This is a genomic window from Variovorax sp. W2I14, from assembly GCF_050435205.1.
Taxonomy (GTDB): Bacteria; Pseudomonadota; Gammaproteobacteria; order Burkholderiales; family Burkholderiaceae_C; genus Variovorax; species Variovorax paradoxus_C.
The window spans coordinates 1,917,098-1,974,768 of sequence record NZ_JBNDJX010000001.1 but is presented as its reverse complement, the minus strand read 5'-3'; the positions used below and the strand labels follow the sequence as shown (position 1 = coordinate 1,974,768).

General features: G+C 68.9%; 44 protein-coding genes and 1 tRNA gene (2 of these 45 running past the window's edge). 5 read left to right on the top strand and 40 right to left on the bottom strand.

Annotated features, from left to right (window positions below; all coding sequences use genetic code 11):
* The 9 genes from QF040_RS09160 to QF040_RS09120 form a co-directional block, all read right to left on the bottom strand.
* Positions 1–212, bottom strand: the beginning of a protein-coding gene (locus QF040_RS09160) for a murein hydrolase activator EnvC family protein (RefSeq protein ID WP_429610776.1). Its footprint begins 457 nt before the window's first position; only the first 212 of its 669 coding nucleotides appear in the window; its start codon is at positions 210–212; the stop codon falls past the left edge of the window.
* 71 nt (positions 213–283) lie between these two features.
* Positions 284–520, bottom strand: coding sequence for a hypothetical protein (locus QF040_RS09155; RefSeq protein ID WP_429610775.1), 237 nt, complete (start codon positions 518–520; stop codon positions 284–286).
* A gap of 123 nt (positions 521–643) precedes the next feature.
* Positions 644–889 carry a hypothetical protein gene (locus tag QF040_RS09150; protein WP_013541031.1) on the bottom strand — a complete coding sequence of 82 codons (246 nt, stop codon included), beginning with the start codon at positions 887–889 and terminating at the stop codon, positions 644–646.
* Positions 890–1,026: 137 nt separating this feature from the next.
* Positions 1,027–1,102, bottom strand: a tRNA-Asn gene (locus QF040_RS09145).
* 83 nt (positions 1,103–1,185) lie between these two features.
* Positions 1,186–3,348, bottom strand: coding sequence for a TonB-dependent siderophore receptor (locus QF040_RS09140; protein WP_429610774.1), 2,163 nt, complete (start codon positions 3,346–3,348; stop codon positions 1,186–1,188).
* 16 nt (positions 3,349–3,364) lie between these two features.
* Entirely contained in the window at positions 3,365–4,291 is a 927-nt protein-coding gene (gene thiE, locus QF040_RS09135) for a thiamine phosphate synthase (RefSeq protein ID WP_429610773.1), read from the bottom strand.
* Positions 4,292–4,305: 14 nt separating this feature from the next.
* Positions 4,306–5,130, bottom strand: coding sequence for a thiazole synthase (locus QF040_RS09130; protein ID WP_306878162.1), 825 nt, complete (start codon positions 5,128–5,130; stop codon positions 4,306–4,308).
* Positions 5,131–5,152: 22 nt separating this feature from the next.
* Entirely contained in the window at positions 5,153–5,359 is a 207-nt protein-coding gene (gene thiS / locus QF040_RS09125; RefSeq protein WP_429610772.1) for a sulfur carrier protein ThiS, read from the bottom strand.
* On the bottom strand, positions 5,356–6,456 hold the full coding sequence (locus QF040_RS09120; protein ID WP_429610771.1) for an FAD-dependent oxidoreductase: 1,101 nt from the start codon (positions 6,454–6,456) through the stop codon (positions 5,356–5,358). Before QF040_RS09120 ends, thiS begins: the two co-directional genes overlap by 4 nt.
* Positions 6,457–6,596: 140 nt before the next feature.
* Here QF040_RS09120 and thiD point away from each other — a divergent pair, with 140 nt between their 5' ends.
* Positions 6,597–7,475: a bifunctional hydroxymethylpyrimidine kinase/phosphomethylpyrimidine kinase gene (thiD, locus tag QF040_RS09115; protein ID WP_429610770.1), complete on the top strand. Its 879-nt coding sequence runs from the start codon at positions 6,597–6,599 to the stop codon at positions 7,473–7,475.
* Here thiD and QF040_RS09110 read toward each other — a convergent pair.
* From QF040_RS09110 to QF040_RS09015, 20 genes are all read right to left on the bottom strand, one after another.
* Positions 7,408–8,760, bottom strand: coding sequence for a purine-cytosine permease family protein (locus QF040_RS09110; RefSeq protein WP_429610769.1), 1,353 nt, complete (start codon positions 8,758–8,760; stop codon positions 7,408–7,410). The two genes, thiD and QF040_RS09110, sit on opposite strands and share 68 nt — an antisense overlap.
* Before the next feature lie 319 nt (positions 8,761–9,079).
* Positions 9,080–10,588 carry a mannose-1-phosphate guanylyltransferase/mannose-6-phosphate isomerase gene (locus QF040_RS09105; RefSeq protein ID WP_429610768.1) on the bottom strand — a complete coding sequence of 503 codons (1,509 nt, stop codon included), beginning with the start codon at positions 10,586–10,588 and terminating at the stop codon, positions 9,080–9,082.
* Positions 10,589–10,680: 92 nt separating this feature from the next.
* Entirely contained in the window at positions 10,681–11,364 is a 684-nt protein-coding gene (locus tag QF040_RS09100; RefSeq protein WP_429610767.1) for a sensor histidine kinase, read from the bottom strand.
* A gap of 51 nt (positions 11,365–11,415) precedes the next feature.
* On the bottom strand, positions 11,416–12,183 hold the full coding sequence (locus QF040_RS09095; protein WP_429614635.1) for a response regulator: 768 nt from the start codon (positions 12,181–12,183) through the stop codon (positions 11,416–11,418).
* Positions 12,184–12,236: 53 nt separating this feature from the next.
* Positions 12,237–12,416: a hypothetical protein gene (locus QF040_RS09090; RefSeq protein ID WP_429610766.1), complete on the bottom strand. Its 180-nt coding sequence runs from the start codon at positions 12,414–12,416 to the stop codon at positions 12,237–12,239.
* Complete coding sequence (gene galE, locus QF040_RS09085; protein ID WP_429610765.1) at positions 12,413–13,474, bottom strand: UDP-glucose 4-epimerase GalE; 1,062 nt, start codon at positions 13,472–13,474, stop codon at positions 12,413–12,415. Before galE ends, QF040_RS09090 begins: the two co-directional genes overlap by 4 nt.
* A complete protein-coding gene (locus tag QF040_RS09080; protein ID WP_429610764.1) occupies positions 13,471–14,766 on the bottom strand; it encodes a glycosyltransferase WbuB in 1,296 nt (431 codons plus the stop codon). Before QF040_RS09080 ends, galE begins: the two co-directional genes overlap by 4 nt.
* 38 nt (positions 14,767–14,804) lie before the next feature.
* Positions 14,805–16,064 (bottom strand): polysaccharide biosynthesis protein, encoded by a 1,260-nt coding sequence (locus tag QF040_RS09075; protein ID WP_429610763.1) that lies wholly within the window; start codon positions 16,062–16,064, stop codon positions 14,805–14,807.
* Positions 16,061–17,014, bottom strand: a complete 954-nt coding sequence (locus tag QF040_RS09070) for a hypothetical protein (protein WP_429610762.1) — start codon at positions 17,012–17,014, stop codon at positions 16,061–16,063. The genes QF040_RS09075 and QF040_RS09070 overlap by 4 nt, the downstream gene beginning before the upstream one ends.
* A 29-nt stretch (positions 17,015–17,043) precedes the next feature.
* The gene (locus QF040_RS09065; protein ID WP_429610761.1) at positions 17,044–18,054 is read right to left on the bottom strand and encodes a hypothetical protein; all 1,011 of its coding nucleotides are present in this window, start codon (positions 18,052–18,054) and stop codon (positions 17,044–17,046) included.
* Positions 18,051–19,145 carry a glycosyltransferase gene (locus QF040_RS09060; RefSeq protein ID WP_429610760.1) on the bottom strand — a complete coding sequence of 365 codons (1,095 nt, stop codon included), beginning with the start codon at positions 19,143–19,145 and terminating at the stop codon, positions 18,051–18,053. The genes QF040_RS09065 and QF040_RS09060 overlap by 4 nt, the downstream gene beginning before the upstream one ends.
* A 23-nt stretch (positions 19,146–19,168) precedes the next feature.
* Positions 19,169–20,533 (bottom strand): hypothetical protein, encoded by a 1,365-nt coding sequence (locus QF040_RS09055; RefSeq protein ID WP_429610759.1) that lies wholly within the window; start codon positions 20,531–20,533, stop codon positions 19,169–19,171.
* A gap of 25 nt (positions 20,534–20,558) precedes the next feature.
* Positions 20,559–21,539 (bottom strand): GDP-L-fucose synthase family protein, encoded by a 981-nt coding sequence (locus tag QF040_RS09050; RefSeq protein ID WP_429610758.1) that lies wholly within the window; start codon positions 21,537–21,539, stop codon positions 20,559–20,561.
* Positions 21,540–21,602: 63 nt separating this feature from the next.
* On the bottom strand, positions 21,603–22,313 hold the full coding sequence (locus QF040_RS09045; RefSeq protein ID WP_429610757.1) for a sugar transferase: 711 nt from the start codon (positions 22,311–22,313) through the stop codon (positions 21,603–21,605).
* Positions 22,310–24,586 carry a polysaccharide biosynthesis tyrosine autokinase gene (locus tag QF040_RS09040; protein ID WP_429610756.1) on the bottom strand — a complete coding sequence of 759 codons (2,277 nt, stop codon included), beginning with the start codon at positions 24,584–24,586 and terminating at the stop codon, positions 22,310–22,312. Before QF040_RS09040 ends, QF040_RS09045 begins: the two co-directional genes overlap by 4 nt.
* A 59-nt stretch (positions 24,587–24,645) precedes the next feature.
* Complete coding sequence (locus QF040_RS09035) at positions 24,646–25,902, bottom strand: polysaccharide biosynthesis/export family protein (RefSeq protein WP_429610755.1); 1,257 nt, start codon at positions 25,900–25,902, stop codon at positions 24,646–24,648.
* 82 nt (positions 25,903–25,984) lie between these two features.
* On the bottom strand, positions 25,985–26,929 hold the full coding sequence (locus QF040_RS09030; protein WP_429610754.1) for an alpha/beta fold hydrolase: 945 nt from the start codon (positions 26,927–26,929) through the stop codon (positions 25,985–25,987).
* On the bottom strand, positions 26,922–27,794 hold the full coding sequence (locus QF040_RS09025) for a serine aminopeptidase domain-containing protein (RefSeq protein ID WP_429610753.1): 873 nt from the start codon (positions 27,792–27,794) through the stop codon (positions 26,922–26,924). The genes QF040_RS09030 and QF040_RS09025 overlap by 8 nt, the downstream gene beginning before the upstream one ends.
* A 6-nt stretch (positions 27,795–27,800) precedes the next feature.
* Entirely contained in the window at positions 27,801–32,852 is a 5,052-nt protein-coding gene (locus QF040_RS09020) for an amino acid adenylation domain-containing protein (RefSeq protein ID WP_429610752.1), read from the bottom strand.
* The gene (locus QF040_RS09015; RefSeq protein WP_429610751.1) at positions 32,849–40,150 is read right to left on the bottom strand and encodes an amino acid adenylation domain-containing protein; all 7,302 of its coding nucleotides are present in this window, start codon (positions 40,148–40,150) and stop codon (positions 32,849–32,851) included. Before QF040_RS09015 ends, QF040_RS09020 begins: the two co-directional genes overlap by 4 nt.
* 513 nt (positions 40,151–40,663) lie before the next feature.
* Between QF040_RS09015 and QF040_RS09010 the strand changes: the two genes are divergently transcribed.
* The 3 genes from QF040_RS09010 to QF040_RS09000 all read left to right on the top strand — a co-directional run bounded on the left by QF040_RS09010 (position 40,664) and on the right by QF040_RS09000 (position 45,279).
* The gene (locus QF040_RS09010; protein WP_429610750.1) at positions 40,664–41,548 is read left to right on the top strand and encodes a class I SAM-dependent methyltransferase; all 885 of its coding nucleotides are present in this window, start codon (positions 40,664–40,666) and stop codon (positions 41,546–41,548) included.
* A gap of 250 nt (positions 41,549–41,798) precedes the next feature.
* Positions 41,799–43,217: a sigma-54-dependent transcriptional regulator gene (locus tag QF040_RS09005; protein ID WP_429610749.1), complete on the top strand. Its 1,419-nt coding sequence runs from the start codon at positions 41,799–41,801 to the stop codon at positions 43,215–43,217.
* Between the two features lie 88 nt (positions 43,218–43,305).
* Complete coding sequence (locus tag QF040_RS09000; RefSeq protein WP_429610748.1) at positions 43,306–45,279, top strand: adenylate/guanylate cyclase domain-containing protein; 1,974 nt, start codon at positions 43,306–43,308, stop codon at positions 45,277–45,279.
* Here QF040_RS09000 and QF040_RS08995 read toward each other — a convergent pair.
* Positions 45,260–46,000 carry a TetR/AcrR family transcriptional regulator gene (locus QF040_RS08995; protein WP_429610747.1) on the bottom strand — a complete coding sequence of 247 codons (741 nt, stop codon included), beginning with the start codon at positions 45,998–46,000 and terminating at the stop codon, positions 45,260–45,262. The two genes, QF040_RS09000 and QF040_RS08995, sit on opposite strands and share 20 nt — an antisense overlap.
* 108 nt (positions 46,001–46,108) lie before the next feature.
* On the opposite strand from QF040_RS08995, the gene QF040_RS08990 reads away from it, so the two are divergent.
* Positions 46,109–47,413, top strand: a complete 1,305-nt coding sequence (locus QF040_RS08990) for an aspartate aminotransferase family protein (RefSeq protein ID WP_429610746.1) — start codon at positions 46,109–46,111, stop codon at positions 47,411–47,413.
* Here QF040_RS08990 and QF040_RS08985 read toward each other — a convergent pair.
* The 10 genes from QF040_RS08985 to gsiD all read right to left on the bottom strand — a co-directional run.
* Positions 47,394–48,428: an NAD(P)/FAD-dependent oxidoreductase gene (locus QF040_RS08985; protein WP_429610745.1), complete on the bottom strand. Its 1,035-nt coding sequence runs from the start codon at positions 48,426–48,428 to the stop codon at positions 47,394–47,396. The two genes, QF040_RS08990 and QF040_RS08985, sit on opposite strands and share 20 nt — an antisense overlap.
* An 89-nt stretch (positions 48,429–48,517) precedes the next feature.
* Positions 48,518–48,847, bottom strand: coding sequence for a ferredoxin FdxA (fdxA, locus tag QF040_RS08980; RefSeq protein ID WP_007839295.1), 330 nt, complete (start codon positions 48,845–48,847; stop codon positions 48,518–48,520).
* A 42-nt stretch (positions 48,848–48,889) separates the two neighbouring features.
* Positions 48,890–50,263 (bottom strand): sulfate adenylyltransferase subunit 1, encoded by a 1,374-nt coding sequence (locus QF040_RS08975; RefSeq protein ID WP_429610744.1) that lies wholly within the window; start codon positions 50,261–50,263, stop codon positions 48,890–48,892.
* A 32-nt stretch (positions 50,264–50,295) separates the two neighbouring features.
* Entirely contained in the window at positions 50,296–51,237 is a 942-nt protein-coding gene (gene cysD / locus QF040_RS08970; RefSeq protein ID WP_306878110.1) for a sulfate adenylyltransferase subunit CysD, read from the bottom strand.
* 42 nt (positions 51,238–51,279) lie between these two features.
* Positions 51,280–51,912, bottom strand: a complete 633-nt coding sequence (locus tag QF040_RS08965) for a phosphoadenosine phosphosulfate reductase family protein (RefSeq protein WP_429610743.1) — start codon at positions 51,910–51,912, stop codon at positions 51,280–51,282.
* A gap of 20 nt (positions 51,913–51,932) precedes the next feature.
* Positions 51,933–52,328, bottom strand: a complete 396-nt coding sequence (locus tag QF040_RS08960; protein WP_307683568.1) for a DUF934 domain-containing protein — start codon at positions 52,326–52,328, stop codon at positions 51,933–51,935.
* A gap of 55 nt (positions 52,329–52,383) precedes the next feature.
* The gene (locus tag QF040_RS08955) at positions 52,384–54,162 is read right to left on the bottom strand and encodes a nitrite/sulfite reductase (RefSeq protein ID WP_429610742.1); all 1,779 of its coding nucleotides are present in this window, start codon (positions 54,160–54,162) and stop codon (positions 52,384–52,386) included.
* Between the two features lie 966 nt (positions 54,163–55,128).
* The gene (locus QF040_RS08950; RefSeq protein ID WP_429610741.1) at positions 55,129–55,950 is read right to left on the bottom strand and encodes a M55 family metallopeptidase; all 822 of its coding nucleotides are present in this window, start codon (positions 55,948–55,950) and stop codon (positions 55,129–55,131) included.
* Positions 55,947–57,026: a P1 family peptidase gene (locus QF040_RS08945; protein ID WP_429610740.1), complete on the bottom strand. Its 1,080-nt coding sequence runs from the start codon at positions 57,024–57,026 to the stop codon at positions 55,947–55,949. The genes QF040_RS08950 and QF040_RS08945 overlap by 4 nt, the downstream gene beginning before the upstream one ends.
* Before the next feature lie 14 nt (positions 57,027–57,040).
* Positions 57,041–57,671: the 3' portion of a glutathione ABC transporter permease GsiD gene (gsiD, locus tag QF040_RS08940; RefSeq protein WP_429610739.1), read on the bottom strand. It continues 296 nt past the right edge of the window; 631 of the gene's 927 nt are visible here — the last part of the coding sequence; its start codon lies beyond the right edge, outside the window; it ends in the stop codon at positions 57,041–57,043.

Below are 57,671 nucleotides of genomic sequence, written 5' to 3'. Positions count from 1 at the left end.
TCCTTGCGGGCCGAAGCCGCGGGCTTGGCGCTTGCGGATTTCTTCGATGCGGGTGCGGGCGCCGGGGCCGGCTTGGAGGCGCAGCCGATGAGCAGGACGCCCAGCATGCCCGAGGCAAGGGCCAATGCGATCCGATGGGAGCGATGGGAGATGGACGAGCGGGGCGCGGGGAGGTCGGGAAGTCCGGGTTCAGCTTGCGGCTTGAAATGCATGGTGAGGACTGTATTGGAATCCGCCGGCCGTCCGACTGAACGAAAGAACGAGCGAACGAACGAACTGACGGTCAGCTCCCGACGTGATGCTCCGCGATGGCCAGCGTGCGGCCGTGGTCGGTGGACTCCGTCATGGCGTCCCTCAGTTTTCGCAGCGTGTTGGTGAGGGCCTGCGGGGTGGTGCCGACCTCGCGGGCCGCGGTGCCGGGGCGCACGCCGCCGACGAGAACCATGTATGCGGCGTCGCGCGAGAGCGTGGCCCTCAACCTGGCGTGCTTCGACAGCGCATTGAATTCGCTTCGCGTCATCCCCGTCTCCTCTTTTCGGTGATCGGAGTCTGCGAGATTTCGGCGTCGGGGAATGGGCGTCTTTGGAAACTGCAGGTAAGAATTTATCCCGTGGCCCGGCTTCGCTTTGCTTTGCTTTGCCGATCAGCCTGGCACTCGCATCGGCAGAAGGCCGATGGGCGAGATGCGCGCGATGACCTCGGCCTGCATGAGCGCGGGAGAGTGGGCCGGAAGAAAGGTGGCCTGGACGGTCACGCCGGCCGATCCCATGCTGCGGTTGACCGTTGCCGTGGTGATCGCGCCGGGGAGCTTGAGCACTTGCTCGACCTGCAGTTGCTGCGCTTCGCTGCAAAGGGGCAGGCTGAATTCGTATCGACTCGTGTTGTTCATGGATGAAGACCTCGATTCGGTGGACGGAGGAGGTGCGAGTCTAGCGGCGGTGCCGAGCGCCCAACAAGCCGCCCACAATTGAAAATGCCCCGCTACCTTTTGAGTAGCGGGGCATCCAGTTGCCTTGCGGCTTGTAGTGGCTCCTCGACCTGGGCTCGAACCAGGGACCTACGGATTAACAGTCCGGCGCTCTACCAACTGAGCTATCGAGGAACAAGCCTCAGATTATAGCGCGGTTTTTTTGACCTTCTCAAGCCTCCGAAACTTTTGCGCAAAAAAGTTTGCTTCGCGCATGTTCACAGCGCGACGCTCAAGCCCAGACGCAGCGTGCGCGGCGCACCGGGAAACAGATAGACATGCCCGAACTGGTAAGGCGATTCCTTCCAGTAGCGGCGGTCGAACAGGTTGTCGACGGCCAGTGTCCAGCTCGTGTTCACGCCGCGCAGTTTCGTGTCGTAGCGCAGCACCGCATCGACGCGCGTCCACGAGGGCAGCGTGATCGATCCGTCCGCAAGAACGTTGCGGCGTCCTTCGTGCGACAGCTGTCCCGCCACTTCGAGTCCGGGCACCGCGGCGACGCGATACGCCGCCTGCGCGCGCAGCACCTGCTTGGGCACGTTGGTCGGCCACTGCCCATTGCTTGCCGGTTCGACGATGCTGCCGCGGCGCTTGGCGTCCATCAGCGTCACGCTGCCGCCGATGCGCCACGGGCCTTGCGTCCACTGCGCACCGGCTTCGAGGCCGCGGTGCACCGCACGGCCGTCGTACTTCGCTTCGCATGGCGTGATGCCCAGGCGGTTGCACGCGTCGAGATTGGTCATCGGCCGCGAGATGTCGAACCACGCGAGCTGCCAGTTGAACGCATCGTTGCCGCCCTTGATGCCCAACTCCCACTGGCGCGAACTGAGCGAGGGCAGCGCTTCCCCGGCATTGCTGTACTGCGAACTCTTGTTCGGCACGACCTGCGATTCGACGCCCTTGCCCCAGCTTGCATACGCGAGCAGTCCGGGCTGGATCGCGTAGCTGGCCGCGATCCACGGCGTGGTGATGCCGTCCTTGTAGCCCGTGGGACGCGAACCGTCGGTGCGGACGCTCTGGCGATCGAGCCGCGTGTGGCGCGCACCGATCCACGTCGTGAAGCGGTCGTTCCAGCGGATCGCGTCCTGCACCGAGAGTTCGGTCGAGCGTTCGTCGCGGTTCGTGTTGAAGTCGGTGAGCGTCGGATCGGGCGGCACCACGGCGGTCGCCCAGATGTTGCCGGTGCCCACGTAGTTGTAGGCCTGGTCCTGGAAGCGGTTGCGAACGCGGCTTTGCAGCAGCCCGAAGCCCAGCTCGTGCCGCACGCTGCCGGTCATCACGTTGCCCTTCAGGTTCAGGCTGCCCACGGTCTGCGTGCGGCGCTCGTTCTCGCTGCGGAAGTCGTAGACGTCGAAGGTGCCGTCCGAGCAGTAGCGGTCGTAGTTGCCTTCGGCGCCGCAGCCGAAGGCGTAGGCCAGGCGGTCGTCGGTCTTCAGGCGCTGCTGGCCGATCTGCACGCTCCAGCGCCAGTCGGCATTCAGCGCCTGGCTGAAGCGCACGGTGCCGGTCAGCGCCTTGAACACCGAGGGCTGCGACCACGGCTGGTTGTTGAGGTTGATGCGCGGATCGACCGGCGCAGGCAGCACGCTGCCCAGGAGGCTGTAGCCGTTCTGGCTCGGTTGCGTCTTGCGGCTTTGCTCGACTTCGAACTCCAGCACCGAGTCGCGCGTGATGCGCCAGTCGGCCGCGAGCGAGAACATGTTGCGGTTGCCGTCCAGGTTGTGCGTGAGCGGCTTCAGGTTTTCGCTCGCGATGTTGAGCCGGTAGCCGAACTGGCGGTTGTCGCCGAAGCGGCCACCCAGGTCGAGCGCGCCGAGCACGCTGCCGCGACTGGTGGTCTCGATGCGCACCGTGCGCAGGTCTTGCTCGGTCGGGCGCTTCACCACGTAGTTCACGAGCCCGCCCGGCGCGCTGGTGCCCGCCTGGATGCCGCTGGTGCCGCGCAGGATCTCGACGCGCTCCTTGTTGTCGAGCGGGATCGAGGTCTCGGCGCTGATCGGCAGGCCTTCGCGACGGTAGTTGAAGCGGTTGTCCAGCACGAAGCCGCGCACGGTGAGGTAGTCCCAGTAGCCGGCGGAGTTGTAGGCATCGGTGACCGAGGAGTCGAACTGCGTGAGATCGGCGAGCCGGCGTGCGCCGCTGGCGTTCAGCTGCTTGCTGTCGATCACCGTGGCCGAGAGCGGCAGCTCGCGCAGCGGCACGTCGCCGAAGCCGCTGACATCGGCCTGCGGCGCCGTCGCGCCTTCATTGACGACGACTTCGGGCAGCGCGGCCTGCTGCGCATGTGCGCTGCAGGCGGCCGCGAAAAACACGGCGGCAACCGCACGCGAGATAGGGGAGCGCGTCAGGGCCGGGAAATGTGGGAAGCGTCGTTGAGTCATTGATTGCTTGATGTGTTCATTTGCCGATGGCGGCGCCCATGGCCGCCATCCATTGCGCGGCCGTGGCCTCGGGATCGGCAGCGGTCACCAGCGCGCGCACCACCGCGACCGAGCCCACGCCGGTGGCCAGCACTTCGGGCAGCCGCACCGCGTCGATGCCGCCGATGCCCACTTGCGGATAGCCGCGCAGCAGGCGCGCATACGCCGCGAGCCGCGCCACGCCCTGCGGCGCGGTCGCCATCTTCTTGAGCGTGGTCGGATAGACCGCGCCCATCGCGATGTAGCTCGGGCTCACCGCATCGGCACGCACCATCTCGGCATAGCCATGGGTGCTGACGCCCAGCCGCAGGCCGGAGGCGCGCAACTGCTGCAGCTCGTCCGGCGACAAGGCATCGAGGTCTTCCTGGCCGAGATGGATACCGTAGGCGCGCGCGGCAATCGCGACCTGCCAGTGGTCGTTGATGAAGAGCAGCGCGCCCGTGCCCTGCACGGCCTCGACGGCCGCCTGCACTTCGCGCTCGATGGCCGCGGCATCGTCGGACTTGAAACGCAACTGCACCGTCGGCACGCCGGCGCGCGCCATGCGGCCGACCCATGCCGCATCGGGCAGCACCGCGTAGAGGCCGAGCCGTTCGGGGCAGGGCAGAAAGGCATCATCGCGCGCGGCGGGCGGAAACGAGCGCATGCCGAAGTCGGCGGGCGCGTCGGGCCATCGGGCGGCGTCGAAATGGCCGATGCGTTCAGTCTGCGCGTGCCAGGCAAGCGCGAGGCATTCGGCATCGACTTCGATGAAGCCGAGCGCTATGCAAGCCTGCTTGGCGCCGCGATAAACCGCGTCGTCGGAAGAGAAGGATGTTGCACCCACGGTCGATGCGGTGATGGCGCCGAAGCGCAACCCGTGCGCCGCGACGATGGCGTGGGCGATGGCGCGTGCGTCGTTCATGTCGCTCACGCCGCTCATCCCGCGTGATGCCAGAAGGGCGTGCCGAGCACGGGCGTGCTGGGCTGCGCCGAGTCTTGCGCGGCCATCGCGCCTGCACGCCACGCGGTGCGGCCCGCGCCTACCGCATCGGCAAAGGCACCGGCCATCGCGACCGGGTCCTGCGCGAGTGCAACCGCGGTGTTGAGCAGCACGCCGTCGTAGCCCCACTCCATCACCTGGCATGCGTGCGAAGGCAGCCCGAGCCCGGCATCGACCAGCATCGGCACCTTGAGCCGTTCGCGCAGCACCTGCAGCGCGTACGGATTGACAGGACCGCGGCCGGTGCCGATGGGCGCGGCCCACGGCATGACGGCCTGGCAGCCCACGTCGACCAGCCGCTGGCACAGCACGAGGTCTTCGGTGCAGTAGGGCAGCACCTGGAAGCCGTCGCGAATCAGTTGCGAGGCGGCGTCGACGAGGTTCAGCGTGTCGGGCTGCAGCGTGTAGTCGTCGCCGATCAGTTCGAGCTTGATCCAGGGCGTGTCGAACAGCTCGCGCGCCATGTGGGCGGTGGCGATCACCTCCTGCACGCTGTGGCAGCCGGCGGTGTTGGGCAGCACGGGCACGGCCAGCTTGCGCAGCAGCGCCCAGAAGCCGCTGCTCGTGTCGTTGCCGGCCGAGCCCTGGGGGCCTTGGTTCGCGGTCTGGCGGCGCAGCGACGCGGTGAGCATCGCGGGCTTCGCGCGCTTCACGGCCGCTTCGAGCAGGTCGGGCGAGGGGTAGCGCGCGGTGCCGAGCAGCAGGCGGCTTTGAAAGGTCTGGCCGTACAGGACCAGCGGGTCATTCGATGGGGTGGTCATGGTGTTGTCTCCAATCTTTTTTTCAGCCGCCCGTCACGGGGCGGATCACTTCGATGCGGTCGTCGGGCTGCAGCGTGCGCGCGGCGTAGGCCGAGCGCGGCACGAACTCGCGGTTCACCGCCACGGCGAAGGGCGGCACGGCCTCCAGCGCGGCCAGTGCATCGGTGAGCGTGGCGCTGTCGGGCAGCGTGTAGGGCTTGTCGTTGATCAGGATGTTCATCGTCGTCATGCGTCGTCGGATGTCGGGGTGTCCATGCCGAAGCTGTGCGCGAGCGTGCAGTGGCCGTGCACGAGCAGTTCCATCGCCGCATCGAGCAGGGCGGGCGCGATCATGAAACCGTGGCGATAGAGGCCGTTGATCTGCAGCACGCGCGGCTGCGGCTGGCGGATGGCGGGCAGGTTGTCGGGCAGCGTGGGGCGGCACTGCGTGGCGATCTCCACGATGCGTGCCTCGGCAAAACCGCTGTGCACCGCATAGGCCGCGCTCAGCAGTTCGAGCGTGGAGCGCACGCTGGCGGGCGACATGTCGTCCGACTCGATCTCGGTCGCGCCGATCACGAACAGGTGGCCGGGCTTGGGCGCGATGTAGAGCGGGTAGCGCGGATGCACGAGCCGCGTCGGGCGCTGCAGCGCGACCTCGGGCGCATGCACGCGGATCACTTCGCCGCGCACACCGCGCAACGCGCGCCATTGCGGACGGGCACCGAGGCCGCGGCAGTCGATCACCCAGTCGGGCTGGCCGGATGTGCCGGGCGAGAAGTCCGCGGGTACGTGTGGCGACTGCCAGTGCAGCGTGACGTTCGGGCTGGCCGCGAGCGTGGCGAGCAGCGAGGCGAGCAGCGCGCGGTTGTCGAGTTGGCCTTCCCCCGGAAGGAACAGCCCTTTGGCGAAGCGCTGGCCGAGTGATGGTTCCAGCGCGGCGATGCCTGCGCCGTCGAGCGTCTGCATCGGCGCGAGTTCGGGCACTTGCGCACCGGTGTTGGCGAGCACGCGTTCGAGCCGCGCGGCTTCGGTCGCGTCCTGCCGGTGCCACAGCACCAGCGTGCCTTCGCGCTGGAAGAACACGGGTTGCGCCAACGGCGCGAGCAGTTCGGGCCAACGCGACAACGCGTAGTGGCCCATGCGCACGACGGACACCGGCGCCACGGTCGATTCGGCCAGCGGCGCGAGCATCGCCGCCGCCACGCGCGCGGCTGCGCCTTCGGCTTCGGAGCTGCCGGCTTCGTACAGCGCGACCTTGCAACCCGCCTGCGCGAGCGTCACCGCGATCAGTCGGCCCATGAGGCCCGCGCCGATGACGGCCGCAGATTGAAATGGCACGTTCATGGTCTTGCTCCTTCCCCCTCTGGGGGAAGGTTGGGATGGGGGCCGCCAGAGCGCCCGATGGACATGCCGCTTGCCCCCACCCCGACCCTCCCCCGGAAGGGGAGGGAGAAAAACGGACCCGGTCGCCGATAATTTTCAGCATGACCCAAGGACCATCTCCCGCGCCGCAGGCGCCCCTGCGCTACGCACGCGTTCTCTCCATCGCAGGCTCCGACAGCGGCGGCGGTGCCGGCATCCAGGCCGACCTCAAGACCTTCGCGGCCCTGGGCTGCTACGGCATGACGGCCATCACCGCGCTCACCGCGCAGAACACGCGCGGCGTCTCGGGCATCCATGGCGTGCCGCCCGAATTTCTGAAGGCGCAGATCCAGGCCGTGGTCGAGGACATCGGCGTCGATGCCGTCAAGCTCGGCATGCTGCATGCGCCCGAAGTGGTCGAGGTGGTCGCCTGGGCCATCGATCACTACAAGTTGCCGAACGTGGTGCTCGACCCGGTGATGGTCGCCACCAGCGGCGATCGCCTGATCGCCTCGGAAACCGTGCAGGTGCTGGTGCGCGAACTGTTCCCGCGCGCCGTGGTCGTCACGCCCAATCTCGATGAAGCGGCGCTGCTGATCGGCCATGCCATCGACGGCATCGAGGCGCTCGACGGCGCGGCCGATGAACTGCTGGCGCTCGGCGCGAAGGCCGTGCTGCTCAAGGGCGGCCATCTGCCCGGCAATGAAGTGGTCGACGTGCTGCTGCAGGCGGACGGCACGCGCAAGCGCCTGGCCTCGCAGCGCATCGCGAGCCGCAACCTGCATGGCACCGGCTGCACGCTGTCGTCCGCCATCGCGGCGCACCTGGCGCTGGGATTGACGTTGCCTGAAGCCGTCGAACGTGCGCGCGCCTACATCCTCGGCGCGATGGCCGCCGGTGCGGACGTGCAGGTCGGCGCGGGCCACGGTCCGCTCAACCACGGCTTTGCGCCAGTGCCGATGCACCGGCTGCCGCTGCCGGCGAAAGCTTTGGCCGGCTGATCCAGGCCAGCACGAACGTCGCGGCCAGCGTCGGAAGCGCGGAGCCGAACTGCGGTGCCCATTTGGCGAGCGCGTGATAGGCCGCGATACCCGCGATCCAGATCAGCGCCGCCGCCCAATCGATCTGCCGCGTGCCGACGGATGCCACGCTTCGCCCGCTGCCGAGCCGCCCGAGGATCACGCCGTAGAGCGGCACGAACACCGAGCTGAGCAGCAGCAGGAAAGGTTCGAGCGTGTGCATCGGCAGCACCAGCGCGAGCGCGATGCACAGCGCGGCCAGCAGCAGGCCCCAGCGCTTCACGCTCCATCGCGGCAGGAGGCTGTGCGTGGAAACCGAGCCAGAGTAGACATCGCCATACGCGTTGTCGAGCTCGTCGATGAGGATGAGCCCCAGCGCCACCAGCCCGCCCTGCGCGAGCAGCAGCGCTGTGACGAGGCCTGTGCCCGGCTCCGCAACGCTCACCACCATCACACCTAGCGCATAGCACCAGATATTGGCGAGCGCATAGCCGATCCAGGTGCCGCTGAAGGCGCCGCCGAGGCCGCCCGCGCTGCGCTTGCCGTGGCGCGCGTAATCGGCCACCAGCGGCAGCCACGACACCGGCATCGCGATCACCAGATCGAGCGCGCCGAACATGCCCATGCTGCCGTCGCCGGGTCGCGCCCAGAAGGCGTCGAGGCCCTTGGCCTGCAGCCGCGTCGCGAACTGCCAGGTCAGCCAGAGCAGCGAGATCACCACCAGCGGCAGCCCGAAGCGGCTCACGAAGCGACGCACCAGCTTGACCATCGATCCTGCGAGCAGCGCCAGCAGCACCGCGCCCCAGAGCAAGGTGGTGAAGACGCCGCCCCAGAAGCTGCCGAGCGATGCGCCGAAGGCGACCTGGCCGATGGCCTGCGTGCCTTCCCGCATGATCACCAGCTCGAAGGTCGTCCAGCCCACCAGTTGCACGATGTTGAGCAGCACCGGCAGCCGCGCGAAGGCGCTGCCGTAGGTGGCGTGCATGAGGCCCGCGCTCGCGAGGCCGGTTTCGCAGCCCAGCCGCGCGGTCCAGGCCAGGAGGCCCGCGCCGATGACGGAGCCGAGCGCAATCGCCAGCGCCGCATCGCGCGTGCCCACGGCCGGCACGAGGTACGCGCCGATCTGCATCACCAGCAGCCCGACGCCCAGGCTGAACCAGAGCGAGGCGTGATCGGTCCAGCCGAACACGCGGCGGGACGCGGGCAGGGGCGTCAGCGCCTCGTTGCCGGCAGAGGAAATTCCGTTGTCGTTGTCGTCGTGTGCCATCCGTTTGCTCCAGTGCAAAAGGTTTGGCAGGTGGGCGAGGCTCCAGCAGCGCTGCCGCCACGCGAGACAACGTGACAGGCCGCCGGACCAGCTTCCCTGCGCGAGGATTACCTCAGTCAGGTTCAAAGGGACTCTCTCAGTCAGCCCCGGAACGGATTCCGGTTCGACACCCCTAGCGTGTGTTTCGCGCCTGAGCGCGAAGCGGGCGTGATTGTACGAGCCTGGCGCCGATGCTTCCAGTCCCGGCGAGGAAGATGCGCGAAGGCGCGCGCAGCCCGCGTTTGCAGCGGCCGCGAGCAGCCGCGACCGGACGACCCGCTCAGGCGGAGGCGGTCGCGGCGACGCCGGCTTCAACAGCCGGTGGTGGTGACACCATGGATTGCGCTGCCGGCCGCTCCGCGCCGGTCCGCACCTCGATCGCCGCGCAGCGCCCGTACGTATCGTCGAAGCGCACGATGTCGTCCTCGCCGAGGTACCCGCCGGTCTGCACCTCGATCACCTCCAGCATCGTCTTGCCGGGGTTCTCCAGCCGGTGCGTGGTGCCCGAGGGCAGGTAGATCGATTCGTTCTCCCGCACCAGCTGCACCTCGCCGCCGCGCGTGGCGCGGGCCGTGCCCTTGACGACGATCCAGTGCTCGGCGCGGTGGTGGTGCATCTGCAGCGACAGCTTGCCGCCGGGTTTCACGGTCAGGCGCTTCACCTGGAAGCGCTCGCCCATGTCCACGCTGTCGTACGCGCCCCAGGGCCGCACCACGCGGCGATGCTCGGTGGCCACGGCCTTGCCCTCGAGCGACAGCATGCGCACCACGTCGGCCACCTGCTCGGCGCAGCCGGCACCCGCCACCAGCACCGCGTCGGGTGTGTCCACGATGATCAGGTCCTCGGTGCCGAGGGCCACTACAGGCCGGTGCGGCGCATGCACGAAGGTGTTGCGCGAGCGCAGGGCGCTCGCCATGCCGCTCAGGCGGTTGCCCGCGTCGTCGGCCGGATGCAGCAGGGCCACCGCGTTCCAGCTGCCCACGTCGCTCCAGGTGCCCTCGAAGCGCACGACCGCGACGCCGGCGTGTTTTTCGAGCACCGCATAGTCGATGCTCTCGCCGCGGCAGCCCTCGAAGGCCTCGCGGTCCAGGCGCAGGAAGCTGCCGTCGACAGAGACCGCCGCGGCCGCGCGTTCGCAGGCCGCGAGGATGTCCGGCGCATGCGTGCGCAGCGCCGCGACCAGCGTGCGGGCCTGCACCAGGAAGATGCCGGCGTTCCAGCAGTAGCCGCCATGCAGGATCAGCGATTCGGCCACCGACGCCGTCGGCTTCTCCACGAAGCGCGCCACGACGCGGCTCTCGCCGTGGCCCGTCGGTCCGGCCGCCTCGATGTAGCCATAGGCCGTGCTCGGAAAGCTGGGTGCCACCCCGAAGGTGACGATGCGGCCCGCCAGCGCCGCATCGACACCTTCGCGCACGGTGGCCGCGAACAGCGCCGCGTCGGGGATGTGGTGGTCGGCGGGCGCGAACAGCAGCAGGTCGTCCGGCTCGGCCAGCAGCGCGGCCGCGGCCATGGCGGCGGCGGTGTTGCGCGGCATCGGCTCCAGGATCTGCCGGCCCTCGGTCCTGGCGTTCTCCATCGCTTCGCGCACCAGGAAGCGATGGTCTTCCGAGGCCACGCAGGTGATGGTCCGGTTCAGCCCGGAGAGCCGCTCGAGCGTGAGCTGCAGCAGGCTCTTGTTGCCGATCAGCGGCGCGAACTGCTTGGGCAGCGCCTTGCGCGACAGCGGCCACAGCCGCGTACCGCTGCCGCCGCACAGAAGCACCGGATGAATGGTGGGATCGTTCATGTTGACCAGCCTTTTTCGGAGTTGGTGAATAAGAAGAAGCGGTTCGAAGCGGAAAGCTCGAAGCAAACCTGCGGGCGCCGGGGGGCCGTGCGCTACCGGGGCGACGCCAGGGCAGCTTCGGCAGCGGGCGGCATGCGTTCGAGCGGCAGGGTCACGCTCACCCGCAAGCCGCGCGGCGACAGGTTCGCGATGCTGATGCCGGCGCCAATGGCTTCGGCGCGCGCGCGCATGTTGCGCAGCCCTCCGGCCTTGGGGCGCGCCGCGCCGGGTTCGTGCCGGCCGGGGCCGGGCAGCCCGCGGCCGTCGTCCCTCACCTCCAGCGCGAGCATGCCGTCCGCGTCGTCCGTGGCGAGCCGCACGTGCACGTGGCGGGCGCCGGAGTGGCGCAGCGCATTGGCAAGCGCCTCCTGCACGATCTTGCAGAGTTCGTGGTTCGTGCGGCAGTCGTCGTCTCTTGCCGCGGAAGGGACGTCCGACACCTGCCACTGGAACGCGATGCCGCTGCGCCTGAAGGCCGGCTCGAAGCGGTAGCGCAGGTTGCCCAGCATTTCGCCGAGCGACATGCATTCGGCGCTGAGCCCGTCCACGGTCATCTGCAACTCGAGCAGGCATTCCTGCAGGCCGTGCGCGATCTGCCTGTTCGCATGGCCGTGAGGAGGAAGGCTGGCCAGCAGCATCATCAGGCGCGAGGCAACGCCGTCGTGCAGGTCGTTGGCAATCCGCTGCCGTTCGGCCAGCGTGGCCGAGAGGACCGGGTCATATGCTTCGGATGGCATGAGGAAACTCCCGTTTCGAATCGGAGGGGGCGGCGTGCCAGGTCCCGCCGCTCAGATGAGGCCGGTGTGAACGGCGAAGTTCACGGCCTGCGCGCGCGAATGCACATGCAGCTTCTTGTAGATGCTCTTGATGTGCACGTTGACCGTCTGCCAGGTGATGCCGAGCCGCTCGCCGATTTCGGCCGACACGTAGCCGCAGGCCACGAAGCGCAGGATCTCGCTTTCGCGCGGCGTGAGCGTCGCGTCGCGCCCGGGCTGGTGCGGCGGCGGCGCGTTGCCGGCGGAATCATCCTGATGAGCGTGACGATGGTTGTTGTTGAGCCGGTGCAGCAACCGTCGCGCGAGCCGGGGCGTGATGGCGGCGCCGCCGTTCACCACGTGCAGCACTGCCTCGGCAAAACTCTGGAGCCACGCGTTCTTGAGCAGGTAGCCCGTGGCGCCGAGCTCGAAGGCGCGCAGCACGTGCGAGTCGTCCTCGAGTGCCGAGATCACGATGATCTCGCCGTTGCTCTGGTGGTTGCGCGCTTCGCTGATCAACTCGAACCCCATGCCGTCGCTCAGCCGCAGGTCGACCATCAGCACGTCGAACTCGTGCCGGGCCAGCAGCTTGCGCCCCTCGCGGATGCTGTCGGCCTGGCCTTCGAGCTGGATGCGCATGTCCGACAGCAATTCCTGGGCGATGACGCGGCGCACGAACTCGTCGTCGTCGATCAGCAGCACCCGCACCGGTGCGGTTTCCTGGCCGGTGAGGAAATCCGGCCATGGCATCGGCGTGGGCACGCAGACGCCCGCGGCGTATCCCGAGCGGCGATCGGCCATCGCCATAGGGGGTTTCTCACTGGAAATTGGAAGCGAACTGTTATCAAACATTGTCAATGCCCCAGGTTGGTGAGTTGGCAAACGATTGTTTTAGCAACAAAAAGATAACAAGGCATCTCTTTTTGGCTGGGAATGGCGCTTTGGTTCACTCGCCCTTTGGCGTACACCGTCCAGCGTGGAACCAAGTCGGTGCACGCTGTTCTGGCTTTTCCGGAGGCGGTGCGGGCGGTCATGCGGCCGCCAGTCTTTTTGCGGTGAGCTCGGGGGACGGGTCGTCGAAGCCGCGCGGGTTCGCGAGCTGCCAGCGCCAGCAGTCCGCGCACATCTGGTCCAGGTTGCGGCGGGCGTGCCAGCCGAGCCGGTCGCGGGCGTGCTGCACGTCCGCCCAGTAGGCGGCGGCATCGCCGGGACGGCGCGGCCCGATGTGCACCGGGATCTCCCGGCCCGCGGCCCGCTCGAACGCGGCGATCACCTCCAGCACCGACGCGCCGCGGCCTGTGCCCAGGTTGACCGTGAGGAGCCCCCGGTGGGCGCCCGCGTACCGCAGCGCCGCCAGGTGGCCCTCGGCCACGTCCATCACGTGCACGTAGTCGCGCACGCCGGTGCCGTCGGGTGTCTCGTAGTCGTTGCCGTGCACCACCACATGCCCGCGCCCGCCCACCGCAACCTGCGCGACGTACGGCAGCAGGTTGTCGGGCGGACCGTGCGGATGCTCGCCCAGGAGGCCGCTCTCGTGCGCGCCGATGGGATTGAAGAAGCGCAGGCATGCGATGCCCCAGCGCTGGTCGGCCCGGGTGAGGTCCGCGGCCATGCGCTCGACCATCTCCTTGGTGCGCCCATAAGGGTTGACGGCCGCATAGGTCGCGCTCTCCCGGATGGGCGAGTGCTGGTTGTCGCCGTAGACGGTGGCCGAGGACGAGAAGATCAGCGTGCGCACCCCCGCCCGTTCCATGGCGCGGATCAGCGCGAGGCTGCCCGCCACGTTGACGTCGTAGTAGCCGATCGAATCGCTCACCGACTGGCCGACCGCCTTCAGCCCTGCGAGATGCATCACCGCGTCGACGCCGTGCTCGGCGAATGCGCGGTCCAGCGCCACCGCATCGCGCACGTCGCCGCGCACCAGCGGCGGCTCCACGCCGGTGATGTTCGCCACGCGCTGCAGCGAGCGCGGGTCGCTGTTGACCAGCGTGTCCAGCACCACCGGCCGAAAGCCGGCCTCGATCAGCGTCACGCACACGTGGCTGCCGATGAAGCCCGCGCCGCCGGTCACCAGGATCTTGGGGTGGCTCATCCCTTGGCTCCCAGCGAAGAAGGGGTGACGGCCACGGCTTCGGTGCCGGCGACGCAGCGAAACATCTCTTGCTCGAAGCGCGACAAGATCGCGTGCTGGTCGAGCTCCGATTCGGCGAACGCCCGGCCCGCGGCGCCCAGCGCCTCGCGCACCGAGGGCGACAGCGCCAGCTGCTCGATGGCGTCGGCCAGCACGGCCGCATCCCCCGGCGCCACCACGATGCCGCGGTCCGTCATCACGCGGCTGAGCTCGGTGCCCGGGTTCGCGGTCACGATCACCGCCTTGCCGCTCGCCAGCATGCCGGCGAGCTTGGAAGGCATGACGAGATCCGCGGCATCGGCGCGCTGCGGCAGCACATGGATGTCGGCCATGCCCAGCAGCTCGTTGAGCCGCTCGGCCGGCTGCAGGTCCAGGAAATGCACGTTGCGAAGGCGGATGCAGGCCGACATCAGCGGGCCGCGGCTCGGCCCGTTGCCGCAGATCACGAAATGGATGCTGCGCGCATGCGCCAGCAATTGCGCGGCTTCGCCCAGCAGCTCGATGCCCTGCTTGGAGCCGAGGCTGCCCGCATAGAGCACGACCACCGCGTCGGCCGGAATGCCCAGCTCGGCCCTGTAGCCGCGAACCTCCGTGCCTTCAGGACTTTCCCCGGATGCGGCGCCGGGGCGGATCGCCGAAACGTCCACCCAGTTCGGAAACAGCACCAGCCGGGCTTCCTCGATGCCCTTGCCCCGGGCCTTCTCGACCATGGCGCCCGAGATGGTCGAGACGCGATTGAACCGGGTGAGCAGCCAGCGTTCCAGCGACAGCGCAAAGCGCCGCACGCCCGCGCCGCGCACCCAGCCCAGGCCGAAGGCCGCATCGACCTCGTAGTCCTGGATGTGCAGCCACGACTTGATGCCCAGCAGCTTCGAGAAGAACAGCACCGCGGGCGCGCAGAACAGCGGCGGCTCCACCACGAAGACGAGATCGGGCTTCCAGCGCGCCTGCGCCAGCAGCAGCGGCATGCTCGACAGCATGAAGGAGAACAGGTGCGCCATGCGGCCCAGCGTGCGCGGCCGTGCGGGCACCCAGGTCGGCGCGCGCCACACGGTGACGCCGTTGATGTCGCTCTTGCGGTAGGCCCAGGCCGAGTGCCCTTCGAACACCTTCCATTGCGGAAAGGAAGGCGGCGCCGCGATCACGCGCACCTCGTGGCCCTGGCCCGCGAGCCATTCGGCCATCTCGCCGGAGTACTTGCCGATGCCCGCGAGCTCGGGCATGAAGTTCATCGAATACAGCAGGATTTTCACGGGCGCCTTTCAGTGGTCTTTGTGGTTCTTGGCGGTTCTCAATGGGCCTGGCGCACCAGGCGAAGCAACGGAAAGAAGCCGAACAGCGCGCGCATGCGCAGTTCGTACAGCAGCAGGTCGGAGAAAAAGGCGGCGAAGAACACGTAGTGCGGCCGGCCGGGAAAGAGCGCGATCACGGCGCCGTAGGAAGCCATGCGCAGCGCCACCTCCAGCAGCGCCCAGCGCCCGAGCAAGCCCACCGGCGTGTTGAGCGCCAGCACCATCTCGTGGTGGACGGTGTAGGTGCGCAGCAGGAAGTAGGGCGCGATGCACACGAAGATGCCCAGCGCCTCGCCGCCGACCTTCAGCAGCGGCGCGGCCACTGCCAGCACGGCCGCGAGCAGCGCGAAGAGCACGCAGCCGAGCAGGAACGAATGCCGCGCGAGCCGCTGCGTCGCGGCGGCGGCCGCATCGCCCGAGGTCGCGTTCAGCATGGCCGGCGTCTTGGTGACCAGGAAGGCCTGCACGAACTGCGAGGGCGCTTCGGCCAGCAGGAAGGCCAGCTTGAACGCGCCCACATAGCCCAGCGGCATGAAGAGGGCGACGACCAGCAGGTCCGACTTGCGCAGCAGGAAAGTGAGCAGCGCATACACCGTGGCATGGGCTTGCGAGGGGAGATCGAGCACGGGCTTTCCGGCCGGCGGCGCCGGGCCGTTCATCGGCAGGCCGATGGCCGCGGCCACGAGCACGAAGGCCACGAGGTTGATCGCCAGCAACTGCGCCACGCCGATCTCGGCGTGGAATGCGGCGAGCGCGGCCACGCCCAGCACCAGCAGCGTCGAGCGCAGGCCCGACTCCAGGTTGAGCAGCCCCGCAATGCCCAGCCCCCGGCTGTACGACAGGCGCAGGCTGTTGAACGCAAACACCGCGAGCGTCGCCGCGATCATCGCGAAGGGCAGGCCCGTCACCGGCAACCGTTGCGCGCTCACGATGACGGCCGCGAGCGCGAGGGCGAGCGGCAGCCCGATGGCCAGCGTGCGCACCATGTCGCCGCGCGTCACGGCGGGCGGAACCTTCGCGGCGTTGCGGGAGAACAGCAACGCGCTTCCCAGCGTTCCCACCACCAGCGCCACTTCGAGCACCGACTGGTAGATCGAGTACTCGCCGAAGCGCGCGGGCGCGACCTGGGCCGCCATGAGAAAGATCGCAAGAAACCCCGACAGGTACACATAGAGCCGCGAGGCGAGCGCATCCAGCCCCAGGCGCCGCGCGATGCGGGCGCCCGGCAATGCGAACGAGGCTCCGGCGGACGGCTTCATGGTGCGTTCCGGTCCGCGGGGAACTCGGCCGGCGCGGCGGCGAAGCGGGGCGCATCCGCGATGCGCCGGGCACGCATCGCGAGGCCGAAGGCGGCGTTCTTCGCTCGGCGCGCCAACTGCAGCGCCCACATCAGCGCCGCGACGCTGCGCAGCCGGCCATGCAGCGCGAGCCGCATCGCGCGCTTGGCGGAGCCCTGGAAATGCAGCGCGAGCACGCGCACCGCATCGCCGGCCGGCGTCTCGAAGCAAGGCCGGCCGTCGACGAACGCGAGGCGCTTGGCGCCGCCGCGAACGCGGAACTCGTGCGCGACATGGTTGGTTCCGCCATTGATGTTGTGGTCGATCACCTGGCCCTCGAACACCCGGTTGATCGGCGCGGCGTTGCCCGTGGCCTGCGCCCACAGGTAGAGCAGCGTCATGTCCGAGACGCCGCCGCGCACGCCGCGCGCCGCGAAGCGCTCGGCAATGTCGCGCAGCTGCTGCAGGCCCGTCGGCGTGGTGTAGGTCTCGATGAGGCAGGCGACGAAATCGTGCAGCGCCGTCGCCTTCCAGTAGCTCACGTGCGGCGAGATCTGGCAGGGGTTCCAGCCGTCGGTTGGCCGGATGAAGGAGCCCGAGAATCCGGCACCTTCCACCAGCTTCGCGATGTGCGCGCCGGCACCGCGGAACAGCAGCACGTCGCTGTCGATCAGCACGAATTCGCGGCACTCGGGATGCGCCGCCAGGTAGCCGGCCAGGATGAAGTAGCGCCGAAAGCAGATCTTCTCGAACTCGGGCGTGTTGCTCGACAGGTGCACGTAGGCCTGGCAGAAGTGCTTGTACGCATAGCCGGCCTCGGTGTCGCCCAGCACGAGCAGGCGTTCGTCCGCATGCAGGGCCGCCTCGCGGCACAGGCGCAGCGTGTCGTTCTGGCGGTCTTCCACGACGATGAAGGCAAGGGTGTTGTTCATGGCGGGGCGGTGGTTGTCGAACGGGGTGTTCAGGGCCGCGGCGCGGTGGCGCTGCGCACCAGGGCCACATGCGCGGGCAGGAAATGGAAGTTGCTGTCCAGCGGCAGGTCCAGCGTGAGCATTCCTCCGGCGGCGGTCGCGTCGCCGATCCAGCCGCGCAGTTGCGCGGCCGAGAAGCGCGCCGTGCTCGGCCGGCCCCAGTGCGTGCCCAGCGGCGTGAGCACATGCAGCCTCAGCTCGGACGGCGGCGACACCAGGCGCGCGGTGGGCTGCAGGTACTCGCCCGCCATGAGGTTCTGGCAGGGCGCGCTCTTGACGCTGAAGCGCGCCTGCCCTTCGCCGGCGTTGAAGGCCAGCCATCGGTTCGATGCGCCGCTGCGGGCAGCCGCGCACAGCTTGCCCCAGTCGTCCGCCGTCATGCCGGTGGTGTTGTAGACGCCGTCGAACCACCAGCCGGTGGCGAGCGGGCCGTAGTGGTCCGACCAGTCCTTGATCACCGCCGACCAGGCGGCGATGAAGCGCGGCGGCGGCGGCAGTTGCTCCGAGACATCGCCCAGGCATTCCATGAGGTACGGGTCCGCTTGTGGCGCGCGGAACGGCAGGTACAGGATGAGCGCGATGTCCCGGCGCTGCAGCGCGCGGCCGATCGCCAGCGGCAGGTCGCGCGGCGCGCGGTTCCTGGCGCTGCGCGGGCACAGCGTCTCCAGCGCGGCATTCGGCGCGATGTACTGGCCGTTGTTCTGCCCGAGCGTGAGGATGAGGTAGCTCGCGCGCATCTCGGCGAGCGAGTCCGCCAGCGCCTCGGCATCGAAGCGCGCCAGTTCGCCGGCGGACTGCTTGTCGGGCAGGTAATGCACCATCACGCCGAAGCTCGGGGCGGGCGGGCCGGCCTTGTCGGATTCGGCAGCTCGGGCGGGCTGGACCTTGGACGCTCCGGCCTGCGCTGGCATGTGCCACGACCATGTGGCCATCGCGAGCGCGACGGCGGCGAGCCGGTGAAGCAGGGCGGGAATGCGCCCGTGATGCGCGCGCTTCGTCATTGCATCGCCTCCGTCAACGGAGCGGGCCGGCGCTTCAGCGTGAAGTAGCTTGCGGCCACCGCGCTCGGCACGCAGTCGCGCGAGTGCTGCCAGGTCGGGCGCGTGCGCTGGTGGTCGGCAAGGTAGCGCCCGACCGGTGCGAGGTCGCAGCGCTCGCTGCCGATGAAGAAGGCGTAGCCGGAGAACAGCTCCCGGTGCACCGGAATGTCCGAGAGCAGCAGCGGAACGCCCAGCGTGGCCGCCTCGGCCGCCGAGAGGTTGAAGCCCTCCGAGGTGGACAGCGAGATGAACGCCGTCGCCCCGCGGTACAGCCGGAACAATTCGTCGCGCGGAACCAGTCCGCGGTGCCGCACGCTGCCCCGCAGGGCCGGCGCCTGGGCGGCGATCATCCGTTCGATCTCGGTCGCGCCGTTGCCGGTGATGTCGAGGTGGTCGACCAGGCCTTCGCGCTTCATGCGCTCGAACAGCTTCAGGATGCCGCCGAAGTTCTTGTGCGGGTAGTAGTGGTAGGCCGCGATCAGATAGCGGTCGCCTTGCGCGCGGCTGCCGTCGGCCGTGGTCTCGCGGCTGCGGCCGCCCGCTCCCGCATCCACCGGATTGAAGATCACCACGGGTCGTGCGCAGCGCGCGAAATGCCGCTCGAAATCTTCCTGGCTGCTCCTGCTGATGAACACCACGTCGGCCGCGCTGCGTGCAAGGCGGCGCAGGTTCCAGTCGAGCCACAGGCGCTTGGCCGGCGTGAAGTACTGGGGGTACGACTTGTACTGCAGGTCGTGCACCACCACGATCGAATCGGTGTGACGCCCGAAAGGGGAGAACGGCAGGAAGTAGTTCGGGAAGAGCGAGAACATCCGCTCGCCCGAGAACCATGCGCGCACGCGGTGGAAGTTGTAGAGCAGGATGTCCAGCACGAAGCGGCTGATGCGCAGCCGGCGCGCGGCCGCGTAGACGAGCGGATGGCGCTCGCTCACCGGCTGCACCTGGTCGTCGGGCGACAGGCGCATGCTGCGCAAGAGCACCTCGGACACGTTGAGCACGCCGCCCGCCGACCGGTTCAGCCGGATGGTGTCGTAGAAGAGATAGGTGGCCATGGGCGCTTTTCCTTCTCCGTCTTTCACGCGGCGGGCGCGCCGGCGCGCGCCGCATCGAGCGTCGGCTCCGCGCCCGGTTCGCGCACCCGATCGCGCTCCGGTACGCGCACCGTGCGCCGGAACCACGAACTCAGGCTGCCCGCGACCAGCGCCGCGATCAGCCCCGAGGCCGCGAACGGCCCCCAGCCGAGGATCGGGCCGCGCATGAACGGCACGTAGGCCGCCAGCATCACCAGCGCGCACAGGTAGGTGGCGGTCAGCGCGCGGTGCGGATCGACGATGCGGTCGACCCAGCGAAAGCCCGCCGAGATCGCGAAGCCCAGCAGCGCCGGCCCCAGCAGCCCGAAGTCGAAGTACGCGGTGGCGAACGGCGGCAGCGACAGGTTGCTCTGCGAGAAATTGGCGGCCACCGCCGACCAGCCGAGCGGGTCGTAGCCGGGAAACATCTTCAGGTCGCGCGGCAGGAAGAACGACACGGCCGACAGCAGATAGCGCCCGAGGCCGGCGTCGGGCGAGGGCGCGCGCTCCAGGAGGCCCGCAATGACGAACATCGCATCGAAGTCCTGGCTGAACGGAAACGACTCCAGCCCCGCGCCCCACAAGGCGTCGCGCGAGATCAGGTTCAGCACCGGGCCCAGGCCCGCGATGGCGCCGAAGAGCACCGCCGCCAGCGTCCAGCGGTGGCTGCGCGCCATGGCATGGACAAGCAGCGGCAAGAGCCCGATGAGGATGATCTGGCGCGCCGTGTTGACCGGGTTCGCGGCGAGGGCGGCCAGCGCGAATGCGAAGCCCGCCGCGCACCAGGCGCCCAGCGTGCGCTGGCGCACCGCGTGGATCGCCAGCGCCACGAAGCACATCAGCACCACCAGCTTGGGAATCGTGGAATAGACGATGAAGTCGATCGGCAGGTTGTCGTCTTCCGAGACCACGCCGCGCGCCACGAAGTTGAGGTCGGGCCGGATGAAGAGCGCCGCGAACGCCGCGAGCGAGCAGCTCAAAAGCAGCAGAAAAGGATGGGCCACGCCCGCGCCGCGATCGGCACCGCGCAGCGCCCGCGCCGGCGGCTGCGCGGGCATGCCCAGCCGCGCGGCCTCCACGCCGGCCATGTACAGCAGGAGCAGCATCAACGCCTGCGTGTGTGCCGCGCTGCCGAGGATGCCCACTTCCCAGAAGTCGACGTCCGCGGCGATCTGCATCGCCGGGGCGAGCGAGAAGTAGATGAGAACCACCGTGTAGTGGATGAGCAGGAACACGCTGTCGCCCGCCGCGCCGAGCATCGACAGCTGCACCGCCGCCAGCACGAACACGGCCCAGTAGCCCCAGACCGGGTCGACCAGCCCGCAGAGCAGGGCAGCGGCGATGCCGCACCAGAAGGTGAGGGTTCTCATGGCAGCCTTTTTCCGTGTGGGCGCGTCAGGCGTGCTCGGCGACCGCGTCGACGGGCCGCGTGGCCACCTGGTAGTCCGCGTAGGTGCGGCGCAGGCCCTCGGCCAGCGGCACCGTGGCGCGCCAGCCGAAGGTGGCGGCGCGCGACACGTCCAGCAGCTTGCGCGGCGCGCCGTCGGGCTGCGCGAGGTCGTAGCGGATGCTGCCCTCGTAGCCCACCGTCTCGCGGATCTGCTCGACCAGCTCGGCGATCGACACGTCCTCGCCGGTGCCCAGGTTGATGTGGCCGCGCATCGGGTCGGTGTGCTGGTCGTAGGCCGCGCGCGGCAGGTTCATCACATCGAGGCACCCCTCGACCATGTCGTCCACATACAGGAACTCGCGCCGCGCGCGGCCGCTGCCCCAGATCAGCACGCTCGGCGCGCGGCTGATCTTGGCGAGGTGGAAGCGCTGGATCAGCGCGGGCACCACATGGCTGTTCTCCAGGTGGTAGTTGTCGCCGGGGCCGTAGAGGTTGCTCGGCATCACGCTGCGGTAGTCGATGCCGTGGGTGGCGCCGTACTGCCGGTTGTAGCTTTCGCAGAGCTTGATGCCCGCAATCTTGGCGATCGCATAGGGCTCGTTGGTGGGCTCCAGCTTGCCGGTGAGCAGCGCGTCCTCGCGGATCGGCTGGTCGGCCAGCCGCGGGTAGATGCAGCTGGAGCCAAGGAACAGCAGCCGCTTCACGTCCGAGACGAAGGCCTGGTGCGTGATGTTGGCCGCGATCAGCAGGTTCTCGTAGATGAACTGCGCGGGGTAGGTCATGTTGGCGTGGATGCCGCCGACCTTGGCGGCCGCCACGTAGACCTGGTCGATGCGCTCGGTCGCGAAGAAGCGCGCGACCGCCGCCTGGTCCAGCAGATCGAGTTCCGCGCGCGATCGCGTCACCACCTCGTGGCCGAGTTCGACCAGCCGCCTCGTGAGCGTCTGGCCCACCATCCCGCGATGACCTGCAACATAGATACGCATATCGTTCTTTCGGTGAAGGAGTTGATGAATCGGAGGAGAGGAAAAAAAGATGACGGGGCCGGCTCAGCGCGAGCCGCGCGCTCCCGCGACGACGCCGAAGGTCTTCAGCACGATCGCCATGTCGCCCAGCACCGACAGCGTGGCCACGTACTCGGCGTCCATCGCCGCGCGGCGGCGGTAGCTCACCTCGTTGCGTCCGCTGATCTGCCAGAGGCCGGTGATGCCGGGGCGCACCGCGCAGTAGTGGTGCCAGTACGGCCCGTACAGGCCCTTCTGCGCGAACATGCAGGGGCGCGGGCCGACCATGCTCATGTCGCCCTTGAGCACGTTCCAGAACTGCGGGAACTCGTCGATGCTGTACTTGCGCAGGAACGCGCCCAGGCGGGTGATGCGCGGGTCGTGCTCGAGCTTCTGGAACTTGTGCCACTCGCGCCGCGCGTCCTCGTTCTCGCGCAGGTGCCGCGCCAGCACCGCATCGGCGTCCGGCACCATGGTGCGGAACTTGTAGAAGCGGAACACCTTGCCGTTGCGGCCGTAGCGCGGCTGCATGTAGATGGCCGGGCTGCCCGAGGTGAGCAGCACGCCCGCCCAGATGAGCGCATAGGCCCAGCCGAAGCACACGAAGAAGGTGCCCGCCATGAGGATGTCCACCGCGCGCTTGCTGCCGCGCAGCAGCCGCGAGCCGCCCAGCGGCGCCGCCCCGCCGGCATGGGCGCCCGGCGGCGCGGCCGCGGGCGCGCCGCTCCCCTGCGTTCCGGAGTGCAGCGTGTTCATGATGCGGCGTGCTCCGGCTCGGGCCGGCGGGTGTGGCCGAGGGCCGGATAGGCCTGCGGGCGGAATCGGTAGACGCCATACCCGTAGCCGTGGCTGCCGTAGCGGTGCTGCCGCGCGTCCAGCCCGTTGAGCACGACGCCGTGGAACGACGCACCCACGTGCGCAAGCCGCTTGGCGCTTTCCATCAGGTCGCCCAGCTGGCTGTCGCCCGCGCGGGCCAGGAGCAGCAGCGTGCCCATGGCCGATGCCATCGCCACGGTTTCGGTCGCCCACAGGATGGGGGGCGCATCGATGAGCACGATGTCGTAGCGCGCCGAAAGCGTGGCGAGCAATTGCGTGAACGCATCGCCCGCGAGGGCCGTGGCCGGGTCTTGCGGCAGCGTGCCGCCGGTGATCACGTCCAGGTGCGGCAGCACCTGCGCATGCGTGGCCTGCGAGAGCGTCGCGCTGCCGGCGATGAGCTCCGCGAGGCCCTTGTCGTGCGGCAGCCCGAACTGGGCCGCGAGGCTGCCGCGGCGCACGTCGGCATCGACCAGCAGCACGCGCTTGCCGGAGGCCGCCAGCATGGCGGCGAGGTTCGCCGAGACGAAGGTCTTGCCCGCGCCCGGCGTGGCGCTGGTCAGCAGGATGCGGTTGTTCGGCGCCCCGAGCATCGTGAAGCGCAGCGTGGTGCGCAGCCGGCGCACACCCTCCAGCGCCGCATCTTCCGGATGCAGCGCCGCAAGCACCTTCACGCCCGGCTTTCCCTGGCGGATGGCACGGTCGAGCCGGGCCTGCTGCAGGCTGAGCGCGATCGTGCTGTACACGTCCAGGCCGGTGTGCGCCTCGATCTCTTCGGGGCTCGCGACCGTGCGCTTGAGCGTCTTGCGCAGGATCGCGGTGGCCGCGCCGAGGAACAGGCCCGCCACCAGCGCGAGCGCCATCACGATGGCCGCCTTGGGCCGCACCGGCTTCTCGGGCAGCAGCGCGGGGTCGAGCACGCGGACGTTGCCGATCTTGCCTTCGCGGGCCAGCCGCATCTGCAGCGAACTGTTCAGCAGCGACGCATACAGGTCGGTGTTGACCTTGATGTCGCGCTGCATGCGCACCGAGTTCTGCTGCAGCATCGGCATGCGGCGGATGCGGCTGTCGACCGTGCCGAGTTCTCTGCGCAGCGAGGCGATCTGCGCATCCAGCGTCATCACCACCGGATGCTGGGCGGTGAAGCGGCTCATGAGGTCCAGTCGTTTCAGGCGCGCATCGAAGAGCTTGGACTGCAGGTCGAGGTTCTGCGCGAGGGCGTTGCGGGCCTCGTCGTCCAGGCTGATGGTTCCGTTCTGGTTGCGGTACTGGTTGTAGACGTCCTCGGACTGCTCCAGCTGCTGCCTGAACTTCGGCAGTTCGGTGCCCAGGAAGTCGAGCGTGCGCTCGGCCTGCGCCGTCTTCTGGTCGATGTTCTGCCGCACATAGAGGCGCGACACCTCGTTGAGCAGGTCGGTCAGCTGCGTCCGGTTGCCGGTCTGCCAGCTCACGTCCATCACGCCGGACTGCTTGCCTTTCTCGATCACGCGCAGGTCGTTCTGCAGCTCCAGCAGCACGAGCTGCCTGGAGCGGCGGGTGAGCTCGAAGGCGCCGCCGGGCCGGGCCTCGAACGAGCCCACCAGCAGGCGGATTGCACCGCCCGGCACCGAGGCTTCGAGCGGCACGCCCACGCGTCCCTGCAGCGGCGTGGGGAGGTCCGGGTGCGTGAGCGTGTAGCTGGCGTTCTCGCCCGCGGTGAGCAGGAAGCGCTTGCCCTCGAACGCCGGCGGCACGTCCATCTGCGCGACCGCGATCCGCTCGGTGCCGGTCACCCAGTCGCCCAGGCCGAGGAAGCCGGGGTTCGAGAGTCCGGTCGAATGCCGGGCGATGAAGTCGCCCACCAGCGGCAGGTAGTGCGGCTGCGCCTCGATGAAGAGGCGGGTGTTCTCGATCGCCTGGCCGAGCACCATGCGCGATTTCAGGATCTCGGCCTCGCCCGATGTGGGCGTCTTCACGCTCACGCCGTTGACCGCGGCGTCGCCGGGCGTGGAGGAGCGGTCGGCGTCCTCCACCTGGATCAGCACGTTCGCCTCGTACACCCGCGGCCCGAAGAGCGCGTAACACGCGCCTACCACCAGCGCCGCGGCGGTGATCGCGGCAATCAGCCATCGGTGGTCGAGCAGGATGTCGATGTATTCCCTCGGTCCCGAGCGGGGCCGGTCGGGTTCCGCGCCCAGAGGGGCGGGAAGCGGGGGGTACCAGCGAGCGTTCATGGGGTCACCTTCTTTCCGTGTGCGGGTGTGCGGGTGGGAGAGGCGGCGGGCGCGGCGGCCTACCTGCTGCGCGCTGTGTCGCGCGTGAGGTTCACGACCTGGGCGGCCGGCAGGATCAGGCTCGCGACCCGGTTCCACGAGACCAGCGGCACGCGGTCCACGTAGACCACGTCGCGCGGCTTCAGCTCGAAGCGGTCGGCCAGCGCGAGGGAGGCGGGGTTCTTCGCGTTGATGTTGAAGATCTCCGGCCCGTCGGACGTGCTGGAGAGGCCGGACGTGCCGGTCGCGTCGGCGCCATCGAGCGCGCTGTCGGCACGCCGGGCGTTCCGGATCACGTAGATCTGCCCCGGGTCGGACGAGAGCAGGTCGGGCCCGCCCGCATCGCCGAGCGCCTCGTTCAGGCTCATTCGGCCGTTGCGCATCAGGAGCGCCGAGGGCCGCAGGATCTCGCCCATCACGTAGACCCGGCTGTCGTCGCGGGCGCCCACGTACACCACGTCGCCGTTGCGCAGCGGGATGTTGTTGGCGTCCGCGCCGTAGCGCTTGAGCGCCAGCAGGTCGATCGCCACCGTGCGGTCGCCGCGGGTGAGCAGCACCTGCGAGCGGTCGCCCGCGGCGGTGATGCTGCCGGCGCGGTTGAGCGCTTCCGAAAGCGTCATCGGCACGTCGGTGAAGATCTGCAGCCCGGGCGCGCGCACCTCGCCCTCCACGTAGGCGCGCTGGCTGCGGAACGACTGGATGCGCACGCTGACCTGCGGCGCCTTCACGAAGCCGCGGATGCGCCGCGCGATCAGCTCCGAGGCCTCGCTCTCGGTGAGGCCCTGCAGCTTCGTGCGGCCGATGTAGGGAAAGCTGATCTCGCCCGCGGCATCGACGATGAAGCCGGGCGCCACCGTCACGCCGGTGGGGTCGCTCTGCTGCGCGATCACCGCGCCCGCATTGGGCAACAGCTCGGGATGGTCGTAGACGATGACGCCCACCACGTCGCCCGGCCCGATGGTGTAGGACCTGGCGCGGCCGAAGAGCGCCTGCACCTCGGCTGGCAGGCCGGTGTTGCGCGCGTTCTGCGCCTGGATCAGCTCGGGCGTGATCGTCGTCACCTTGCCGGTGCCGACGGCGCCGTCCGACGAACGCAGCACGCCCGGCGTGCCGAAGCCCGGCACGCAGCCGCACAGGCCGAGCGACACCAGCATCGACAGCCCCAGCCATCGGACCCGCGCCGCCGCGAACGAGGCGCGGGCGCCGAGGCTTGCGGATCCGGTGAGGAACGGAACGCGGGCGCCCTGCGGCGCACTCGCTGGTTCGGTGCGGTTCATGAGGTTCTCCTTGGCTGGTGTGGATCGGGTGATCGGGGTGATCGGTGCGATGAGGTCAGGGGTTCATGAGGGATTCATGAGGTCAGGGCGCGGCCCACTTGGCCGGCATGGGGCGGGCGATGCCCACGGCCGGGCGGCTCGCGCCGCGCCGTTCCGTACCGGTGCCGAAACAACGCTCGGCGACCCAGTCGCCCACGGTGCGCAGGTACTGCTGCTGGCCCTTGGCCGTGCAGACCGTGTGGTCGACCTCGCGCATGAATTCGTAGTGCAGCGACTGTGCGAACGGTTCGCCGCGGAAGGGGCCGAGCTGGTCGCGGTCGCGGTCGCACACATGCAGCGATCCCGAGTACAGGAGCTGCAGCGCGACGTGCCGCTCGGCCAGCAGCGCCATCGTCCGGCCGAACCAGGCCTGGGTTTCCACCAGCGATGCCTCCTCGGTGAAAAAGCCCGGCATCGGCTTGGCCGCTTCGCTGCGAAGGAGCCGGCGCTTGAGCCAGCGCTGCGTCTTGCCCGCGAACGATGGGTGCGCCGGCGCGGCCAGCGCGCGCCGCAGCGTGCGCTCCCAGCGCGTGCGCCGCTGCGGAAAGGCATAGCCGTCGAACAGCGAGAGCCCGATCACGCGCGCATCGACCGCGGCGATGGACATGGCGTGCTCCGCGCCCGAGCACATGCCCACGATCGCGAACTGTCCGACGCCCCGCATGTTCTGCAGCAGGTCCATGCCGGCCTGCAGGTCCCGCAGCGCCCGCACCGAGATATCGGCGGCGTCGGCCGGCGCATCGCTGTCGCCGATGCCGCCCAGGTCGAAGCGAAGGCTCGACACGCCGCGCGCCGCCAGCGCATGTGCCAGCTTGACGTTGATGCGGCGCGGCCCGACCCGGTGGTTGGCGCCCATGTTGAACATGAGGCAGGCCACCGCGGCGGGCGCCTGGCCCGCGGGCGCCGTGACCATGCCGACCAGCGCGTTGTCCGCCCCGAAGCGGACCGGGATGTGCGTCATGGGCGTGAGGTGCGCTGCGTCATTCATGGAGAGCCCCTTGCAGGCGGTTGAGCGCGTCGGACGGAACCATGGCGCTGTTGGGATAGGGGTCCGACGTCCAGTCGAGCCGGTGCTGGAAATACGCGAGCCGCACCGGCATGTGGCGCGACTGCTGCCCGGCCGCCCATTGCGGCGTGTGGATGTCGTCGGGCGGCGTCAGCACCAGCGTGTCGTGCAGCGCGGTGAGCGGCAGCGCGTCCGGCGTGAGCGCGCCCAGCTGCTCGCGCAGCGCCGGCGAGAGCAGGGCGCCCAGCGCCTCCTCGGGCAATGCGGCGGAATCGCGGCCGAGGCTGCGGCGCCACGAGAGGTCGGGAATGCAGAAGCTCGCATCGATCGCGGCCACGTGCTGCTCGCGCAGGAAGCGCGCGTAGCGGCGCCCATCGATCACCGGCTCCCACAGCACCAGGCGCACCGGGTCGCAGCGTCCGTTGCGCGCCGCCAGCACCGCGAGCGTGGCCCCCAGGCGCGCGCCGACCCAGACGATGCGCTTGCCCGGTGCGCGCCGGCGCAGTTCCTCGTGGGCCGCGCACAGGTCGCGCCGCCAGCCGTCGAGTTCGCCCTGGCTCTCATCGCCGGGCGAATCGCCCGTGCCGTGGAAATCGAAGCGCAGCGTGGGGATGCCGGCTCGCGCGAAGCGTTCGGCCAGCACCTTGAAGAAGCGGTGGGTGCGCAGGCCCTCCGGTCCGAACGGCGGGCAGACGAGCACCGCGCTGTCTTCGGTGCGCGCCTCGTCCGCCGGATGGAACAGGCCGAAGAGCTGGCGCGAGGCCGGGCCGAACATGAGGGGCTGCGCCGGCGCGCAGCCCGGGCAGGAGGTGGACGCCGCGCGAGGGGCGGTAGCTTGCTGGGCCATGTCGCGTCACCCCCTGCGCAGCAAGCTGCCGAATGCGCGGCCCAGCAGGCTCTCGCCGCGCGATGCGCTCGCGGCCGGGACGGCCGGCATGCCCGCCAGTTCGCCCGGCTTCGTGTCGGCCGCAGCGTTGCCGCCGTTGCCGTTGCCGTTGCGCGGCGACGCGATCTGCGCGAGGTTCTCGAACAGGTAGCGCCGCATCTCCACGCGCAAGCCCAGCGTCTGCTCGGCCTGCTTGACCGCATTCAGCACGAGCAGGGAGTCGCCGCCGAGGTCGAAGAAGTTGTCGCTCGCGCGGATGTCGTTGACGTCGATGCCCAGCACGCCGGCCCAGATCTGGGCGAGCGGCGCCTGCTCCGGCGCAAGCAGGCTCGCTGCCGCGGCGCGCCCGCCGGCATCGGCCAGGGGCTTGGGCGCCTTGTCCGCCCGCTCCGGCTCGTCGGCCGCCAGCTTGCGCAGGTAGGCCGCGCTCGCGGAGCCCTCGTCCGAGGCCAGGTAGGCGAGCGTGGCGGCGGGGCGCTCGGCCGCGCGGTGCAGGAGCTCGAGGTAGCGGTCGCGCAGCTGCGCACCGGTCTCGCGCAGGTAGATGTCGGCGTTGTAGATCAGCGCGCCTTCCAGGCCGTGCGGCTTGTCCATCAGCCACACGCCGATGTCGTCGGTGGCGCCGCGCTGCATCAGGTGCATCTGGCGGGTCTGCAGGCTGCCCAGGTGCCGCGCGCGCTCGCGCGCATCCTGGAACGAGAACATCGACTGGTAGGCCCCGGCGTTCCTGTTCGGGCCGCCGAGGCTGTCGCCGGCCACCATCCGCTCGAACGGCACCTGCTGGCAGTTCATGAGCGCGAGCAGCTCCTGCTTCACGCAGTGCATGAAGTCCGGCAGCGACTGGGCGAGATCGACCCGCAGCGACACCGGCAGCACGTTGTTGAAGACGCCCATCACGTCTTCCGTCTCGGGCTGCAGGCGCCCGCGCACCGGGTTCGCGATGACGACCGCTTCGCTGCCGATGACCCGGCTCATGGTGAGCGCATAGAGGCCGAAGGTCAGCATGCTCAGCGTCACCTCCATGCCGCGCGCGATCTCGCGAAGCCGTCCGGTCGTGGCCAGGTCGATGTGGATCCACTGCGTGCCGCCCTGGCCGCTCTTGCCCGCGCGGCGGGGCATGTCGGTCCGGGGCGGGCGCGGCGGCGGCCCGCTCGCCAGCCGGCGGCGCCAGAAGCCCAACTGCTCCTCGAAGGCCGGCTCCCGCATCCAGCCGGCAAGCCATTCGGCGTAGTCGCCGTGCGTGGTCTCCAGCGGCGGCAGCCCGTGCGGACGGCCGCGCTCGGCCGCGTCGTAGATCGCCGTGAGCTCGCGCTGGAACAGGTCGAAGCACCAGCCGTCCCACACCAGGTGGTGCGGCACGAACACGAAGGCGTGGTCGTCGTCGCCGACCTGGAACAGCGCCGCGTGGGCCATCGGCGCGCGGCGCAGGTCGATGGGCTGGTCGGCGAGCTCCTGCATGCGCTCGGCCAGTTCGGCCTCGCGCTGGTCCGCGGGCAGGCCGCGCAGGTCGATCACCGGCAGCGAAAAATCCACAGCCCGCGCAATCGATTGAACCGGCTGCCCGGTGGCCGGATCGGTGCCCACGCAGGTGCGCAGCGCGGGCTGGCGGCGAATGATTTCCGATAGCGCCGCCTCGAAGCGCGCTGCATCGAAAGGACCGGTCAGCCGCTGCGCCGAGGGCACGTTGTAGACCGAGCGCCCCGGGTGAAGCTGTTCCATGAAGAGGATGCGCTCCTGCGAGGGCGTCATCGGCGCGCTGGTGCGGTCGATGCGGCAGGCCAGGGGCGCCTGCACGCCGGCGCCGGCGGCTTGCAGGCCGGCAATCGCCGCGGCCAGGCGCTCGGGGGTGGGTGCCTCGAACAGCGTGCGCAGCGGCAGCGCGACCTTGAACTCGCGGGCGAGAAGCGTCGCCAGCCGCGCGGCCAGCAGCGAATGGCCGCCCATCGTGAAGAAGTCGTCCTGCATGTCCAGGCCGGGGAGGCTGAGCACCTGCTCCATCGCCGCGAGCACCGTGCGTTCGGCGTCGTTGCGCGGACCGGCACCGCGGCGCACCTCGTCGCGCGGCAGCGCCTCCGGCGCGGGCAGCGACACCCGGTCGAGCTTGCCGTTGGGCAGCGTGGGCAGCGCCTTGAGCGTGACCACGTGCTGCGGCAGCATGAACGCCGGCAGGTGCTCGCGCAGGTGCCGCATCAGCGCGGCCGGGTCCAGCGCCGCGCCGGGCACCAGCGCCAGGTAGGCCACCAGGCGCACGTCGCCCGGGCGGTCTTCGCGCGCCACCACCACGCTGCGCGAGACGCCGGCGACCTCGTTGCAGCGGGCCTCGATCTCGCCGGCCTCTATGCGGTAGCCGCGCACTTTCACCTGGAAGTCGAGTCGCCCGAGGTGTTCGAGCAGGCGGTCGTTGCGCCAGCGGCCGCGGTCGCCGGTGCGGTAGACCTTGCGGTTCTGGCCCAGCACGCGCGCGGTGACGAAGCGCTCGGCCGTCAGTTCGGCCCGTTCGTGGTAGCCCAGCGAAAGGCCCAGGCCTGCGATGCAGATCTCGCCGGGCACGCCGATGGGGCAGGGCTGCAGGTTGGTATCGAGGATCCACACCTCGGTGTTGTCGATCGGAAGCCCGATCGACACGCCGCGCGAGGCCACCACGTCGCGCTGCATGTTCCAGGCGGTCGACCACACGGTGGTCTCGGTCGGGCCGTACACGTTCCAGAGTTCGGCGCAGCGATCGAGCAGCGCGAGCGCGAGCCGTTCGCGCACCGCCTCGCCGCCGATCCAGCCGCGAAAGCCTTTGGCGCCGGGCCACTGCGCATCGAGCAGCAACTGCCACATGCCGGGCGTGGCCTGCAGCACGGTGACCGCTTCCGCCTCGAGCAGCGCGCGCAGGCTGTTGCCGTCCATGGCGGTCTCGCGCTGGACCATCACCACCTCGGCGCCCACCGCGAGCGGCAGCAGCAGCTCGATCACGGCGATGTCGAACGAAAGCGTCGTCACCGCGGCGATCCGGTCGTCCGCACCGAGGCCGGGCGCCTTCTGCATCGAGGCGAGCAGGTTGGCGACCGCGCCGTGCGGCACGCACACGCCCTTGGGCAGGCCGGTGGAGCCCGAGGTGTAGATCACGTAGGCCGGGTCCTCGGCCCGGGCATCGCAGACGCCTGGCGCGAGCGCATCGGCAGGCGCCTGCAGCCATGCGGTGTCGCGGTCGAGTTCGAACAGCCGCGACCCCGCATCGGCGTTCCACTTGCGCGGCGCGGCGGCGATGTCCGAGGTGGTCACCAGCAGGCTGAGGCTGGCGTCGGTGGCGTAGTGGTCCAGCCGCGCCTGCGGAAAGGCCGGGTCGAGCGGCACGTAGGCCGCGCCCGACTTCAGCACCGCGAGCACCGCCACGAGCATGTCCAGCCCGCGCTCCAGGCACAGGCCCACGTACTCGCCGCGGCCGATGCCGCGCGCGCGCAGCGCATGGGCCAGGCGGTTGGAGCGCGCGTCCAGATCGCCGTAGCTGAAGGTGCGCGCACCGTCGCGCAGCGCGGGGCGGTCGGGGTGCTGCAATGCGCGCGCCACGAAGCCGGCGTGCGCGAGCGGCGCGCCTTCCACCGCAATGGGCGGCGGCTGCAGCGCGGCCAGCGCGCGCGCGGCTTCGGGCGACAGCACCTCCAGCCGGCCGATCGGCTCGGCGGGGCTGCGCACGGCCGAGCGCAGCACGCACTCGAACATGTCGAGCCAGCGCTGCACGCTCTCCTCGTCGTAGAGGTCGGTGTTGTACTGGGCCTCGATCTGCAGTCCGCCGTCCACCGGCCGCAGGTTGAGGAAGAGCTCGAAGTTCTCGTGGCGGCGCGCCACCGTGTCCTGCTCGACCTTCAGGCCCGAGAAGGTCTGCACGCCCGCGGCCACGTCGGGGTCGACGTTGAACATCACGCTCACCAGCGGCTGGCGGCTCGCATCGCGCTGCAGCGAGAGCTTGCCCAGCAGCGCGCCGTAGGTGAGCGCCTGGTGCTCGAAGGCGTCGAGCACGGCGGTCCTGCATTCGCCCATGAGCGTGTCGAAGCGCAGGTCGGCGGGCGCCGCCAGGCGCAGCGGCAGCAGGTTCACGCAGTGGCCCACGAGGCCGGGCATGTCGCGCGCCAGTTGGCCCGAGGCCGGAATGCCCACCACGATGTCGTCCTGGCCGGTGAGCCGGTGCAGCGTGGCGGCGAAGCCGGCGAGCAGGCCCGCGAAGAGGCTGCTGCCGGTCCGGGCGCTCATGGTGCGCAGCGAGGCCACCAGGCGCCGCTCCAGCAGCCGCTCGGTGCGCCGCGAGGCGAAGGTGCGCACGGCGGGGCGCGGATGGTCGAGCGGCAGGTCGAGCACGGGCAGCGTGCCGCCCGAGAAGCGCTCGAGCCAGTAGTCCACATGCTGCTGCATCTCGGGCCGCGCGGCGTCGGCGGCTTCCTCGGTGGCGAAGGCATCGAAGGTGGGGGCGGTCTTCAGCGGCAGGCCGTCGCCGGTCTGCTCGGCATAGAGGTGGCCGAGCTGCTCGGTGATCACCGCCCACGACCAGCCGTCGCAGACCACGTGGTGGGCCGACATCAACAGCTCGTGCTCGCCTTCGCCGAGCCGGTAGAGCTCGGCCCGGAAGAGCGGTCCGCGCTCCAGCGGGAACGGTGTGCTCACCGCCGCTTCGTGCGCGTCCTGCAGGGCGAGCGCGCGGGCTTCGGGGTCGAGCGGGGCGAGGTCGCGCTGCACGAGCGGGTCGGGAGCCGCCTGGCCGACCAGCATGCACGTGCCGTCCGGCGAGATGGTTGCGCGCAGCGACTGGTGGCGCTCGACCAGCCGGGCCACGGCGCGTGCCATCGCCTGGCGGTCCACCGGGCCGCGCAGCCGCAGCACCACGGAGTCGTTGTAGGCCAGCGATGCCTCGGTGCCCAGCATCGCGCCGAGCCAGACCTCGCGCTGCGATTCGGTCGTGGGAATCACGCATTCGACGAATGCGCCGACATTGGCGGCCGTGCCCATCGCGGCCGGGGTGGGGCGAAGAACGGCGTTCATGCGGCCCGCCCGTTGGGAATCTGGATCGCTTCAGGGGTGCCCGGCACGTACCAGAAGGGCTGGCCGTCGACATCGCGCGCGAGGATCGAGCCCTCCTCCGTGGGCTTGTGCACATCGAAGGCATGCACGGCCGGCGCGCGGCGCGGCAGGAACCCCGACTCCTGCATCTCGGCCACCGATTCCTTGAAGGCGCGCTGGATCGTGGCGATGTCTTCCTGGCTGTGCGCCGTCGTGAGGAAGCACGGGAAGTTGTCCAGGATGTGCACCCCGCGGCTGCGCATCATGGCGAAGAGCAGGTCCTGCAGCGGATGGTCTTCGAGCCAGTTCACGCGCCAGAGCGAGGCGAAGTGGCGAATGGCGATCGGCGCGCCGACTTCCGCGCACCAGGCGGTGAGCTCGCCGGCCATGGCGGCGGTGCTCGCGCCGAGCGCGGCCTGCAGCGCGGGGCCGGCTTCCTTCAGATGTTCGAGCGAGGCCTTGGCCGCCGCCAGCGCGAGCGGATGCCGAACGAAGGTGCCCGCGAAGTAGGTGACGCCCACGCCCGGGATGGAGTCGTCGCCGTACTGCCAGGCGCCGCCATCGAGCGCGTCCATGAACGGCCGCTTGCCCGCGATCACGCCGACCGGAAAGCCGCCGCCGATCACCTTGCCGTAGGTGGCGAGGTCGGCGCGCACGCCGAAGAGTTCCTGCGCACCGCCGAGGCCGGTGCGAAAGCCGGTGATGACCTCGTCGAAGATGAGGCAGCAGCCGCTTTGCGCGGTGATCTCGCGCAGTGCCTGCACGAACTCGCGCGGCTGGAAGTCGGGGCGGCGGCTCTGCACCGGCTCCACCAGCACGGCCGCCAGGTCCTCGGCGTTCTCGCGGATGAAGGCCAGCGCCTCGGGCGTGCCGTAGTCGAGCACGCGCACGTCGCCGAACATGCCGCTCATCACGCCGGGTGCGGCCGAGAGGCCCTTGCCGCCCTTGCCGGCGCGCACCAGCACTTCGTCGAAGGTGCCGTGGTAGGAGCCGGTGAACACCACCACCGTGCCGCGGCCGGTGACGGTGCGCGCGATGCGCAGCGCCGCCATCACCGCTTCGGAGCCGGTGTTGCACAGGCCCGCGCGCTCGCAGCCGGTGAGCTCGCACAAGAGGCGCGTGACCTCGGCCGCGAGCGGATGCTGCGGCCCGATCTCGTAGCCCGCGTCGAGCTGCTTTCTCACCGCCTCCTGCACGAAGTCGGGCTGCCAGCCGAACAGGTTGAGGCCGAAGCCGTTGAGTGCATCGACGTATTCGTTGCCGTCGATGTCCCAGAGCTTCGAGCCCTTGGAGCGCTCGACCACGATCTGATAAGTGATCTCCTTCGTGAGCGGGCGGAAGCCGTTGACCACGCGCGGGTCGGCCATGTGGGCGCGGTTGTCCTCGGTGAATCGCTTGCTGTTCTGCGTGCGCGCCACGTAGCGGCGTACGAAGGCGGCCAGCCGCGCCTTCTGCCGCGCGCTCGGCTCGGCCGTGGCCTTGGTGTGGATGCGGGCGATGGCGCCGAAGGCCTTGGCGACGTCGTATCGCACGGGTTCGCGCGGCGCATCGGCCGATGCCGATGCCTCCTGCGCCTGCACCGGCACGGGCAGCGAGACCGCCGTCGGCACGCTCATCGCCACCGCCGCGGTGGTGCCGGACAGCAATGCGAGCTGCTGGCGCATCAATTCCATTTGCTGCGCAATCAGCTGGTTCACCGCACCGGTGGAAGGCGGGGGCAACGAACTGGCCATCTGCACCGTCTGCCCCATCGGCTGCACGGCGGGCAACTGCACGGGGGCCGCCGCGAGTGGCTCGGGCGTGGCCTCGACCTCAGGCGGCAGGCTCTGCCGCAGGAACGCCGCAAGCGCGTCGAAGCTGCGGTAGCTCTCCATCAACTGTCGGAAGCTCAGGTTGACCTTGAAGGTCTTCTTGATCTGCGTGGCCGCCTGCGTCAGCGTGAGCGAATCCAGCCCGAGCTCGGCGAACATGGCCTCGCCCGCGGCATCGGCCATGTCGATGCCGGAGATGTCCTCGAACAAGCTCCGCAATCGCATGTCCACCGAGGGCGCGCGGGACGCGCCAGGAAGGGAAGGTGAGGGCGGATGGGTCGAAGGCACTGCAGCGGTCACGGTCGGCTCCAATGAAACAGGTGGGACGGAAAGAGCAGGGGCAAGCGCGGGAACGAGGGCGGCCAGCGTCGGCGCGGCCGAGGCAACTGGCGCGGTGGCCGAAGCCGTGGGCGCGATGTCGACCCAGAGGCGCTTGCGTTCGAAGGGATAGGTGGGCAGGCACACGCGCCGCGCACCGCCGCGGGCGGACAGCCGTGCGAGTTCGATGTCGGCGCCGCAGGTCCACAGGCGCGCGGCCGCGAGCCGCAGCGTGCGGGCCTCGTCGGCCGGCTCGCCGTGCAGCAGCGGGACGGCGGTGACGCCGTTCTTTGGTGCCGGCGCGAGCGCGAGCGACTTGGCGCCGTGCTGGCGCACCAGCGTGGCGAGCGTGTTGCGCGGGCCGACCTCCACGAAGACCGGATGCGCGGCCGCCGCCGCCGCGCTCTGCAGCGCGGGCGAGAAGCGCACCGTGCCGCGCAGGTGCCGGGCCCAGTAGGCGGGGCTCGTGGCCTCCGCGTCTTCGAGCAGCCGGCCGGTGAGCGTCGAGAAGATCGGAATCGCCGGTGCGTGCAGCGCGACCTCGCCCACGAGCGCCTCGAAGGGCGCGACCGCGCCGTCCATCATCGAAGAATGAAAGGCGTGCGAGGTCTGCAGCGCGCGGCAGGCGATGCCTTCGGCTTCGAGCGCGGCCTGCATCTGCGCGATTGCGTCGGCGGGGCCGGCGGCCACGCAGGCGGTGGGCGCGTTGTCCGCCGCGAGCGAGACGGACGGCCAGACCGTGAGGCGCGCGTCGAGATCGTCCGCGCCGAGCCGCACCGACAGCATCGTCCCCGCGGGCATCGCCTGCATGAGAGCGCCGCGGCGGGCGACAAGGCGGACGGCGTCGTCGAGCCGCATCACGCCGGCGATCACGGCCGCGACGAATTCGCCCACGCTGTGGCCGATGAGCGCATGCGGCCGCAGGCCCAGCGACAGCAGCCGCCGCGCGAGTGCGTATTCGAGCGTGAAGAGCGCGGGCTGCGTGACCGCGGTGGGCGCGAGCGCGCGCGGGTCGTCGCCGAACATGCGCTCGCGCAGATCGAAATCGGTAACGCCTTCGAGCGCGCGCAGGCAGTCGTAGAAGGCCGCGGCGAACACCGCATCGCTGGCGTGCAGCGCCCGACCCATGCCGGCGTACTGCGCGCCCTGGCCCGGGAACATCAGCACCGGCTGCGGCGCGCGAGCGGCGATGCTTCCGCTCACGCGCCACGGCGCATCGTCCATTCGCAATGCAGCGATGGCTCTTGTGGCATCGGCGGCGACCACGGCGCGGCGAAAGGCGTGTGCCTTGCGGCCGACGCTGAGCGTGAAGGCCGCGTCGGCGAGCGCGAGACCAGGGTGCGCTTCCAGATGCGCCGCGAGCTGTTCCGTGGCCACCGCGAGCGCGGCTTCCGAGCGGGCCGACAGCGGCAGCAGATGGATGCCGGCCGCGGCAGACGGTGCCGCGGCGCGCGCCGGCGCCTCTTCGAGCACCACATGCGCATTGGTGCCGCCGACGCCGAAGGAACTCACGCCCGCGCGGCGCGGCAGGTCGGCGCGCGGCCAGGGCTGCAACTGGTTGCTCACGTAGAACGGCGTGCGCGCGAAATCGATGGCCGGGTTCGGCGCGTGGAAGTGCGCGGTCGGCACCGTCACCTCGTGGTGCAGCGACAGCGCCGCCTTGATGAGCCCCGCGGCGCCCGCGGCCGTGACCATGTGGCCCACGTTGCTCTTGAGCGAGCCGAGCGTGCAGTAGCCGCGCGCATCGGTGTGCTCGGCGTAGGCGACGGCCAGCGCCTCGACCTCGATCGGGTCGCCCATCGGCGTGGCGGTGCCGTGCGCCTCGACGTAGCCGATGCTTTGCGCATCCACGTCGGCGGCAGCAAGCGCGGCGCGGATCACCGCGGCCTGGCCGTCCACGCTGGGCGCGGTGAAGCTGGCCTTGGCGCCGCCGTCGTTGTTCACACAGGCGCTGCGCAGCACGGCGTAAATGGTGTCGCCATCGGCCTGTGCATCGGACAGGCGCTTGAGCAGCACCACGGCAGCACCGTCGCTGAACACCGTGCCCTTCGCCTCCGCATCGAAGCTGCGCGTGCGGCCGTCGGGCGAGAGCATCGAGCCCTCGTTGTAGAGATAGCCGCTGCGCGGCGGGCAGGTGACCGAGGCGCCGCCCGCGAGCGCCATGTAGCACTGGCCGGTGCGCAGCGCATGGAAGGCCTGCGCCACCGCGACCAGCGAGGTCGAGCACGCGGTGTTCACGCTCACCGCCGGCCCGCGCAGGTTCAGGCGGTTGGCCACGCGGGTGGTGATGTAGTCCTTCTCGTTGGCCAGCATCACCTGGAATCCGCCGACGGCTTCCACGAGGTCGGGGCGCGAGGCGACGTGGCGCTGGAAATAGGTGGCGTTGTACGTGCCCGCGTACACGCCCACCGGGCCGGGCGCCTCGTCGGGCACGTAGCCCGCGCGCTCCAGGCACTCCCAGCAGATCTCCAGGAACACGCGGTGCTGCGGGTCCATGAGCGTCGCTTCCTTCGGGCCGATGCCGAAGAAGGCGGCGTCGAAGTTCTCGATGCCCTCGATCACGCCGCGCGCCCGCACATAGGCCGGGTCGCTGCGCAACGCCTCGCTCACGCCGGCATCGAGCGTGGCGTCGTCGAAGAAGCTCACGGAGTCGCGACCCGCGACGAGGTTGTCCCAGAACTGCTCGACGTCGTTCGCACCGGGAAAGCGGCCGGCGGTCGCGATGAGCGCGATCGGCTCGTCGCCGCCGCGCGGCGCGCATGGGGTGGTGTCCGTCCGCGCGGCCGGGGCGTGAGTTGTCTCGGCGGCAGGCTGCAATTGCGCCGCGATGGCGGCCGGGGTCGGATGCCGGAAGAAGAGGTTGGTCGACAGCGGTGGCGCGTGCGGTGCGGCGTCGCGCTGCAGGTCGGCGAGTACCTGCAGCACCAGCAGCGAGTTGCCGCCGAGGTCGAAGAAGTTGTCGTTGCGCCCGACCTTGCCGATGCACAAAGCGCGCGCGAAGGCGGCGCACACCTGAGCCTCGAGCGCGTCGCGCGCTTCCTCGAAAGGCTGCGCGAGTTCGGGGCGCTCGCCCGCGGGCTCGGGCAGCGCCTTGCGGTCGAGCTTGCCGTTGGGCGTGACCGGAAGCTGCGTGAGCCACACCTGCGCCGAAGGCAGCATCGCCGCGGGCAGGCGCACCGCGAGGTGCGTGCGCAGCGCGTCCCATGACAGCGGCTCCGAGCGCGCGACGAGGTAGGCGATGAGGCGCAGCTGGCCGTCGCTCGCGGACCTCGCGATCACCGCGCACGACTGCACCGCGGGGTGCGCGAGGATCGCCGCTTCGATTTCGCCGGTCTCGATGCGGTGGCCGCGGATCTTCACTTGCCCGTCGATGCGGCCGATGAATTCGATCGTTCCGTCGGGCAGCCAGCGCGCGAGGTCGCCGGTGCGGTAGAGCCGCTCGCCGGGCGCGCCGAACGGATCGGGCACGAAGCGCGCCGCGGTGAGTTCGGGCTGGCCGAGGTACCCGCGCGCAAGGCCGTGCCCGCCGATGCAGAGTTCGCCGACGAGGCCGCTGGGCAGCAGCGCGAGCGACGGGCTCAGCACGCGCAGCACCGTGTCCTTGATCGGGCGGCCGAGCGGCACCGAGCGAAGCCCGTTTGCGAGGCTCGCCGGGTCGATGCGGTGCGTGGCCGCGAAGGTCGTGCACTCGGTCGGGCCGTAGCCGTTGCTGAGCAGGAGGCCGGGCAAGGCGTCGAGCGCGCGCCGCACATGCGCCACCGACAGCGCCTCGCCGCCGGTGAAGAGGTGCGCGAGGCCCGCGAGGTGCTGCGGATCGCCATCGACCACCGCGTTGAACAAGCCTGCCGTGAGCCAGGCCGTGTGCACCTCGTGCCGGGCGATGGTGTGCGCGAGGCCGGCGCCGGTGGGAACCCGTTCGCCGTGGATCACGCAGCGCCCGCCGTTCAGGAGCGGCCCCCAGATCTCGAGCGTCGAGGCGTCGAAGGCGAGCGGCGCCGCATGCAGCACCGCGCGGCCGGGCGCGAACTCGGCGTAGTCCACGCCGACCACCAGCCGCAGGATCGCGCGCTGGCAGATCTCGATGCCCTTGGGTACTCCGGTGGAGCCGGAGGTGTACATCACGTACGCGACCGATTCGCCGTCGATCGAAGGCGCGTCGGGCGAGGTATTCGCAGAGCCACGATGCGCGTCGCCCTCCGTGGCGTCATCGAGATCGCCGGGCAGCACCACGGCGCTTTCGGCGGGCACGAGGTGCCGCAGCGCCTCGGCCACCACCACCCGCGCGGCTCCCGCCTGGCCGAGCATGCCGGCGACGCGCTCGGCCGGAAAGTCGGCCGGCACCGGCACGTAGGCGGCGCCCGCCTTCAGGATGCCGAGCATGGCGACGACGGCGTCCATCGAGCGCTCGAACATCATCCCGACGTGGTCGCCGGCCCGCACGCCCGACTGCCGCAGGTGCTGCGCGAAGCGGTCGCTGCGGCGCTCCAGTTCGCCGTAGCGCATGGCCTCGTCGCCTTCGACGAGCGCCACCGCATCGGGCGTGGCCGCGGCCTGGCGGCTGAACATCGTGGGCACGGTGAGTGCGCGGTCGATTGCGCCGGGCGGCGTGTTCCACGCGTCGAGCTGCTCGCGGCGGTCGGCATCGGGCAGGGTGCGGATGCTGCACAGCGCCGCGTCGGGCCGGGCCAGCAGGTCGGCGGCGGTGTCGGCGATGGCGGCGAGCAGCCGGTCGGCGGCGGCCGCGTCCATGAGGGTCGCCGCGGCGTCGAGCTGCAGGCGGGCGGGGTACCCCGGAAGGGCGTCCAGCGACAGGCGGATGGCGTGGTCGCCCTCGCTCTCGCCCCCGCTGTCGTGCGGCGACGCGCGGCGCTGACTGTCGAGCTGCGCGAGCCACCTGTCCGCCGTGCCGTCCGGTTCCGCGCCGAGCCAGCGCGACTGCAGGAGTCGCCACGCCCCGTCGAACAGCGTGTCGGGCAGGAAGCCCGTGGTGTCCAGCGACGCCAACCAGCGCTGCGCGAAATCCGCTTCGAGCGTCAGCGTGGCGGCGAGCCGCTCGTCGGTGGCGTCGCGCCGCGGAACGAACAGGTCGTCCAGCGAGGGTGCCGGGGCGGCGTCGGCTGCGGGCGACGGCGAAGCGAATCGAGTGTTCATTTAATTACCAAGCTGGAATTCAATAAATAATTTATTGAATTAAAATTGCCCACTTAACTAAAACTCCGAACCTGATCGGCTTGTCGCGATCCTAGGAGTTCGGCGAAGTGGCCGTGTGGGTCTTTCGATGGGTTATTACATTAAGATATATATATTTCAGAGGCCAACTACCCAATTCGCCGTGTTTGAGGTACCCAGATAATGATTTTGAATAATTTGCAGTGAAACTGACGGCGTAATTTACTGATCGGTGTTGTCGGCGCGCTCCTTCAATAGAAAGGTGGAATCCTTCCCGGAAGCGCGGCTGGCCTCGGCAGTCCAGAGTCAGCCCCGTAAAAATGGGCTTTTTCAGAGGCTCCACAGGTCCCAGGCGGGCGCGTAAACGGCGGCCATGGAATTTGTATTCAGAAATCCATCCTGTAACCGGACGAGGATCAATGCCGGGGAGTTGAAAAAAAACGAAAATCGATGCAGTATTTGCGCGATATTCCGCAACCACTCCGAAAGCTGCTTATGCTCAACGACATCCTGTTACCCAATGTTGTTCTCAAGCAATCCGAAGGCTATTGGGAGTCCGATCTCCACGGCAATTCAGAAGGCCGGTCGGCCAATGCCTTTTATTTCGGAAACAGGGAGTGGGCGCAGGAATATTTCGACGCCTGCCACCGCGATGCGCATTTCAGAAGCCGCTGGCTGGCGGCGGCCGGCGGCGATTGGACGGGCAAGGTCGTGGTCGATCTGGGCTGCGGTCCCGGCAATGTCTTTGCCACCGTGGGCGGCAAGCCCAGGATGCTGCTGGGCGTGGATGTGGCGGGTGGTTCGCTCGCATTGGCATCGCGCATCGGCTACACGGCGGTGCTGGCCGATGCGGCGCAAACGCCATTTCGCTCGGCCATTGCCGATATCGTGGCCATCAATGCGTCGCTGCACCATTGCGACGACATGGCGGCGGTGCTGCGCGAGGGCGCCCGGCTGGTGCGGCCGAATGGATTGCTCATTACCGACCACGACCCGCAATTGACCGCCTGGGACTACAAGGGCGTCGCAAAGCTGCTTTGGGATGCTCGGCTGTGGATCTACCGGTGGATTCGCCACGGCTTCCACAAGACCGACACGCAGCAAACGTGGGGGCTGCGTACCGAAATCCATCACAAGCCGGGCGATGGGGTCACGCCGGAATTCTTCAGGGCCACGCTCGAGCCGCTGGGCTTCGAGGTCGATGTCCATGCGCACAACCACCAGATCGGGGCCGATGCGTTCAAGGGCCAAGTGGGGCCCGCGCAATGGAAATACCGTCTGGGCAACCTGCTGTCGGGCCGCGATCCCAAGGCTGCCGCGAGCGCGCTTTCGCTCATGTGCATAGCGCGTCGCATCGCGCCGGCGCCTGAACTGCCCTAGCTAACGCCTGTAACTGGCCGAACGGCCGTGCAGATGCCTGAAGGCACTGCACGGCTTTCTTGCGTCCGTGCTATTCCCAAAACACGCAAAAAATAGTTCAATTTAGAAACTAAATAGTTGCTTCGCGCGTAATCATGGCTGACAAGCTGGATGCGCGGCTTCGTACGCAGCTTCGGGCCATCGCCTCTCAGGGTTCGGGAGGGGCGAGGTACCACCGTAAAAAAAAGCTGGAACGCAGGGGGAAAACCGTTTGGGTCATGCACTGATTGTTGAAGACGACGAAGACGCGGCGCGAATGATCGCCGCGCTGGTCGTGCGCGAGGGCCACATGGTGATGTGCGCCCATTCGATCGAGGCGGCCCGCCGCCTCATCGCCATGCAGCGGCCCGATCTGCTGCTGCTCGATCTGCATCTGCCCGACGGCAGCGGGTTCGACCTGCTGGCCGATCCCGAGCTCCTTCGCGACACGGTGCTGGTGCTCATGACGGGCCAGGCGAGCCTGGAGACCTCCATTCGCGCGCTGCGCCTGCGGGCGGCCGACTACCTGGTCAAGCCGATCAACCCGCAACACCTCAAGGGCCTGCTGTCGCGCCTGATCCCGCCCTCGCAGTTGCGCGCGGAGCTGGACGAGGTGCAGGACCGCTGGCGCGAAACCGGGCGCTTCGGCCACCTGATCGGGCGGTCGAAGGAAATGCAGCGCGTGTACCGCCAGATGACGCGCGTGGCCGGCACCGCGGTGAGCGTGTTCGTCCATGGCGAGAGCGGCACCGGAAAGGAACTGGTCGCGCGCGCCGTGCACGACCTGAGCCGCCGGCGCGACCAGCCCTTTCTGGCGGTCAATTGCGCGGCGCTCTCGCCGCACCTGATCGAGAGCGAGATCTTCGGCCACGAGCGCGGCAGCTTCACCGGCGCCGAGCGCCAGCACCAGGGCTTCTTCGAGCGGGCGCACGGCGGCACGCTGTTCCTGGACGAAGTGACCGAGATGCCCATCGAGCTGCAGGCCAAGCTGCTGCGCGTGCTGGAAAGCGGCACCTTCACGCGCGTGGGCTCCACGCAGATGCAGCAGACCGACGTGCGCGTGATCGCGGCGACCAACCGCGACCCCGTGGAGGCAATGACGCGGGGCAAGCTGCGCGAAGACCTGCTCTATCGGCTGCATGTTTTTCCGATCGGTCTGCCGCCGCTGCGCGAGCGCGGCGACGACATTCCGCTCATCGCCCACAGCTTCCTGCAGGAACTGCACCTGGCCGAAGGCGGCGCATCGCGCTTCAGCCCGGCGGCGCTGGCGTGGCTGCGCGCCTACGCCTGGCCGGGCAACGTGCGCGAACTGCGCAACGCGGTGCAGCGCGCATGGGTCATGAGCACCGGCACCGAGATCGGGGAGGAATGGCTGTCGACCACGGCTGCCGCGCCGTCCCGCTCGCCGCGGCTGCAGGCGACGCCATCTTCGCGCGCGACGATGGCGGGCTTCGACGACACCGCGCCCGGTGTCTTGGAGCCGGACGGCGGCGATCTGGTCGTGGCGGTCGGCACGCCGCTCGCCGACGTGGAGCGGCGCGTGATCCTCGCAACCTACGAGAGGTGCGGGCGCAACAAGGAACGCACGGCCGGTGTGCTCGGCATCAGCATGAAGACGCTGTACAACCGGCTGAAGGAGTACCGCGTGTGAAGGCTCCGGCGCCATCGGGCGCGGCCTGAACCGCAGCGAGAATCGGCGCCACAGAAGCGCCCATGTAGCGCGAGAGAGGACTGCGCACATGACAGACGATTCGAGCCGCCCGGACGCGGCAGAGGCACCGCCCACGCCTTCTTCTTCTTCTTCTTCTTCTTCTTCACCCCGCGCACGCCTGCGCCGCTTCCGGGTCGACGTCGGCACCATCATCTGCGCGGTCGCGCTGCTCCAGTCGATGCTGCTCGTGGCCTTCGGCTACTGGGGCGCGGAGCAGCTGGTTTCCAAGGTCGGCGAGTCGGCGCACAAGGTCAACCACGACCGCGTCGAGGACAATGTGCTCGCCTTCCTCGACAAGACCGAGGCGCTGGTGCGCGCCATCGCGCACACGCCCAGCCTGCATCCCGCAGGCCATGACGGCGACCGCACCGCCGAGCTGCTCTGGGCTGCGCTGGAGCAGACGCCCGAGCTCGACAGCATCGACGTAGCCAGCGACGACGGGCACCTGCTGATGGCGATGCGCTACCCGGAGACGGCGGTGCGGCAGGTGCTGCGCGACGCCGACTTCAGCACCGAGACCTGGGAATACAAGCAGCCGCCCGACGGCGACGGCGACGAAGACCCGCGGCAACGGTACGAGACAACCCGCGTCGAGTCCTTCCGCAGCGACGACGACCCGACGAGCGACGAAGATTTCGTCCAGGCGATGAAGGCGCAGCGCCCGGTGTGGACATCGCCTTTCGTGCTCCCCGCCGAGAAGGAACTCGGCGTCAGCCACGCGCGGCCCAGCCGGCGGCGCGATGACGAAGGCCGCACGCAGACGCTGGTGGTGTCCGCCAGCGTGTCGCTCGGGCATCTCTCCAGCCTCGTGCGCCTGTTCGGCGGCACGGGCCATGGCCACAGCGCCTTGCTGAGCGCCGACCATCACGTGATCGCGCGCAGCGACAACCCCCACCTCGTCCGTGTGCTGGAAGATCCCGACGGCGGCGTGCTCGGCGCGCTGCACGCCCACATGCTGGCCAGCGGCAGCAGGGGCTGGACGGAAGACATGGCCTTCACGCTCGATCACGGCGGGGCGCGCTACCAGGTGCAGACATCACGCATTCCGTCCACCGGCTGGCGGCTCGTCAGCTGGGAGCCCGAAGACGCGCTGCTCGGCGGGCTGCACCGCAACCTGCTCTGGTCGCTGCTGCTGACGCTGAGCTTCCTGGCCGTGTCGCTCTTCATTTCGCTGCGCCTGTCGAAGCTGGTGACCGCGCCGATCGAGAACCTCTCGCGCACGGCGCGCCGCATCGGGCGGCTGGAACTGGACGCGCTGCCGCGCGAGTCGAGCCGGGTGTTCGAGATCCAGAACCTGAGCCAGGCGCTGGACGATTCGGCGCGCAGCCTGCGGGCGTTCAGCAAGTTCGTGCCGGTGGATGTGATCAAGCAGCTCGTCGCCGAAGGCCATGCGCTCGCGCCCAACGGTTCGCCGCGCCGCGTGACCGCGATGTTCACCGACGTGGAAGGCTTCACCAGCATCTCGGAGTCGATGGAGGCCGGCGTGCTGATGCGCCAGCTGACCGAGTACTTCAACCTCGCCACGCGCGTGTTCGCACGGCATGGCGGCGTGGTCGACAAGTTCATGGGCGACGGGATCATGGTGCTCTGGGGCGCGCCGGCCGACCTGCCGGATGCGGAGTACCAGGCCTGCATCGCCTCGCTCGCCCTGCATGAGGAGATGAAGGCGCTCAACCGCAAGTGGCGGGAAGAGGGGCTGCAGGAGTTCCGCACGCGCATCGGCATCCACACCGGGGTGGTGATCGCGGGCGTGCTCGGTTCGAGCGACCGGCTGTCCTACACCGTGCTGGGCGATGTGGTCAACGTGGCGAGCCGCATCGAGGGCACGAACAAGCAGCTGGGCACGCGCACGCTGATCTCGGAGGCGACGTTCGATGGGCTGGACGGGCGACTCGCCACGCGGCGGATCGAGGAATCGATCGAACTGCGCGGCCGGCAGACGCGCATGGTGCTGTACGAGTTGCTGGACTTGCCAGACCGGGCTACTGCCGTGAACCCTTGACCCTGCGCGCGAACGCCTCCAGCCCATCGACGGTGATCTGGATGTGCCGCTCGAAGCTGCTGTCCAGCGGCACGGTGGTGCCGTTGTCCCAGCGCACGATGAAGGCGTTGTTGGCGAGCAGCGGCAGGTTGCGCGCGAGCACCGGATGGTCGAGCGGGCGGATGGTGTGGACGCGCTCGCGAAGCTCCTCGGCCCAGGCCTGGGTGTTGTCGGCGGGCAGGGGGGAGAACTCCATCGTCAGGAAACCCAGCATCGCCGCGATCACGCAGTTGTAGGCCTCCAGCAGCGACTGGCCTTCGAAGCCGGCCTCCGTCAGCGCTTCCAGCACGCCTTCGACCAGTTCGGTCTGCAGGCTGCCGTTGGACACCAACTGCGCGCCCAGCAGCTGCGCCACGTTCGGATGACGACGCACCGTGGCGCGGCAGCGGCGGAACAGTTCGGCGATCCATTCCTGCCAGAGCAATTCCGTTGGTGGCGTGACCTCCGCCATCACCGTCGCGGCGACCTCGGCGAGCAGCGCCTCGCGCGTGCTGACGTGCCAGTGCACCGTCGCCGGATACACGCCGAGCTTGGCCGCGATCTCCCGCATGCTGAAGGCGCCCAGGCCGAATTCGTCGATGTGCGCGAGCGCGGCTTCGGCGATGAGCCGTTTCGAGAGCCCGCCGCCGCCGGTGGGGCGGCCGGCGGTCTTGGGTTTGGGCGCGGGAGCGGTCTTTTTCATGGAGGAAATGGCGTTGTGCGGCGGGCTAATTGATTGTATAAACATTATTAATTGAGCAGTGATCAATTAACCGGCCCAAAGCGCCAACCCACCTTCAAGGACCGTTCCATGACCGACGCCGCCATCGACCAAGCCCTCGCCGGGGCGCATCAACGCTTCACCGAAGGCAATCCCGAGAGCCGGCGCCGCTTCGACGAGCAGACGCGCTACATGCCCGGCGCCAACACGCGCTCGGTGCTGTTCTACGCGCCGTTTCCGCTCACCATCGCCAAGGGCGAGGGGGCCGCGCTCTGGGATGCGGACGGCCATCGGTATGCCGACTTCATCGCCGAGTACACGGCCGGCGTCTACGGCCACTCGGCGCCCGAGATCCGCGATGCGGTCATCGAGGCGATGCAGGGCGGCATCAACCTCACGGGCCACAACCTGCTCGAAGGCCGGCTGGCAAAGACCATCTGCGAGCGCTTTCCGCAGATCGAACAACTGCGCTTCACCAACTCGGGCACCGAGGCAAACCTGATGGCGCTCACGGCCGCGCTGCACTTCACGGGGCGGCAAAAGATCGTGGTGTTCTCGGGTGGCTATCACGGTGGGGTGCTCGGATTCGGCGACACGCCTTCGCCAACGACCGTGCCCTTCGACTTTCTCGTGCTGCCCTACAACGACGCGCAGCGCGCGAGCCAAGAGATCGCCAGGCACGGCCCCGAGATCGCCGCCATCCTGGTCGAGCCGATGCAGGGCGCGAGCGGGTGCATTCCGGGGCGCCTCGAGTTTCTGCAGGCGCTGCGGGATGGCGCCACGAAGGTCGGTGCGCTGCTGGTCTTCGACGAGGTGATGACTTCGCGCCTCGCGCCGCAGGGGCTGGCCAACAAGCTGGGCATCAAGTCCGACCTCACCACGCTGGGCAAGTACATCGGCGGCGGCATGTCGTTCGGTGCCTTCGGCGGGCGTGAGGAGGTGATGGCGCAGTTCGATCCGCGCACCGGCGCGCTCGCGCATTCGGGCACCTTCAACAACAACGTGATGACGATGGCGGCTGGGTATGCGGGACTCACGAAGCTGTTCACGCCCGAAGCGGCCGGTGCGTTGGCCGAACGCGGCGAGGCAATGCGGTCGCGGCTCAATGCGCTGTGTGCGCAAGAAGGCGTGGCGATGCAGTTCACCGGCGTTGGCTCGCTGATGAATGCGCATTTCGTCGGCGGTGAGGTGCGGCGCGTGGCCGATCTGGCGGCAGTTGACGGGCGCCTGCGCCAGTTGCTGTTCTTCCACCTGCTGAGCCGGGGCATCTACACGTCGCCGCGCGGCTTCGTCGTGCTCTCGCTGCCGCTGTCCGACTCGGATATCGACAGCTACGTCGCCGCCATCGGCAGCTTCATCGGCGAATACCGCGCGCTTATGCCTGGCGCGAAGTAGCAGCCACGCCCAGCAGCTCGTGCAGCCGCGTGCTGGTGGTCGTGTACTGCAGCGGCACCGCCTTGCCGGGGAACACGATGGCGGTGGCGCCCCAGGCCGCCAGCGTGGCTTCGTGGAAGCCGCAGACGATGAGCTTCTTCTTGCCCGGGTAGGTGTTGATGTCGCCCACCGCGAACACGCCGCGCTCGCGGGTTTCGTATTTCTCGGTGTCGACGGGCACCTGCTTGCGCTCGAGCTCCAGGCCCCAGTCGGCGATCGGGCCGAGGCGCGGCGAGATACCGAGGCACGCGATCAGCGCATCGAGCGGCAGGTCGACGGTCGTGGCATCGGGCGTGGTGATCTGCAGCTGCTTGCCGTCGAAGGCGGTCGGTTGGCCGACCTTGAAGGCCAGTTTGCCGGCGGCCACGAGGGCGCGCATTGCGGCGATGTTCGCCTCGCTGGCCTGGAAACCGTCGCGCCGGTGGACCAGCGTGACGTGCTTCGCAATGGCCGTGAGTGCAACGGTGGTTTCGAGCGCGATGTCGTCACCGCCATTCACCACCACCATCTGCCCCGCAAAGCGGTCCATCGATTCAGGGTGATAGAAAAGGGACGTGCCTTCGAACTGCGCGATCCCGTCGAGCGTGATGCGCTTGGGCACGAAGGCGCCGACGCCGGCTGCGATGAACACCGTCTTCGCGAGGAACGCCTTGCCGGCCGACGTGGTCAGCAGCAGGCGCTCGTCGGCCTGGCGAGCGAGGGTGGCGACCTGCTCGCCGAAATGAAACTGCGGCTTGAACGGCGCCACCTGCGCGAGCAGCGATTGCGCAAGATCGCGCCCGCTGGTCACCGGCGTGCCGGGAATGTCGTAGATCGGCTTGTCGCCATAGAGCGCCACGCACTGGCCGCCCGCGGCGGGCAGTGCATCGACGATGTGGCAGGAGATTTCAAGCAGGCCCAGCTGAAAGGCCTGGAACAGCCCGACGGGGCCGGCACCGACGATCAAGGCGTCGGTTTCGATGGCTTGGCGAGTCATCAGACCGCCGCCGGGCCGCCCCTAGGCGGTCTGCGGCCCCCTCGGGGGGCAGCGGCTACACGCAGTGAAGAGCGTCGGGGCCACATGCTTCAGCGCACCAGCTCCCCGACCTTGTCCGTCTTGTCCTTCCACTCTTCAGCGTCGGGCAGCGCGGGCTTGCGCTTGGTGATGCTCTTCCAGCCATCGGCCAAGGCCAGCTCGGCATTGATCTTGATGAAGGCGATCTGGTTGGCCGGAAGGTCTTCTTCGGCGTAGATCGCGTTGACCGGGCACTCGGGGATGCAGACCGCGCAGTCGATGCATTCGTCCGGGTCGATCACCAGCATGTTGGGACCTTCGCGGAAGCAGTCGACGGGGCAAACGTCCACGCAGTCGGTGTATTTGCAACGGATGCAGGCTTCGGAAACGACGTGGGTCATTTGTCTTTTAAACGTCAGTTTGATCGGGGAAAACCCCAGATTTTAGGCCTTTGCGGCGGCGGGCTGCACGAGAACGGCAGCAGCGGTCTTGTGGGAGGCGGTATCGACCAGCACCAGCGAGCCCAGCGCACGCGATTGCGTGAAGGGCAGCACGGCCAGCGGCTGCTGCAGTGCGAGCACCACATCGCCGATCGAATTGGCTTCGAGCTGCGTCGCCGGCTCCGATTCGAGCGTCGTGATGTTCACCCGATCGACGATGCGCGCGACCTTCGCCTTGACCCAGCGATGGCCCTGCAGCGCCCAGTACACGCGGCCCGCGACCAGCGGCTCGTCGTCGAGCCAGGCCACGGTGGCGGTGATCTCGCGCACCGGCTCGAAGGCGCCGGGCGCCAGCAGCCAGTCGCCGCGCGACACATCGACCTCCCGGTCGAGCACGATGCCGGCGCTGTGGCCCGCATGCACCGACTTCGGCTGGCGCGTGTGGCTCAGCACCTGCGCAACGGTGGCGGTCTGGTTGCTCGGCAACACGGTCACGCGCTGGCCGGGCTCCACATGGCCCGAGGCGACGCGGCCCCAGAACACGCGGCGGCCCTGCGAGGTGTCGGCGGAAGACGAGAACTTCTCGACCCATTGCACCGGAAAGGCGAAGGGCACGGCCTCGTCCTGCGCCGTGACCGGCAGGTCTTCGAGCAGCGAGAGCAGGCTCGGGCCTTCGTAGCCGACCCAGTCGGCATGGCGCGTGGCCACGTTCCAGCCCTTGAGCGCGGAGATCGGCACGATGCCGGCCACCTGCACGCCGGCCGCTTCGGCAAAGGCGGTCAGCGCGGTCGAGATGCGCTCGAAGGCGAGACCCGCGTCGCCGATGGCGTCCAGCTTGTTGACCGCGAACACGATCGACTGCACGCGCAGCAGATGGCACAGCAGCGTGTGGCGGCGCGTCTGCGGCAGCAGTTCGCGCTTGACCACGGTGCCGTCTTCCACTTCGGCGGCCCAGGCCAGCTTGGTCGCATCGACCAGCACCACGGCGGCATCGGCGGCCGAGGCGGCGGTGACCATGTTGCGGGTGTACTGCTCATGGCCCGGCGCGTCGCCGATGATGAACTTGCGCTTGGCGGTCGAGAAGTAGCGATACGCCACGTCGATCGTGATGCCTTGCTCGCGCTCGGCCGAGAGGCCGTCGGTCAGCAAGGCCAGATCGGTTTCGCCGCCGCGCTGCACGCCGGCGAGCTGGTCCTGCAGCACGGTCTTGCTGTCCACCAGCAGGCGGCCGATGAGCGTGCTCTTGCCGTCGTCGACCGAGCCGCAGGTGATGAAGCGCAGGGCGGTGCCGGTGTCGCCGTGATGACCCCCGCCCGTTCGGGCTGAGCTTGTCGACGCTGCGCGCGGCACTTCGACAGGCTCAGTGCGAACGGACATCGGGGTTGCGTTGGCAGTATTCGTCGCGCTCATCAGAAGTAACCGTCTTTCTTGCGTTTTTCCATGGATGCTTCGGAGGTCATGTCATCCATCCGGGTGGCACCGCGTTCGCTGACATCGACCGTGAGCGTTTCGATCACCACGTCGCCCGCATCGGCCGCGAGGCTCTCGACCGGGCAGGTGGTCGTGATGTCGCCCACGGTGCGAAAGCGCACGTCGCGCACCTGCACCGTTTCGCCGTCGCGCGGCGGAGTCAGTTCGGTCACCGGCACCAGCAGACCGCGGCGCTCGACCACCTCGCGCTTGTGCGTGTAGTAGATCGACGGCAGGCCGACGTGCTCGCGCTCGATGTACTGCCACACGTCGAGTTCGGTCCAGTTCGAGATCGGGAACACGCGGAAGTGTTCGCCGGGTGCGAGGCGCGTGTTGAACAGCGTCCACAGCTCGGGGCGCTGGTCCTTGGGTTGCCATTGGCCGAAGGAATCGCGGTGCGAAAAGATGCGTTCCTTGGCGCGCGCCTTTTCCTCGTCGCGGCGGGCGCCGCCGATCAGCGCATCGAAACGGAATTCTTCAATCGCTTCGAGCAGCGTCACCGACTGGTGCGCGTTGCGCGATTCGCCCGGATGGGCGAGGCGCACGGTGCCGCGCGCCATCGAGTCCTCGACGCTGCGCACGATGAGTTCGGCGCCCAGTTCCTTTGCGCGCTGGTCGCGGTAGGCCGTCACTTCGGGGAAGTTGTGGCCCGTGTCGATCATCAGCAGCGGGTAGGGAATGCGACCCGCGCCGAACGCCTTTTCCGCGCACTTCAGCAGCACCAGCGAGTCCTTGCCGCCCGAGAACAGCAGGGTGGGGCGCTCGAAGGCGGCCGCCACTTCGCGCAGGATGAAGATCGTTTCTTCCTCCAGCGCATCGAGGTGCGTGTTGGAGAGGTGCGCCGGCGACAGCAGCAGTTCGGTTTCGGTTCGGGCGTTCATCGGGTGAGGGCTGGATTCAGAAGGTCGGTGAAGCGTTGGCGCTCAATGCGCGATATGCAATCCGCACTCGCGGTTGTCTTCGCCCTTGGTCGGGTCCACGTAGTCGAAGTTGTTGGGCAGGCCATGTACGGTGCAGTACTCGTACAGCTCTTTGGACGACCAGTGCAGCAGCGGCGCGACCTTGATGAGGCCGTCCGGATTGACGCTGACCGGGTCCATCTGCGCGCGCACGGCCGTGTCGGTCGCCCGCAGCGCGGTGAACCAGACCTTGGGCGCCGTCTCGCGCAGCGCGCGGGCAAAGGGCTCCAGCTTCACTTCTTCGGTGAAGGCGGCGTGGCGCGGATCGTCGAGTGCCGGCGTCGGGCCTTCCACTGCTTCGCGGTGCGCGCGTGAGCGGCGCGGCAGGTAGATGTGCAGGTCCAGGCCCAGCTGCTTGGTGACCTCATCGGCAAAGCGGTAGGTGGCCTCGGTGTTGTAGCCGTTGTCCATCCAGATCACCGGCACATCGCGCTTCGCACGCGTGACCATGTGCAGGATCACCGCCTCGAACGGGCGGAAGTTGGTGGTGATGATCGAAGGCTGGCCCAGGCCGATCGCCCAGTCCACCAGCCCTTCGGCATTGCGGCCGAGGTCGGTGTTGATGCGCGCGAAGTCGATGTCGGTGGCGGTGCTCATATCGAATGTCTTTTTGGAGCTCAGTTGCTGGCCACGAAGTGCGGTGCGGTCTTCACGGCATCGCCTTGGTAGAAGGCGGAGAAGCGGTCGAACTGGCGCTGTGCGTCGGAGGCGTCCACGCCTTCTTTCAGCACGGCGCTCGAGAAGCCCGTGCGCTCCATCTGCACCAGTTGGTCGATGAGCACGTCGCCCGTCGCACGGATGTCGCCCGTGAACCCGAGCCGGCGGCGCAGCAGGAAGGCCTGGCTGTAGGCGCGGCCGTCGGTGAACTTCGGGAAATGCAGGTCGATGCGCTCGATGTCGGCCAGGCACACCTCGATGGCGAGCGGGTCCGCATCGTTGGCCAGTTGCAGAACCTTCGGGTCGCCGTCGTCGATGTGCTCTTCGGCCGAGAGGATGTTAAGCGTCTTGTTCATTAGGAAACCTCCGCGCTACGCGCTACGGTATTCGCCTTGGGAGCGGCCCGGCGGCTCATGCTGCTTCCTCCACCTTGAACCGCGCACCGTTGGCCGCGGCCTTGAACGGGTCGTGGCCGACACGGCGCAGGGTGTCGATGAAGGTCTCGCCCGACGAACGGGTGTCGCGGTAGGTGGTGAGCACGGCCTCGATCACGCCCGGCACTTCGGCCGCCGAGAACGAGGGGCCGACCGCCTTGCCGGCCTGCGGATTGCCGCTGAGCGCGGAACCATCGGAGCCGCCGAGGGTGACCTGGTACCACTCCTTGCCGTCCTTGTCGACGCCCAGGATGCCGATGTGGCCGCTGTGGTGATGGCCGCAGGAGTTGATGCAGCCGCTGATGTGCAGGTCGATCTCACCCAGGTCGTCGAGCTCGTCGAGGTCTTGATAGCGCTCGGTGATCGCTTCGGCAATCGGAATGGAGCGCGCATTGGCCAGCGCGCAGAAGTCGCCGCCGGGGCAGGCGATCATGTCCGTCAGCAGGTGCACGTTGGCGCTCGCGAAACCGGCGGCGCGGGCGGCGAGCCACAGCGCATGCAGGTCTTCGGCATGCACCCAGGGCAGCACCACGTTCTGGTCGTGCGTCACGCGGGCTTCGCCGGCGGAGAAGCGGTCGGCCAGTTGCGCGAGCGTGTCGAGCTGGTCGGCCGATGCATCGCCGGGCGCCTGCTTCAGGCGCTTGAACGACAGCGTGACGGCGCGCAGCGCGGGGTTCTTGTGCGGCGCCACGTTGCGGGCGAGCCAGCGGGCGAACTGCACGTCGTCGGCTGCGTGGGCGCCCAGCTCGGCGTCGGTCTTTTCGGCGCTCTGCAGTACGCGGGTGGCGAGCGTCGGCGGCACGAAGGAGGCGGCCACGCGGTCGTACTCTTCCTGCGTGATGGTGTGCGGCGCGCCGTCGTGTTCGAGGATCTGCTTGTACTCGGCCTCGACGTCGTCGATGTAGCGCTGGCCTTCGGCCTTCACCAGGATCTTGATGCGCGCCTTGTAGATGTTGTCGCGGCGGCCATAGCGGTTGTAGACACGGATCACCGCTTCGAGGTAATTCATGATCTGCTGCCACGGCAGGAACTCGCGCAGCACGGTGCCGATGATCGGCGTGCGGCCCATGCCGCCGCCCACTTGCACGCGGAAGCCGATTTCTCCCGCTTCGTTCTTCACCACGTGCAGGCCCACGTCGTGCCAGCCGGTGGCGGCGCGGTCTTCGGTGGCGCCGGTGATGGCGATCTTGAACTTGCGCGGCAGGAAGGCGAACTCGGGGTGCAGCGTGCTCCACTGGCGCATGATTTCCGCGAAGGGGCGCGGATCGGCGATTTCGTCGACCGCGATGCCGGCGCGCTCGTCGCTCGTGATGTTGCGGATGCAATTGCCGCTGGTCTGGATGCCGTGCATGTCGACCGAAGCCAGCAGGTCCATCACGTCGGCCGACTTGGCGAGCGGAATCCAGTTGTACTGGACGTTCTGGCGCGTCGAGAAGTGGGCGTAGTGGGTCGGGAGCTTGTGGCTGCCGAGCAGGCCCTGCGTTTCGATGGCCTTCTTGTAGACCTCGGCTTCGGGCTCGTCGTATTCGCGGGCGATCCTGGCCAGCACGCGCAGTTGGCGGCTCGAAAGCTCGCCATAGGGCACGGCCACGCGCAGCATCGGCGCATAGCGCTGGACGTACCAGCCGTTTTGCAGCCGCAGCGGGCGGAACTCGTCCTCGTGCAGGCGGCCCTTTTGCCAGCGCTCGAGCTGGTCTCTGAACTGGGCGGCCCGTTGGTGAACGAACTGGCGATCGAATTCTGTGTATTGGTACATCGTGAGTGCTGTCTTGAAGTGCGGTGCGTCCAGCGCCCCAGCAAGAAGCCGAGATTCTGAAAGCGGGCCTTATGGAAACAAACTATTTTTTGGTTCGCGCTTTATGCGGATAAGCTAATTCACCAATGGCCATGCGGGTTTGCGGGCGGTTGGATGCTTATTCTGGATAAGGGCGAGAGGCTGGAAACGGGTTGCCGGACTCCGGGGATTCTAGGAACCGGTGGTTGTCGTACGCATTGATCTGGTTTTCTTTCCGAGGCCGGGTCTCGCCCCGGCGGGCGACTCACTTTCTTTTGCTTCGCCAAAAGAAAGTAAGCAAAGAAAAGGCGACCCCGCTGGCTGCGACCCCTGCGCTGCGCTACGGGGCAACCTGCGGTGCTCGCGGTTCGCGGGGTCTCGCCGAACTCGCTGCGCTCAAACAGCGGCGAGCCCTGATCCGCGAACCGCTGCGCTCCTCGGCGCAGCCAGAGGGGGTTGGATACCGAACGGGCCGTCGCTTTGCTCGGCTTGCAGTCGGGCCTTTGCTTCGCTCGGCCTCCTTTCGGTGGGCCGTTGTTTCGCTTGCCGGCTGGATTGGCTCCCTCTCCCCAAGGGGCGAGGGAGCCAATCCGAATTCAGTGGAACAAAGGCTCCTCGTCGTAGAGGAAGCCAACTCGAGCCGAGCGAAGCGAAGGCCCGAGCGCGCCGCCGAGCGCAGCGATGGCGCGGCCGAAAGCCCTTCTGTATGCGCCGAGGAGCGCAGCGTTTCGCGGATCAGGGCTCGCCCTTGTTTGAGCGAAGCGAGTTTGGGCGAGACCCCGCGGAACGTGAGCACCGCAGGTTGCCCGAAGCGAAGCGTAGGGACGCAGACAGCAGGGTCGCCTTTTCTTTGCTTACGTTCTTTTGGCGAAGCAAAAGAAAGTAAGTCGCCCGCCGGGGCGAGACCCGGCCTCCGCCCTCAGCAGAGAACGCAAAGAAAAAGCAAACTCAACGCAACATCGAAGACATCGCCGAACAGCAGTTCAACATCCGCACAGCCGCTTCCACCGTCCCAGCGCTGAAGCGCAGAGTCACACCATCGACCCGCTCGAAGCTCGGCCACTGGCAAAACAGATCAGCCATCATCGGCGACTGAGTCCGCAGCGTGACCACCTGCGGCCCCTCGAAGACCAGCGGCTTCGCACGGCCCCGTGCAGCCAGCGCCTCAACCACCCCGGCGCGAATCGCCTTGCGCGATTGCTCCGGCGACAGCGACACGCCGCTGTTGAAGCCAGTCGCCTTCTTCGTCTCCACAAACGTCGCATGCGGAAAGAGCGCCCGGTTCTCGCCGATGAACACGTCATCCCCGCTGCCCATCACCACGGGTACGCCGTACTCGCCCGCAAGCGCCCCGTAGAGCCCAGCCTCGCCGAGCTCCTGCTCTCCCAGCCGAATGCTCGCAAACGCAAAACTGTTGATCGTGTGCGCAAGGATGCCGCGCCCCTGCGCCCGCGAGTGGTAGCCCACCATGCAGACCGCCTCCACGCCGTCTTCCTCCACGCCCGCCACCATGCTCAGGTACCGCGGCTTGCCCTGCACGACGCGGGCACGCGCATCGAGCACGTCGGGCGGCATGTTGCGAAAGCCGCCGTGCGAGTCGTTCACCAGCACCTCGGTGGCGCCCGCATCGAATGCACCGGCAATCGCCGCATTGGCCTCGTGCGCCATCAGCACGCGGGCGCGTTCGTACTCGGGGTTGCCCTGCCGCGCCTGCTCGTGGTGATAGACGCCCGCAACGCCTTCGATGTCGGTGGAGATCAGGACTTTCATGGGAGGGCGTGCACTTCTGCGGAAGAGAAAAGGGAAGAGGGCGGCAACACCTCGGACAGCGCCGCCCGGTGATTGCCATCGCGGCCCGTCACGGCCGTGGCGCGCCAGAGCGCATGAACAATAGCCTGCTCGGTGCTGTCGGCGGCGGCCTGGAAGAGGCCATCGAGCAACCCGTCGTGCACCATCGCGATGGTGGGCATCGGGCGGTCGACGCGGTCGGGCACGGTGTAGGCGGTCGAGAAGGCCAGCACGATGTCGCCGCTGCCATGGCCGAAGACCGAGCCGGTGCGCGCGAGGCCCGCGCCCGCGCGCAGCGCGAGGCGGCGCAACTGGCGCGCATCGAGCGGTGCATCGGTCGCGACCACGATGATGATCGAGCCCTTCTCGGGCTCCTTGCATTCGGCCGTGGCCTGCTGCGCGGCCAGCCGCTCGCCGACCGCGTGGCCGGCCAGCACCAGTTGCGGCTGGCGCCCGTAGTTCGCGAGCACCAGCGCACCCACCGTATGCACTTCGCCGCAGGGCGAGGACACGCGGCGCGAGGCACTGCCGATGCCGCCCTTGAGCTGGAAACTCGACATGCCGCGCCCCGCGCCGACCGAGCCCTGCGCGAAGTCGGGGCCGGCGGCGTCGAGCGCCTGCAGATAGTCGGCCTCGGTGATCGCGAGCCGCTGGATGTCGTTCAGAAAGCCGTCGTTGCACTCGAAGACCAGCGGGTTCACCGTCGGCAGCGACCGGCCGCTCTCGGGGTTGCTCGCGATGCAATGCCGGATCTGCGCCGTCGCCACCGTGCCGACCGAGAAGGTGTTGGTCAGCGCGATGGGCGTTTCCAGCACGCCGAGTTCCGCTAGCTGCACCAGCCCGACGCTCTTGCCGAAACCGTTGAGCACCACGGCCGCGGCCGGCACCTTGTCGCGGAACGGATCGCCCGCATGCGGGCGGATCACCGTCACGCCTGTCTGCACGGCGCCGTCATCGAGCGTCTGGTGGCCGACGGTGACGCCTTCCACGTCGGTGATGGCGTTGCGCGGGCCCTGGAGCAGGGTGCCGATGTAAGGCAGGGTGTTCGTCGAGGCCATGAAGAAAGGAGAAGTTACTCGCGGTCGATCTTCGGATCGAGCGCATCGCGCAAGGCATCGCCCAGCAGGTTGAACGCGAGCACGGTGAAGAAGATGGCCAGGCTCGGGAACAGCGCCACGTGCGGCGATGTCACCATGTCGGCGCGCGCCTCGTTGAGCATCGCGCCCCACTCGGGCGTCGGCGGCTGCGCGCCCATGCCGAGGAACGACAGGCTGGCGGCCGTGATGATCGAGGTGCCCACGCGCATCGAGAAGTACACGACGATCGACGAAATCGTGCCCGGCAGGATGTGCCGCACGATGATCGTCCAGTCCGATGCGCCGATGCTGCGCTCGGCCTCGATGTAAGTCTGCTGCTTCAGCACCAGCGTGTTGCCGCGCACGAGCCGCGCGAAGGCCGGCACGCTGAACACCGACACCGCCACCACCACGTTGGTCATGCTGCTGCCGAGGATGGCCACCACCCCCAGCGCCAGCAGGATGCCGGGAAAGGCGAACAGCACGTCGGAGATGCGCATCACGATGCGGTCCCACCAGCCTTCGTAGTAGCCCGCGAGCAAGCCGAAGGCCGTGCCGATGAAGCCGCCCACCAGCACCGACAGAAAGCCCGCCATCAGCGAGATGCGCGCACCCGCGAGGATGCGG

Coding starts and splice junctions, on each gene's coding strand:
- QF040_RS08985 (WP_429610745.1), bottom strand. CDS start 48,428: ATGACTCGCCAAGCCATCGAAACCGACGCCTTGATCGTCGGTGCCGGC.
- QF040_RS09045 (WP_429610757.1), bottom strand. CDS start 22,313: ATGAACACGCTGCACTCCGGAACGCAGGGGAGCGGCGCGCCCGCGGCC.
- QF040_RS08960 (WP_307683568.1), bottom strand. CDS start 52,328: ATGAACAAGACGCTTAACATCCTCTCGGCCGAAGAGCACATCGACGAC.
- thiD (WP_429610770.1), top strand. CDS start 6,597: ATGACCCAAGGACCATCTCCCGCGCCGCAGGCGCCCCTGCGCTACGCA.
- QF040_RS09040 (WP_429610756.1), bottom strand. CDS start 24,586: ATGAACGCTCGCTGGTACCCCCCGCTTCCCGCCCCTCTGGGCGCGGAA.
- galE (WP_429610765.1), bottom strand. CDS start 13,474: ATGAGCCACCCCAAGATCCTGGTGACCGGCGGCGCGGGCTTCATCGGC.
- QF040_RS08950 (WP_429610741.1), bottom strand. CDS start 55,950: ATGAAAGTCCTGATCTCCACCGACATCGAAGGCGTTGCGGGCGTCTAT.
- QF040_RS09035 (WP_429610755.1), bottom strand. CDS start 25,902: ATGAACCGCACCGAACCAGCGAGTGCGCCGCAGGGCGCCCGCGTTCCG.
- QF040_RS09010 (WP_429610750.1), top strand. CDS start 40,664: ATGCTCAACGACATCCTGTTACCCAATGTTGTTCTCAAGCAATCCGAA.
- QF040_RS09065 (WP_429610761.1), bottom strand. CDS start 18,054: ATGACGAAGCGCGCGCATCACGGGCGCATTCCCGCCCTGCTTCACCGG.
- QF040_RS08995 (WP_429610747.1), bottom strand. CDS start 46,000: ATGAAAAAGACCGCTCCCGCGCCCAAACCCAAGACCGCCGGCCGCCCC.
- QF040_RS08945 (WP_429610740.1), bottom strand. CDS start 57,026: ATGGCCTCGACGAACACCCTGCCTTACATCGGCACCCTGCTCCAGGGC.
- QF040_RS09000 (WP_429610748.1), top strand. CDS start 43,306: ATGACAGACGATTCGAGCCGCCCGGACGCGGCAGAGGCACCGCCCACG.
- QF040_RS09130 (WP_306878162.1), bottom strand. CDS start 5,130: ATGACCACCCCATCGAATGACCCGCTGGTCCTGTACGGCCAGACCTTT.
- QF040_RS09015 (WP_429610751.1), bottom strand. CDS start 40,150: ATGAACACTCGATTCGCTTCGCCGTCGCCCGCAGCCGACGCCGCCCCG.
- QF040_RS08975 (WP_429610744.1), bottom strand. CDS start 50,263: ATGTCCGTTCGCACTGAGCCTGTCGAAGTGCCGCGCGCAGCGTCGACA.
- thiE (WP_429610773.1), bottom strand. CDS start 4,291: ATGAACGACGCACGCGCCATCGCCCACGCCATCGTCGCGGCGCACGGG.
- QF040_RS08965 (WP_429610743.1), bottom strand. CDS start 51,912: ATGAGCACCGCCACCGACATCGACTTCGCGCGCATCAACACCGACCTC.
- QF040_RS08955 (WP_429610742.1), bottom strand. CDS start 54,162: ATGTACCAATACACAGAATTCGATCGCCAGTTCGTTCACCAACGGGCC.
- QF040_RS09050 (WP_429610758.1), bottom strand. CDS start 21,539: ATGCGTATCTATGTTGCAGGTCATCGCGGGATGGTGGGCCAGACGCTC.
- thiS (WP_429610772.1), bottom strand. CDS start 5,359: ATGACGACGATGAACATCCTGATCAACGACAAGCCCTACACGCTGCCC.
- QF040_RS09055 (WP_429610759.1), bottom strand. CDS start 20,533: ATGAGAACCCTCACCTTCTGGTGCGGCATCGCCGCTGCCCTGCTCTGC.
- QF040_RS08990 (WP_429610746.1), top strand. CDS start 46,109: ATGACCGACGCCGCCATCGACCAAGCCCTCGCCGGGGCGCATCAACGC.
- QF040_RS09155 (WP_429610775.1), bottom strand. CDS start 520: ATGACGCGAAGCGAATTCAATGCGCTGTCGAAGCACGCCAGGTTGAGG.
- QF040_RS09025 (WP_429610753.1), bottom strand. CDS start 27,794: ATGGCCCAGCAAGCTACCGCCCCTCGCGCGGCGTCCACCTCCTGCCCG.
- QF040_RS09030 (WP_429610754.1), bottom strand. CDS start 26,929: ATGAATGACGCAGCGCACCTCACGCCCATGACGCACATCCCGGTCCGC.
- QF040_RS09075 (WP_429610763.1), bottom strand. CDS start 16,064: ATGAAGCCGTCCGCCGGAGCCTCGTTCGCATTGCCGGGCGCCCGCATC.
- QF040_RS09105 (WP_429610768.1), bottom strand. CDS start 10,588: ATGAACGATCCCACCATTCATCCGGTGCTTCTGTGCGGCGGCAGCGGT.
- QF040_RS09140 (WP_429610774.1), bottom strand. CDS start 3,348: ATGACTCAACGACGCTTCCCACATTTCCCGGCCCTGACGCGCTCCCCT.
- QF040_RS09100 (WP_429610767.1), bottom strand. CDS start 11,364: ATGCCATCCGAAGCATATGACCCGGTCCTCTCGGCCACGCTGGCCGAA.
- QF040_RS09060 (WP_429610760.1), bottom strand. CDS start 19,145: ATGGCCACCTATCTCTTCTACGACACCATCCGGCTGAACCGGTCGGCG.
- QF040_RS09020 (WP_429610752.1), bottom strand. CDS start 32,852: ATGAACGCCGTTCTTCGCCCCACCCCGGCCGCGATGGGCACGGCCGCC.
- QF040_RS09150 (WP_013541031.1), bottom strand. CDS start 889: ATGAACAACACGAGTCGATACGAATTCAGCCTGCCCCTTTGCAGCGAA.
- cysD (WP_306878110.1), bottom strand. CDS start 51,237: ATGAACGCCCGAACCGAAACCGAACTGCTGCTGTCGCCGGCGCACCTC.
- QF040_RS09070 (WP_429610762.1), bottom strand. CDS start 17,014: ATGAACAACACCCTTGCCTTCATCGTCGTGGAAGACCGCCAGAACGAC.
- fdxA (WP_007839295.1), bottom strand. CDS start 48,847: ATGACCCACGTCGTTTCCGAAGCCTGCATCCGTTGCAAATACACCGAC.
- QF040_RS09110 (WP_429610769.1), bottom strand. CDS start 8,760: ATGGCACACGACGACAACGACAACGGAATTTCCTCTGCCGGCAACGAG.
- QF040_RS09120 (WP_429610771.1), bottom strand. CDS start 6,456: ATGAACGTGCCATTTCAATCTGCGGCCGTCATCGGCGCGGGCCTCATG.
- QF040_RS09095 (WP_429614635.1), bottom strand. CDS start 12,183: ATGGCCGATCGCCGCTCGGGATACGCCGCGGGCGTCTGCGTGCCCACG.
- QF040_RS09090 (WP_429610766.1), bottom strand. CDS start 12,416: ATGACCGCCCGCACCGCCTCCGGAAAAGCCAGAACAGCGTGCACCGAC.